General features: G+C 57.9%; 55 protein-coding genes, 6 tRNA genes and 3 rRNA genes (2 of these 64 cut by a window edge). 3 read left to right on the forward strand and 61 right to left on the reverse strand.

The features are described 5' to 3' along the window. From msrQ to ACSOSP_RS11325, 5 genes are all read right to left on the reverse strand, one after another. Positions 1-271, reverse strand: partial view of a protein-methionine-sulfoxide reductase heme-binding subunit MsrQ gene (gene msrQ, locus ACSOSP_RS11305; RefSeq protein WP_455306578.1) — the beginning only. The gene continues 395 nt to the left of window position 1, outside the view; the window shows 271 of its 666 coding nt (coding positions 1-271); its start codon is at positions 269-271; its stop codon lies off the left edge, out of view. Between the two features lie 16 nt (positions 272-287). Continuing rightward, entirely contained in the window at positions 288-1277 is a 990-nt protein-coding gene (gene msrP / locus ACSOSP_RS11310; protein ID WP_455306580.1) for a protein-methionine-sulfoxide reductase catalytic subunit MsrP, read from the reverse strand. 165 nt (positions 1278-1442) lie between these two features. Continuing rightward, positions 1443-2645 carry a c-type cytochrome biogenesis protein CcsB gene (gene ccsB, locus ACSOSP_RS11315; RefSeq protein ID WP_455306582.1) on the reverse strand — a complete coding sequence of 401 codons (1203 nt, stop codon included), beginning with the start codon at positions 2643-2645 and terminating at the stop codon, positions 1443-1445. Positions 2646-2649: 4 nt separating this feature from the next. Continuing rightward, on the reverse strand, positions 2650-4878 hold the full coding sequence (locus ACSOSP_RS11320) for a cytochrome c biogenesis protein ResB (protein ID WP_455306584.1): 2229 nt from the start codon (positions 4876-4878) through the stop codon (positions 2650-2652). A gap of 236 nt (positions 4879-5114) precedes the next feature. After that, on the reverse strand, positions 5115-5792 hold the full coding sequence (locus tag ACSOSP_RS11325; protein WP_455306586.1) for a c-type cytochrome: 678 nt from the start codon (positions 5790-5792) through the stop codon (positions 5115-5117). Positions 5793-6103: 311 nt separating this feature from the next. Here ACSOSP_RS11325 and yihA point away from each other — a divergent pair, with 311 nt between their 5' ends. Both yihA and hemB read left to right on the forward strand, forming a co-directional pair. Then, the gene (yihA, locus tag ACSOSP_RS11330) at positions 6104-6769 is read left to right on the forward strand and encodes a ribosome biogenesis GTP-binding protein YihA/YsxC (RefSeq protein ID WP_455306588.1); all 666 of its coding nucleotides are present in this window, start codon (positions 6104-6106) and stop codon (positions 6767-6769) included. A 316-nt stretch (positions 6770-7085) separates the two neighbouring features. After that, positions 7086-8087: a porphobilinogen synthase gene (gene hemB / locus ACSOSP_RS11335; protein WP_455306590.1), complete on the forward strand. Its 1002-nt coding sequence runs from the start codon at positions 7086-7088 to the stop codon at positions 8085-8087. A 426-nt stretch (positions 8088-8513) separates the two neighbouring features. On the opposite strand, the gene ACSOSP_RS11340 is transcribed toward hemB, so the two are convergent. From ACSOSP_RS11340 to ACSOSP_RS11610, 55 genes are all read right to left on the reverse strand, one after another. Continuing rightward, positions 8514-9368: an AraC family transcriptional regulator gene (locus ACSOSP_RS11340; RefSeq protein ID WP_455306592.1), complete on the reverse strand. Its 855-nt coding sequence runs from the start codon at positions 9366-9368 to the stop codon at positions 8514-8516. Positions 9369-9707: 339 nt separating this feature from the next. Further along, positions 9708-11561, reverse strand: a complete 1854-nt coding sequence (dsbD, locus tag ACSOSP_RS11345; protein ID WP_455306594.1) for a protein-disulfide reductase DsbD — start codon at positions 11559-11561, stop codon at positions 9708-9710. After that, positions 11554-11886 (reverse strand): divalent-cation tolerance protein CutA, encoded by a 333-nt coding sequence (gene cutA / locus ACSOSP_RS11350; RefSeq protein WP_455306596.1) that lies wholly within the window; start codon positions 11884-11886, stop codon positions 11554-11556. Before cutA ends, dsbD begins: the two co-directional genes overlap by 8 nt. A gap of 180 nt (positions 11887-12066) precedes the next feature. Then, on the reverse strand, positions 12067-12462 hold the full coding sequence (gene rplQ, locus ACSOSP_RS11355) for a 50S ribosomal protein L17 (protein ID WP_031361559.1): 396 nt from the start codon (positions 12460-12462) through the stop codon (positions 12067-12069). A gap of 142 nt (positions 12463-12604) precedes the next feature. Then, positions 12605-13582: a DNA-directed RNA polymerase subunit alpha gene (locus tag ACSOSP_RS11360; RefSeq protein WP_031361560.1), complete on the reverse strand. Its 978-nt coding sequence runs from the start codon at positions 13580-13582 to the stop codon at positions 12605-12607. A 125-nt stretch (positions 13583-13707) separates the two neighbouring features. After that, positions 13708-14331, reverse strand: coding sequence for a 30S ribosomal protein S4 (gene rpsD, locus ACSOSP_RS11365; RefSeq protein ID WP_031361561.1), 624 nt, complete (start codon positions 14329-14331; stop codon positions 13708-13710). A gap of 158 nt (positions 14332-14489) precedes the next feature. Next, positions 14490-14894, reverse strand: a complete 405-nt coding sequence (rpsK, locus tag ACSOSP_RS11370) for a 30S ribosomal protein S11 (protein WP_006052224.1) — start codon at positions 14892-14894, stop codon at positions 14490-14492. Between the two features lie 28 nt (positions 14895-14922). Continuing rightward, a complete protein-coding gene (gene rpsM, locus ACSOSP_RS11375; protein WP_031361562.1) occupies positions 14923-15288 on the reverse strand; it encodes a 30S ribosomal protein S13 in 366 nt (121 codons plus the stop codon). 41 nt (positions 15289-15329) lie between these two features. Further along, entirely contained in the window at positions 15330-15446 is a 117-nt protein-coding gene (gene rpmJ, locus ACSOSP_RS11380) for a 50S ribosomal protein L36 (RefSeq protein WP_004199844.1), read from the reverse strand. 132 nt (positions 15447-15578) lie between these two features. After that, the gene (secY, locus tag ACSOSP_RS11385) at positions 15579-16925 is read right to left on the reverse strand and encodes a preprotein translocase subunit SecY (protein ID WP_031361563.1); all 1347 of its coding nucleotides are present in this window, start codon (positions 16923-16925) and stop codon (positions 15579-15581) included. 44 nt (positions 16926-16969) lie between these two features. Next, positions 16970-17404, reverse strand: coding sequence for a 50S ribosomal protein L15 (gene rplO / locus ACSOSP_RS11390; protein WP_455306704.1), 435 nt, complete (start codon positions 17402-17404; stop codon positions 16970-16972). Between the two features lie 29 nt (positions 17405-17433). Then, the gene (gene rpmD / locus ACSOSP_RS11395) at positions 17434-17616 is read right to left on the reverse strand and encodes a 50S ribosomal protein L30 (protein WP_056355429.1); all 183 of its coding nucleotides are present in this window, start codon (positions 17614-17616) and stop codon (positions 17434-17436) included. A gap of 14 nt (positions 17617-17630) precedes the next feature. After that, positions 17631-18149 (reverse strand): 30S ribosomal protein S5, encoded by a 519-nt coding sequence (rpsE, locus tag ACSOSP_RS11400; protein WP_031361566.1) that lies wholly within the window; start codon positions 18147-18149, stop codon positions 17631-17633. A 14-nt stretch (positions 18150-18163) separates the two neighbouring features. Continuing rightward, positions 18164-18529: a 50S ribosomal protein L18 gene (rplR, locus tag ACSOSP_RS11405; protein ID WP_031361567.1), complete on the reverse strand. Its 366-nt coding sequence runs from the start codon at positions 18527-18529 to the stop codon at positions 18164-18166. Positions 18530-18541: 12 nt separating this feature from the next. Next, on the reverse strand, positions 18542-19075 hold the full coding sequence (gene rplF, locus ACSOSP_RS11410; RefSeq protein ID WP_056355422.1) for a 50S ribosomal protein L6: 534 nt from the start codon (positions 19073-19075) through the stop codon (positions 18542-18544). A gap of 19 nt (positions 19076-19094) precedes the next feature. After that, positions 19095-19490, reverse strand: coding sequence for a 30S ribosomal protein S8 (gene rpsH / locus ACSOSP_RS11415; RefSeq protein WP_031361569.1), 396 nt, complete (start codon positions 19488-19490; stop codon positions 19095-19097). 14 nt (positions 19491-19504) lie between these two features. Beyond that, positions 19505-19810 (reverse strand): 30S ribosomal protein S14, encoded by a 306-nt coding sequence (gene rpsN, locus ACSOSP_RS11420; RefSeq protein WP_031361570.1) that lies wholly within the window; start codon positions 19808-19810, stop codon positions 19505-19507. A gap of 7 nt (positions 19811-19817) precedes the next feature. Beyond that, positions 19818-20357: a 50S ribosomal protein L5 gene (gene rplE, locus ACSOSP_RS11425; RefSeq protein WP_031361571.1), complete on the reverse strand. Its 540-nt coding sequence runs from the start codon at positions 20355-20357 to the stop codon at positions 19818-19820. 13 nt (positions 20358-20370) lie between these two features. Next, a complete protein-coding gene (rplX, locus tag ACSOSP_RS11430) occupies positions 20371-20679 on the reverse strand; it encodes a 50S ribosomal protein L24 (RefSeq protein ID WP_455306708.1) in 309 nt (102 codons plus the stop codon). A 9-nt stretch (positions 20680-20688) separates the two neighbouring features. Further along, positions 20689-21057 carry a 50S ribosomal protein L14 gene (gene rplN, locus ACSOSP_RS11435; protein WP_006052212.1) on the reverse strand — a complete coding sequence of 123 codons (369 nt, stop codon included), beginning with the start codon at positions 21055-21057 and terminating at the stop codon, positions 20689-20691. Positions 21058-21356: 299 nt separating this feature from the next. Further along, positions 21357-21629 (reverse strand): 30S ribosomal protein S17, encoded by a 273-nt coding sequence (gene rpsQ, locus ACSOSP_RS11440; protein ID WP_213767105.1) that lies wholly within the window; start codon positions 21627-21629, stop codon positions 21357-21359. After that, positions 21626-21820 (reverse strand): 50S ribosomal protein L29, encoded by a 195-nt coding sequence (gene rpmC, locus ACSOSP_RS11445; RefSeq protein WP_031361575.1) that lies wholly within the window; start codon positions 21818-21820, stop codon positions 21626-21628. The genes rpsQ and rpmC overlap by 4 nt, the downstream gene beginning before the upstream one ends. 9 nt (positions 21821-21829) lie before the next feature. Beyond that, the gene (rplP, locus tag ACSOSP_RS11450; RefSeq protein WP_031361576.1) at positions 21830-22246 is read right to left on the reverse strand and encodes a 50S ribosomal protein L16; all 417 of its coding nucleotides are present in this window, start codon (positions 22244-22246) and stop codon (positions 21830-21832) included. A gap of 2 nt (positions 22247-22248) precedes the next feature. Next, a complete protein-coding gene (gene rpsC, locus ACSOSP_RS11455) occupies positions 22249-23067 on the reverse strand; it encodes a 30S ribosomal protein S3 (protein ID WP_031361577.1) in 819 nt (272 codons plus the stop codon). 11 nt (positions 23068-23078) lie between these two features. Next, positions 23079-23408 carry a 50S ribosomal protein L22 gene (rplV, locus tag ACSOSP_RS11460; RefSeq protein WP_031361578.1) on the reverse strand — a complete coding sequence of 110 codons (330 nt, stop codon included), beginning with the start codon at positions 23406-23408 and terminating at the stop codon, positions 23079-23081. Positions 23409-23420: 12 nt separating this feature from the next. Further along, the gene (gene rpsS / locus ACSOSP_RS11465; RefSeq protein WP_031361579.1) at positions 23421-23696 is read right to left on the reverse strand and encodes a 30S ribosomal protein S19; all 276 of its coding nucleotides are present in this window, start codon (positions 23694-23696) and stop codon (positions 23421-23423) included. 10 nt (positions 23697-23706) lie between these two features. Continuing rightward, positions 23707-24534, reverse strand: a complete 828-nt coding sequence (rplB, locus tag ACSOSP_RS11470) for a 50S ribosomal protein L2 (RefSeq protein ID WP_031361580.1) — start codon at positions 24532-24534, stop codon at positions 23707-23709. Positions 24535-24536: 2 nt separating this feature from the next. After that, positions 24537-24851: a 50S ribosomal protein L23 gene (gene rplW / locus ACSOSP_RS11475; RefSeq protein ID WP_031361581.1), complete on the reverse strand. Its 315-nt coding sequence runs from the start codon at positions 24849-24851 to the stop codon at positions 24537-24539. Then, positions 24848-25468: a 50S ribosomal protein L4 gene (gene rplD / locus ACSOSP_RS11480; protein ID WP_031361582.1), complete on the reverse strand. Its 621-nt coding sequence runs from the start codon at positions 25466-25468 to the stop codon at positions 24848-24850. Before rplD ends, rplW begins: the two co-directional genes overlap by 4 nt. Next, entirely contained in the window at positions 25468-26127 is a 660-nt protein-coding gene (rplC, locus tag ACSOSP_RS11485) for a 50S ribosomal protein L3 (protein WP_062091252.1), read from the reverse strand. Before rplC ends, rplD begins: the two co-directional genes overlap by 1 nt. 186 nt (positions 26128-26313) lie before the next feature. Beyond that, positions 26314-26625 (reverse strand): 30S ribosomal protein S10, encoded by a 312-nt coding sequence (gene rpsJ, locus ACSOSP_RS11490; RefSeq protein ID WP_031361584.1) that lies wholly within the window; start codon positions 26623-26625, stop codon positions 26314-26316. 139 nt (positions 26626-26764) lie between these two features. Continuing rightward, positions 26765-27955 carry an elongation factor Tu gene (gene tuf, locus ACSOSP_RS11495; protein ID WP_455306715.1) on the reverse strand — a complete coding sequence of 397 codons (1191 nt, stop codon included), beginning with the start codon at positions 27953-27955 and terminating at the stop codon, positions 26765-26767. 52 nt (positions 27956-28007) lie between these two features. Beyond that, complete coding sequence (gene fusA, locus ACSOSP_RS11500; protein WP_455306717.1) at positions 28008-30110, reverse strand: elongation factor G; 2103 nt, start codon at positions 30108-30110, stop codon at positions 28008-28010. 134 nt (positions 30111-30244) lie between these two features. Then, positions 30245-30715 (reverse strand): 30S ribosomal protein S7, encoded by a 471-nt coding sequence (rpsG, locus tag ACSOSP_RS11505; protein WP_031361587.1) that lies wholly within the window; start codon positions 30713-30715, stop codon positions 30245-30247. A gap of 239 nt (positions 30716-30954) precedes the next feature. Further along, on the reverse strand, positions 30955-31332 hold the full coding sequence (gene rpsL, locus ACSOSP_RS11510; protein ID WP_031361588.1) for a 30S ribosomal protein S12: 378 nt from the start codon (positions 31330-31332) through the stop codon (positions 30955-30957). A gap of 215 nt (positions 31333-31547) precedes the next feature. Beyond that, on the reverse strand, positions 31548-33395 hold the full coding sequence (recQ, locus tag ACSOSP_RS11515) for a DNA helicase RecQ (protein WP_455306720.1): 1848 nt from the start codon (positions 33393-33395) through the stop codon (positions 31548-31550). A 192-nt stretch (positions 33396-33587) separates the two neighbouring features. Continuing rightward, complete coding sequence (gene rpoC, locus ACSOSP_RS11520) at positions 33588-37835, reverse strand: DNA-directed RNA polymerase subunit beta' (protein ID WP_089166628.1); 4248 nt, start codon at positions 37833-37835, stop codon at positions 33588-33590. 21 nt (positions 37836-37856) lie between these two features. After that, positions 37857-41963, reverse strand: coding sequence for a DNA-directed RNA polymerase subunit beta (gene rpoB / locus ACSOSP_RS11525; protein ID WP_031361591.1), 4107 nt, complete (start codon positions 41961-41963; stop codon positions 37857-37859). A gap of 366 nt (positions 41964-42329) precedes the next feature. Then, complete coding sequence (gene rplL / locus ACSOSP_RS11530) at positions 42330-42698, reverse strand: 50S ribosomal protein L7/L12 (protein ID WP_062092985.1); 369 nt, start codon at positions 42696-42698, stop codon at positions 42330-42332. A gap of 75 nt (positions 42699-42773) precedes the next feature. Further along, positions 42774-43304, reverse strand: a complete 531-nt coding sequence (gene rplJ / locus ACSOSP_RS11535; protein WP_051888606.1) for a 50S ribosomal protein L10 — start codon at positions 43302-43304, stop codon at positions 42774-42776. A gap of 298 nt (positions 43305-43602) precedes the next feature. Then, on the reverse strand, positions 43603-44298 hold the full coding sequence (gene rplA, locus ACSOSP_RS11540; protein WP_062092984.1) for a 50S ribosomal protein L1: 696 nt from the start codon (positions 44296-44298) through the stop codon (positions 43603-43605). Beyond that, the gene (gene rplK / locus ACSOSP_RS11545) at positions 44299-44730 is read right to left on the reverse strand and encodes a 50S ribosomal protein L11 (protein ID WP_414952767.1); all 432 of its coding nucleotides are present in this window, start codon (positions 44728-44730) and stop codon (positions 44299-44301) included. Positions 44731-44886: 156 nt separating this feature from the next. Continuing rightward, positions 44887-45444, reverse strand: a complete 558-nt coding sequence (nusG, locus tag ACSOSP_RS11550; RefSeq protein ID WP_031361596.1) for a transcription termination/antitermination protein NusG — start codon at positions 45442-45444, stop codon at positions 44887-44889. 1 nt (position 45445) lies between these two features. Continuing rightward, positions 45446-45826: a preprotein translocase subunit SecE gene (secE, locus tag ACSOSP_RS11555; RefSeq protein WP_031361597.1), complete on the reverse strand. Its 381-nt coding sequence runs from the start codon at positions 45824-45826 to the stop codon at positions 45446-45448. Between the two features lie 34 nt (positions 45827-45860). Further along, positions 45861-45936, reverse strand: a tRNA-Trp gene (locus tag ACSOSP_RS11560). A 74-nt stretch (positions 45937-46010) separates the two neighbouring features. After that, the gene (gene tuf / locus ACSOSP_RS11565; protein ID WP_455306715.1) at positions 46011-47201 is read right to left on the reverse strand and encodes an elongation factor Tu; all 1191 of its coding nucleotides are present in this window, start codon (positions 47199-47201) and stop codon (positions 46011-46013) included. Positions 47202-47267: 66 nt separating this feature from the next. Continuing rightward, a tRNA-Thr gene (locus ACSOSP_RS11570) sits at positions 47268-47342 on the reverse strand. A 12-nt stretch (positions 47343-47354) separates the two neighbouring features. Beyond that, positions 47355-47428 (reverse strand) — tRNA-Gly (locus tag ACSOSP_RS11575). A gap of 36 nt (positions 47429-47464) precedes the next feature. Then, positions 47465-47550, reverse strand: a tRNA-Tyr gene (locus ACSOSP_RS11580). Positions 47551-47712: 162 nt separating this feature from the next. Further along, positions 47713-47825, reverse strand: a 5S ribosomal RNA gene (gene rrf / locus ACSOSP_RS11585). A gap of 232 nt (positions 47826-48057) precedes the next feature. Beyond that, positions 48058-50938, reverse strand: a 23S ribosomal RNA gene (locus tag ACSOSP_RS11590). Between the two features lie 323 nt (positions 50939-51261). Further along, positions 51262-51337, reverse strand: a tRNA-Ala gene (locus ACSOSP_RS11595). Between the two features lie 78 nt (positions 51338-51415). Then, positions 51416-51492, reverse strand: a tRNA-Ile gene (locus ACSOSP_RS11600). A gap of 70 nt (positions 51493-51562) precedes the next feature. Next, a 16S ribosomal RNA gene (locus tag ACSOSP_RS11605) occupies positions 51563-53095 on the reverse strand. The 16S, 23S and 5S rRNA genes sit together here with 5 tRNA genes alongside, the layout of an rRNA operon. A 486-nt stretch (positions 53096-53581) precedes the next feature. After that, positions 53582-54859 carry an SGNH/GDSL hydrolase family protein gene (locus ACSOSP_RS11610; RefSeq protein ID WP_455306725.1) on the reverse strand — a complete coding sequence of 426 codons (1278 nt, stop codon included), beginning with the start codon at positions 54857-54859 and terminating at the stop codon, positions 53582-53584. 564 nt (positions 54860-55423) lie between these two features. Here ACSOSP_RS11610 and ACSOSP_RS11615 point away from each other — a divergent pair. Continuing rightward, a complete protein-coding gene (locus tag ACSOSP_RS11615; RefSeq protein ID WP_455306727.1) occupies positions 55424-56617 on the forward strand; it encodes a methyltransferase in 1194 nt (397 codons plus the stop codon). A 36-nt stretch (positions 56618-56653) separates the two neighbouring features. Here ACSOSP_RS11615 and ACSOSP_RS11620 read toward each other — a convergent pair whose 3' ends face one another. Further along, positions 56654-57671 carry the 3' portion of a TIGR03862 family flavoprotein gene (locus ACSOSP_RS11620; RefSeq protein ID WP_455306729.1) on the reverse strand. It continues 254 nt past the right edge of the window, so only the last 1018 of its 1272 coding nucleotides appear in the window; its start codon lies off the right edge, out of view — the gene reads right to left on this strand; its stop codon occupies positions 56654-56656.

The raw sequence follows: 57671 nt of genomic DNA on the forward strand, positions 1-57671 counted from the left end.
AGCGCAGCAGCGCGTTAAGGCCGGTCAACCGGCGAACCGGCGTGACGGCAAGCGTGATGCACAGGAACACGAGCGTCCACAAGCCGGTCGAGCGCGTAATGAATTCGATCGGATTGGCACCCAGGCCGCCCGTGAAACCGAGCAGAACGATACGCGCAAGCGGGTACAAACCGCCCAGAAACACAGCCACTTTCGCCGGCACGATCCAGTTCGTGCCGCCAGCGGCAGCACGCGTTGCCGGCTTTGCTTTGACATTGGAAGCCACGGCCATCCTTGTCCCCTTGACCCTAAAAGTTCGCCTTCAAATCCATGCCCCGATACAGCGACGCAACCTGATCGCCGTAACCATTGAACATCAGCGTCTTGCGCTTCGGCGTGAAAAAACCGTCCTCGCCAATGCGACGTTCCGTTGCCTGGCTCCAGCGCGGATGATCGACGTCCGGATTCACGTTCGAGTAAAAACCGTACTCTTTCGGCGCATATTCGCTCCAGCTCGTTTTCGGCTGCTGCTCGACAAAACGGATCTTCACCAGCGATTTCGCGCTCTTGAAGCCGTATTTCCAGGGCACCACAATACGCACCGGCGCGCCGTTCTGATTCGGCAGCACTTCACCGTATAAACCGACGGTCAGCAGCGCCAGCGGATTCATCGCCTCGTCCATGCGCAGACCTTCGGAATACGGCCAGTCGAGAATGGGATCGGACAGCCCCGGCATTTGCGACGGATCGGCGAGCGTGATGAACTGCACGTACTTCGCGTTGCCCGTCGGCTGCGCGCGCTTGATGATTTCGGACAGCGGAATGCCAATCCACGGAATCACCATCGACCACCCTTCCACGCACCGCAGCCGATAAATACGCTCCTCGAGCGGCGCGAGTTTCACGATTTCATCGATGTCATACACCTTCGGATTCTTGATCTCGCCTTCCACCGATATCTTCCACGGCCGTGGCCGCAGCGTATGCGCGTTTTGCGCCGGCTCGCCCTTGTCGGTGCCGAACTCGTAGAAGTTGTTGTAGCTCGTGATGTCCTTGAACGGCGTCACTTTGTCCAGCGCGACGAACTTCGTGTTCGTGGCCGCGGCGAGCTTCTGGCCCTTCGCATCGGGCGATGTCATCGCGGCGAGCGCTTCGCCGTTCACGCCGACGAGCCCCGTCGCGGCCAGCGCGCCGGCGGCCCGCAACACGCGCCGGCGATTCTCGAAGAACTCTCGCGGCGTGATCTCGCTTCGGGCGATGTCATCGCCGAAAAGCTGGCGTGTGTGTTTCATAACCATTTCGATGCTCCTGAAATCCTTGTTGCGGCCCGCGTGAACGTCGCCGCCGCTCTACCCTATATTCGTGGCAAACACCGAATCGGTTTCAGCTATTCCGTTCAGACAATAAAAAAACCGCCAGCAAAGCTTGCATGGCGGTTCTTAAACAGCGCTTAGAGGTGAATCTTACAGCTTGCCGTAGCTGTGCAGACCCGACAGGAACATGTTCACGCCCAGGAATGCGAACGTGGTGACCAGCAAACCGGTCAACGCCCACCACGCGGCCACCGATCCACGCAGGCCCTTCATCAGGCGCATGTGCAGCCACGCGGCGTAATTCAGCCACACGATCAATGCCCACGTTTCCTTCGGGTCCCAACTCCAGTAACCGCCCCACGCTTCGGCGGCCCACAGCGCACCCAGAATGGTCGCGATGGTGAAAAACGCGAAACCGACCGCGATCGACTTGTACATGACGTCATCAAGCACTTCGAGCGACGGCAGGCGATCCGCCAGAATGCCGCGTTCCTTGACCAGATACGCCACCCCGACCATAGCCGCCAACGCGAAGCTGCCATACCCGATGAAATTCGCCGGCACGTGGATCTTCATCCACCAGCTTTGCAGCGCGGGCACGAGCGGCTGGATCTGCTGGGCATCGCGGGCGATGGAATACCACATCAGGAAGCCGACGGCGGCGCTGATCACCAGCAATACAAACGCACCCATGGCGCGCGTGCTGTAGTGCTGCTCGTAATACAAATAAAACAGCGACGTAATCAGGCAGAACAGCACGAAAACTTCATACAAGTTCGAAATGGGGATATGACCCACATCCGAGCCGATCAGGTATGACTCGTACCAGCGGACCATCAAGCCGGTGAAACCCATCAGCACGGCCGCCCAGGTCATCTTCGAGCCGATCGAGCCGCCCGTGGGCGAACGCGAAAGCAAGCCAATCCAGTAAAAGACCGTTGCCAGCACAAGCAGCGCGCTCATCCACAAGATCGCCGACTGACTGGACAGGAAGTATTTGAGGAAGAAGTTGGTATCGGCGCGAGCAAGATCCGAGTGATAAAGCTGCAACGACGACAGCGACAACACCGCAATGCACGCAATCAGCAGCCGCACGGGCTTCCAGCGCCATCCGAGCACCACGAACGTCGGCACGGCGCAGCAGAGCACCAGCTTGTCGTAGTAGTTCATGTACGGGTAATACCGGAACAGCGCAAACCCCGCGCCGGCAACCATTGCCAGCGCAAACAGCCAGTCTGTCGGGCCGAGACGCTTCAGGAACGGACGTTCGTCGAAGAGGTTCGGATCGACAGGCACTTTGCCCGCGCGCTGCTGCGCCGGGGTCGATTGCGAGGAGGCTTGTGTGAGGTCCATGTTCTTACCGAGTTGAATCTTGCGAGCCGGTGGACTGGGTGTCCGCGGGCGTTTCCGGTGATGACGTTACCGGATGCGACTTGACGCCCAGCATGGCGCCGATCGCGTCGCGCGTTTGCGCGAATTCCTTCTCGAAGTCGAGCGTGCGGCGCGCGGTGGACATTGCCATCAACACGCTGGTGCCGCCCGCCGATGTGTCTTTGAGCCAGAACCAGAGACGGCGTTCACGCACGTAAAACATCGAGAAAATGCCGAGCACGAGCAGGAGGCTGCCAAGATACACCACTTTTTTGCCCGGTGCGCGTGTCAACTGGAACACGGAAGCCTGGATCTGCTTGAACGAATCGAGTTGCAGAAATACCGGCGATCCGTACAGAAAGCTGTCTGAAAGTGCATTGATCGACGATTGCACGAACTGCGTGTTTTTCGCGTCCGGCTGCGCTTCCGGGTGGCCGTTCTGAGCGCGGGAGATCTGCCACAGATCCCAGGTCGCGCCTTCCAGCATACGCAGCAACAAACCCGCCGCCTTTTCCTGCTCTCCCTTGGGCACGGATTTATCGATAAAACCTGCGATTGCCTGGAAACCGCCCAACGTTGCGCCCGGTTGCCCGGGAACCGCCGCAACGCCGCTTTCGTCCGCGCCGGCGAACAGGTTCAGCACCCGCGACGCGCTTTCTTCCAGATGTTTCTGCAATTCCGCGTTCGCTTCAGGCACCGAGCGCTTCGCAAAACGACGCGCCGCTTCGTCACGCATCGCGGGCGTTTCCAGCGCGGCGCGCAGGTTCATCCACTGCTTGATCGAACTTTGCTCGTCGGCGGGAATGCGCAAATAGCGGAACGGATCGTTCGGGCTCAAGCGCATGCCGGCGAGGAACATCGGCTGGCCTTGGACATCGACGGGCAGCATGTAGTTGTTGAACTCGCGCGCCTGGCCGTCCGTGCCCCGCACCTTGTATTGCACCGATGGCCCGACGTTACGCAGATCCGTCGGCTTCGACGTCTTCGCGCCGGAACCGAGCCGTTCATCGAAGGCTTGCTTTAACGTCTGCGTCTGGCCGACGCCGCGGGCATCGATGGAGCCGTTGCCATCGGTGACATTTTCCACGTTGATCGCGCGGAAATCGGTGAACTCGACGGTTTCGCCGTTGCCGCCGATGATCTGCGGATTCATCGGCTGCGTGCCGCCGATGGCGCCATCGAACGGCGTGGTTTTCGCGCTGCCGCCGGTCATGGGCCAGGCGGTCATCGACATTTTCGAGCCGCCGTCCTGGAAGCTCGATTGATAGATCGAAATGCCATCGTAGGTGAACGGCTTGTTCACTTCCACGCGCGCCGGAATGCGCTTGCCAGTCGCATGATCGATCACGACGATATCGCTCGCGAACAGCTTGGGCATCCCCGTCGAGTAATAATCGACGATGAATTTATTGAGCTGGATCGAAAACGGCAGGTCCTGGATCAGTGAACCGTCCTGCTGATTCAGGATGGCCGTGGCAACGTGCTGCCCTTCCGGCACCCAGGCGTAACCGCGGAACGTGAGATTGGACGTCGGCAGCCGGTGATTCGGCGCAATGTCGTTAATCACTTCATTCGATGCAATCGGCGTCTTGTTGAAGAGCCACATCTGCAGCTTGATCGGCAGGTTGCTGTCCAGCAAACCGCCAATGCAGATGATCACGATCGCCAGATGCGCCGAGATATAACCGAGCTTCGTCAGCGCGCCGCGCTTGGCCGCGATCAGCGTGGCGCCGCTGTCCGTTTCGCGCGTGACGAACTTGTAGCCCATCTTGCCGGCGAGCCGCTGCAGATTGGCCGCGGTCTCGGCACGATTGCTCGACACCGCCGAAAACTCACCCTTGTGATGAAACGCGCGCAGGCTTCCTTCGCGCACCCGATCCTTCCAGCTCTTCATGTCCGCGATCATCTTCGGGCCGTTGCGGATCACGCACAGCGACACCGAAATCACTAGGAAGATCAGGATCAGCATGAACCACCACGCGCTATACACGTTGTAGAGGCTCAGGCCGCGGAAAATATCGGCCCAGAACGGACCGAACTGATTGACGTAATTCGGGTACGGGTCTTCCTGCGTCAGAACCGTACCAATGATGCTGGCTATCGCGAGAATGACGAGCAGCGAGATGGCGAAGCGCATCGAACTGATCGTTTCGATGGCATGACGCACACTGCTACGGCTCGACTTCGACTGCAATCCCGACGTGGTGACGCTCATTCAAACTCCGGCTGAACAGCAAAAAAGGGTGGAGACGCAAGCGGTCTTTGACCGGCGTCCCACCCTTTTTTCTTATTTTGCGCGCCGGCCTTGGTCGGACCGGCTTCATGACACGTTCGACTATGACCCGCGCATATGACGTCCGGGCGACGCTGCGCGCATCTTAAAGCAGACCCGCACTTGCTGCAGGCGGGTCGTGCGGACGATTACAGACCGTTAGCGACGCTCATCGAGTGTCAATGCAAGCCTGCAATGTAGTCTGAAACTGCCTTCACTTCCGCTTCATTCAGGCGCAACGCAATGGTGTGCATTGGCTCACTGTTGTTGCGCGTGCCCTGCGCAAACGCGGTGAGTTGCGCGGCCGTGTAATCGGACCATTGTCCCGACAAGCGCGGATACTGCACCGGAACGCCCATACCCGTTGCACCATGACACGCGGCGCACGCTGGGACGGCCCTGTCCGCAATGCCGCCGCGATAAATCTTCTGCCCGACCGGCACGGTGTTCTTATCGCGTGCGTAGCCCGGCTTGGCCTTCTGCGTCTCAAAATACGCAGCCACGTTGACCATGTCCTGATCGTTCAACGCGCCCGCAATGCCCGCCATGATGGCGTTCTTGCGCGCCGGTTCTTTTGCGCCCGGCTGCGTCTTGTAATCCTTCAACTGCTTGACGATGTACTCGGCGTGCTGGCCTGCGAGCTTCGGAAACGCGCCGCCGGCACTGTTGCCGTCTGCTCCGTGACACGCTGCGCAAACCTGGGTGGCAATGGCCTGGCCCCTTGTCACGTCGGGCTTGGCGGGGGCTCCGGGAGCACCCGCATCTGCCGCTTGCGCTGTGACTGTCCAGCCTACCAACCCCGCTCCTAATGCTGCTGCTACTTCCAGGACCATCAGAGTCTTGTACAGTCGGTTCATTCGCGTACCCTGTTTTTCGTCTTGTGAGAATGTGAGGTTCTGCAAAAAACGACGGTTACCGATGCACTGCAAGACACCCGACAGAGGACTCGATACGGGATAAAAAGTCACCCGGCGCGCGTCCTGAAATCTGTCTTCAAACCTGTCTCACTCCTTATCCCGCTTGGGTCTTGCGTGCCCTGGCTGGTCTTCGTACAACCGTCGTATTGTACAATAACTCGCTAAACGCAAAGACGCCAGTCGGGGCAAGCCCAGTATTCAGTGGCTCCTTACAGCTCGAGTTTCCACAGAATTTCACTTTCGGTCTTCCCATGTCGTCATTTCTGCTTCACCAAGCCCGTTTCTTTACGACGGTCAACCACCTGAAGGACCTGCCGCCGACACCCCAGCCGGAGATCGCTTTCGCGGGCCGGTCAAACGCGGGCAAGTCCACGGCCATCAACCTGCTGTGCAACCAGAAGCGGCTGGCGTTCGCCAGCAAGACGCCGGGGCGCACGCAGCACATCAACTACTTCGCAATCGGCCCGGCGGACCAGCCCAGGGCGCATGTGGTCGATTTGCCGGGGTACGGGTACGCGGAAGTTTCGGGTAACGCCAAGTTGCATTGGCAGCAATTGCTGTCCACGTATCTGCAGAGCCGCGCGCAGTTGGTCGGAATGATTCTGATGATGGATTCGCGCCGTCCGCTGACCGAGCTCGACAAGATCATGCTCGACTGGTTTGCGCCCACGGGAAAGCCGATCCACGCTTTATTGACCAAATGCGACAAATTGACGCGGCAGGAAAGCATCAACACGTTGCGCGCGACCAAGAAAGCATTCGATGAGTACACGGCAGCCGGATATCGCGGCGAATTGACGCTGCAACTCTTCTCGGCGCTCAAGCGTGTCGGGCTCGATGAAGCTCACGAGAAGATCGAAAGCTGGCTGATTCCGAAGTCAACCGAAGAAATCGCTCCGGAAGACGAAGCGCAGTGAAGTCACTCTGATGCCGGTTGAAGACGGGGCTTTTGGCGCAGAAGGTGCATTGACTTGGCATCGCCCGGCATAAAAAAACCCGCCGCATGACGGCGGGTCAAACAGCCTGATCGAATCCTTCGATCATCACAGGCACCCGCTCAGGGAGGAGAAGCGGGGAGCTCGGCGCCAAGCGCCTACCTCGATCGGTATGATATACCATTGTCTCGAAAAGGTTCTGGAGGCGGTCGTGCCCCATGTCTGCAGCGGTTGCGGCAGTTAAGCTGGCAGCCATTCCCCTTGTCGCGTTACCCATCATCCCCCCACAAGCAAAGTCATGAGCTTCTATCCGCATCATCGTCCGCGCCGTATGCGCCGTGACGACTTTTCGCGCCGCCTGATGCGCGAAAACCTGCTGACCACAAACGATCTGATCTATCCCGTTTTCATCGTCGAGGGATCGAATGTGCGTCAGGCCGTTCCGTCCATGCCTGGCGTCGAGCGCACATCAGTTGATTTGTTGATGAAAGTGGCCGAGCAGTGCGTCGAACTCGGCGTGCCGGTCATTTCGCTGTTCCCGGCTATTGAACCCTCGCTGAAAACACCGGATGGCCGTGAAGCGACGAACCCCGAAGGCCTGATTCCGCGTGCCGTGCGTGAGTTGAAAAAGCACTTCCCCGAACTGGGCGTGCTCACCGATGTCGCGCTCGACCCGTACACCAGTCACGGCCAGGATGGTGTGCTCGACGAACAGGGCTACGTCATCAACGACGAAACCAGCGAAATTCTCGTCGATCAGGCGCGTGCACAGGCGGAAGCGGGCGTGGATATCGTGGCGCCATCGGACATGATGGACGGGCGGATCGGCGCAATTCGCGAAATGCTCGAGAGCGATGGACATATCCACACGCGGATCATGGCGTACGCCGCAAAGTACGCATCGGCGTTCTACGGGCCGTTCCGCGATGCGGTCGGCTCCGCAGCGAACCTCGGCAAGAGCAACAAGATGACGTATCAGATGGACCCTTCGAATTCCGATGAAGCCCTGCGCGAAGTGCGGATGGATATAGAGGAAGGCGCGGACATGGTGATGGTCAAGCCGGGCATGCCGTATCTCGATATTGTGTATCGCGTGAAGGAGGAGTTTCGCTTTCCGACCTATGTGTATCAAGTCAGCGGCGAGTACGCGATGATCAAGGCCGCCACGCAAAACGGCTGGCTCGATCACGACAAGGCAGTGATGGAGTCGCTGCTGGCATTCAAGCGCGCGGGGGCCGATGGCGTGCTCACGTATTTCGCGCTGGATGCCGCGCGGCTTTTGCGGGCGGCGGCGAAGTAAGGGGATTGGTGCGGTTGAGGCGTTTTTAAGGCGGCGGTTTGTTGCTTAAAGCGCGGACGCCTAACCGCGGGGGTCGAGGTGTCGTTGGATCTGTGGCCGGAGGGCGGAAAACCCTTCGGGTAGCCGGCCGCACGACGGATGGCTCTCCAAGCTCCTCGACACCGCTCTGTCCGACCTCCGCTGCCGGACGCCCGGCCAGAGCGGCGATGTATCGACCCGCGGCGGCAGGAGTCCGGCCACGCCGGCGGGAGTCCGGCCACGCCGGCGGGAGTCCGGCCACGCCGGCGGGAGTCCGGCCACGCCGGCGGGAGTCCGGCCACGCCGACGGGAGTCCGGCCAACTAGGAGCGGACCTTCTCCAGCAGAGTGGTTGGTCGAGTAGCACGTCCGACTCGTTGCCAAATCGAGCGTCCACTTCCTCATACGCTCACAACAGCGGCAGACAGATCTCAGTCAGCAAGTCGGCAGGCGCCGTCTCCTTGGGGCTGTTCAGATATTCCTCGAATGCAGGCGCATCGGCGGCTTCACGGCCCGATTGCACGAGCCACGTGCCATATAGCCACTGATAGGCCGCGTGCATATCGCTATATGGCCCTTTATGACGGAGAACCGCATACTGCCCGCCACGCAACGGCGTCACGCCAACCGGCGCCGCCACGTCGATATCCACCGGCAACACCACCCCAGCTTTCGATCTCAACTCCGCTTCAGGCACAACGCCTGGATCGTCATAGAAGATGCCGATCATCCGAGCCTCGGCCGACAACAAATTCCTGCTGGCCAGCCAGCCGAACAGCGAATCGAACGCCTTGCCAATCTGCATATACGGCCCGCGATGGTCGAGAGACACAACGTTCATCGCCGGTACGTCACGAATCACCACTTCACGCATCACCATTTGATCGTCTCCTGAAAGCGCCGGCCGGAACCGGCTGTGAGTGCCCTGCTTGCGGTACTGCGCCGGCGGCATGCCGTACGCGGCCCTGAACGTGCGCGAAAACGACTGCAAGCTGCTATAACCCGAACGTTCGGCAATCTCCGTGATCGGCATCGATCCATTCGCCAGGTAACCGCCCGCGCGATGCAGACGCAACCTGCGCACGGTCGCAGCGATGGTCTCGCCGTACATCGCCTGATAGATCCGATGCCAGTGATACGGCGACAAACACGCAATCTCAGCCAACCTGTCGATATCCAGAGCCTCGTCGAGATGATCGTAGATATGGTCGAGCACGCGACTCAGTCGCGCTTCGTAACGGGCTTGATAGGTCAGATCGTTCATGAGCGTCTCGGTGAGAGCGAACGTTGAGTGCGGACAAAAGTATCACGACGCGATTTACCAAATCCTGCGGACTTGATCGCGCCCAGCAATTGGTGCTGCGGTGGGGGTTGGTAATTATGTTGGGGCGAGCGGCCGCTTGGGGAGGCGGAGCTCGGACATTGCAACGATGGTTTAAGGGCAGGATCCCGCGTACTCCGGTGACTCAGGAAAGACGACGCCTAATCGCATAATCCGCGCCCTTTAACTCCGCCTCTGAGGCGCCATGCCTTGGTCGCCGATCCCGCTGAAACGGGACGTGCGTCCAACTCTCAAACGCACGCCAAGTTCTTCACATCAAAATCACGTCGTCGGTGCGGAAAGTTTGTCGAGACTCTTCAAGAACGTATCCGCCGACTCATAACCAACGACCCGCACCACCTCGTTGCCTTGCGCATCGAAGAAGATGATGCCCGGCGGCCCGAACAGCTTGAAGCGTTTGAGCAAAGCCTGATCATCGGGATTATTCGCTGTGACGTCAGCGCGCAGCAGGTTGAGTTGGGCCAGGCGCGCACGGACCCGCGGATCACTGAACGTGAGATGTTCCATCTCCTTGCACGATACACACCAGTCCGCGTAGAAATCGAGCATGGCCGGACGGCCGGCGGCCTTGAGCGCCAGATCCAGTTCGTCCGACGATTTTACCGGTGCAAAGGTTTCCCCGGGCGCGGACTGCTGCTGCGCGCTAGCCTCTGTTCCGGAACCCATGCGCGCAGTAAATACGGCGAGTGGACGCAGTGGATCGGCGGAGCCCGCGGCAAGCCCAACGAGCAACGTAGCGCCCCAGATAGCGAGCGCGGCGCCGAATCCACGACCCAGCTTGCGCCATATCGACAGCGTCGAAGCAGTCGATGTAAAGAGCCCCAGCGTCGCAGCCGCTATAAGCAGCCACAACGCCGCCAAAGCCATTTGCGTGGCCGCGCTCAGCACCGGCCACACGATCCACAGTGCCGCCGCGAGCAACACGACGCCGAAGAACACCTTCACGCCGTCCATCCAGTTCCCTGCGCGCGGCAGCAGCGTCCCTGCGCCAAGCCCGATGATCAGCAGCGGCACGCCGAGCCCGACGCCCATGGAAAACAACGCGGCGCCGCCGAGCAGCGCGTTACCCGTGTGTGCGATGAATGCGAGCACGGCGAAGAGCGGTGCGGTCATGCACGCACCGACCACCAGCGCCGACAACGCCCCCATTACAACAACCGCAACGACCTTCCCGCCGGATCGCTTCTGCGACGCCGCGTTGACGCTGTTTTGCCAGCGCGCAGGCAATGCGATGTCGACGCCGGCAATCAGCGTGAGCGCGAACACTGCCAGCAACAAGCCGAACGCACCGAGTACCCAGGGGTTCTGGAGCCAGGCGCCGAGACTCTGCCCGATCATCGCGGCGAGCACGCCTAGCGCCGTATAAACAAGCGCCATGCCGAACACATAAGCCGCCGACAATCCAAATCCTCGCGACCGCGTCACGCGCGCGCCTTCACCAATGATGATCGCCGAAAGAATGGGAATCATCGGATAAGAGCAAGGCAGCAAGCTCAACACCATGCCCGCGACGAAGTACAAGCCGACGATCGCGAAAAAGCCCCCGCTTTCGAGCAAGGATTGCGCGTAATCGGCGTTGGTCGCGCGGTCGTACCAAGGCACGTCACTCGTGCTTGCCGATGGCGTTTGACCACTGGCACCAGCGGCTTGCAGCGCTGCGCCACTGACGTGGTAGACGCGCTCCATCGGCGGATAGCAGATGCCCTGATCGGCACAACCCTGCGACGTGACCGCGATATCGAAAGGACCAGAAGCCTCCTTCACTGGAATCCGAATCACGAGTTCACCGCGATACGTTTCCACGTCCTTGTTAAACGTCTGATCGAAGTGAACCTTACCCGCAGGCAGTTGCGGTTCGCCAATCGTCGCGTTGCCATTTTTCACGGCAAACGCAAAACGCTCGCGGTACATGTAATAGCCGTCTGCGACCTTATATCGCACGTCGATCTCGCCCGGCTTCTCCGTCGCGCTGAATTTGAACGCAACCGCGGGGTCGAGAAAATCGTCGGCCGCGTGACCTGGCGCGATCGAGCAGAGCAGCAGCACGACACACGACACCAGCATGAGAACTGCATCGAGCGGCCGGCGCACAGAGAAGGCAAAGGGTTTAAACATTAAGAGAACGTTGAGTTTCCGCGGTGATCCATTGCCCATAAGCCGCCGATGCATCGGCCTGCCACGAGACAATTTCAGGTGTTTCATAAGGATGATTCGCTTCGATAAAGCGCGCCAGCTCATCGCCGCGCGCGAGACTCGTCTTGAACAGGAGTTGAATCTCCTCGGCAGTCTCTACCTTACCCTTCCACCGATACCGCGACTTAACCGCGCCCAGTTCCGTCACACACGCGGCAAGCCGCGCGTCTATGGCTTGCTGCGCGATCTTTGACGCTGCTTCGCTATCCGGCAACGTTGTTAAAACCAACACAACGGGCGTATTCACGGAAAGCTCCGATACGGTGGATATGCATGCAATCCTAGCACTTGACGTCGATAACCCGCAGTCAGCCAAACGGCCTATGACTTGTGACCTGAGCCGTGGCAACCAGCAGCGGAAAACGCGCCGCGCAATGCAAAAAGGCCAAGCAAAGCTTGGCCTTTCTTCGATCAACAGCGTGCTAGCTTATTCAGCTTCTTGCACGTCGTCGCCGTCAGCGAGTTCCGGACGATCCATCAGCATGACCAGAGCCATCGGCGCATTGTCGCCTTGGCGGAAGCCGAACTTCAGGATGCTCAGATATCCACCCGGGCGCTTTTCAAAGCGCGGACCGAGCACTTCAAACAGCTTCGCGACGGAGTCACGATCGCGCAGGCGGTTGAACGCCAGACGGCGATTTGCCAGCGACGGCTTCTTGCCGAGCGTGATCAGCGGCTCAACGACTTTACGGAGTTCTTTGGCTTTCGGCAGCGTGGTCTTGATGACTTCGTGCGCGATCAGCGAGTTCGACATATTACGGAGCATAGCCAGGCGGTGGCTGCTCGTGCGGTTCAGTTTCCGCAAACCATGTTTATGGCGCATTTTGAATTTCCTAATTAACCAAGTTTAGATCCAGCTCTTCTATTGCGTCTCTTTTGAGCGCACGGGCCGGTCGTAGAAAAAGCAAGATGCGGATTTTAAAGGAAAATCCGCATCTTTGCCAGTCAAGCGTACTGCTTGAAACTTACTTGTCGAGACCAGCCGGCGGCCAGTTCTCGAGCTTCATGCCCAACGTCAGACCACGCGAAGCCAGGACTTCCTTGATCTCGTTCAGCGACTTGCGACCGAGGTTAGGCGTCTTGAGCAATTCGTTTTCCGTGCGCTGGATCAAATCACCGATGTAATAGATGTTCTCGGCCTTCAGGCAGTTCGCGGAACGAACCGTCAGTTCGAGATCGTCCACCGGACGCAACAGGATCGGATCGATCTGCGGCGCGCGCGACGGTGCTTCTGCCGCTGCTTCCGTGCCTTCCAGTGCGGCGAATACCGACAACTGGTCGACCAGGATACGAGCCGATTGACGAATTGCTTCCTCGGGCGAAATCACGCCGTTGGTTTCAATGTTCATCACGAGCTTGTCGAGGTCGGTACGCTGCTCAACGCGAGCGCTTTCAACGGCGTAGCTCACGCGCAGAACCGGCGAGAACGACGCGTCCAGCACGATACGGCCAATGATCTTCGCCGAATCTTCGCCATAACGACGCACGTTGCCCGGCACATAACCGCGGCCCTTTTCAATCTTGATCTGAACGTCGAGCTTGCCGCCCTTCGACAGATGCGCAATCACGTGATCCGGATTGATGACTTCGCAATCGTGAGCGAGTTCGATATCGCCGGCCGTAACAACGCCTTCGCCTTCCTTGCGCAGCGTGACCGTGACTTCGTCGCGGTTATGCAGCTTGAAAACGACGCCCTTCAAATTCAACAGCAGGTTGACCACATCTTCTTGCACGCCGTCGAGCGTAGAATATTCATGCACGACGCCGGCAATCGTCACTTCGGTCGGTGCGTAACCAATCATCGACGACAACAGCACACGCCGAAGCGCGTTACCCAAGGTGTGCCCATAACCGCGTTCGAACGGCTCCATGACCACTTTCGCGTGACTGTCGCCAAGCGATTCAACTGCAATAATCTTGGGCTTCAACAAACTGGTTTGCATAGGTTTTCCTTTTCAATACCCTCGGCTCGTTACGCCGATAAGGCTGACCGGTGACAACCCGAAAATAAACAGCCGAGGTAGCCCCTTGCCTTCGGCAATCAGGGCTCCCCGGCCGTTAATCCGACTTACCGCGAATACAATTCGACGATCAGGCTTTCGTTGATGTCGCCAGCGATATCGCTGCGTTCCGGCATCGACTTGAACGTGCCTTCGAACTTCTTGGCATCGACCGCAACCCAGCTCGGCATTCCGCCTTGTTCTGCCAGATTCAGCGCTTCCAGAATCCGCACTTGCTTCTTCGACTGTTCGCGAACAGCAACCACATCACCAGCCTTGACTTGCATCGACGGGATGTTGTTCACAACGCCGTTCACCGTGATCGACTTGTGACCGACTAGCTGACGCGCTTCAGCGCGCGTCGAGCCGAAGCCCATGCGATACACGACGTTGTCGAGACGCGACTCGAGCAATTGCAGCAGGTTTTCGCCCGTCGGGCCCTTGCGGCGATCAGCTTCAGCGAAGTAACGGCGGAACTGACGTTCGAGCACGCCGTAAATACGCTTCACTTTTTGCTTTTCGCGCAATTGCGTGCCGTAGTCCGACGTACGAGCGCCAGACGTGCGGCCATGCTGACCCGGCTTGCTATCGAGCTTGCACTTGTCAGCGAGGGAGCGACGTGCGCTCTTCAGGAAAAGATCAGTACCTTCACGGCGGGACAGCTTTGCTTTAGGACCGGTATAACGTGCCACTTTGCATCCTTAATAATTGATCACGCGAAAATCATTCGCGCTAGTTCGAACTCGATGGATCGAACGGTGGGCTTAGTCAGTATTCTTAACGCTGATTCCATAACGCAAGCAACCTGTCGACGCGCGAGCGTCAACAGGTCAAGGCGTTACGCGACGTCTTAGATACGACGACGCTTCGGCGGACGGCAACCGTTATGCGGAACCGGTGTCACGTCGGAGATTGCGGTGATCTTGATGCCAAGACCATGCAGCGCACGCACCGCCGATTCACGGCCAGGACCGGGGCCCTTGATCCGCACTTCGAGGTTCTTCACGCCGTATTCCATCGCCACGCGACCAGCCGATTCAGCTGCGACCTGAGCAGCAAAGGGAGTCGATTTACGCGAACCCTTGAAGCCCTGGCCACCCGATGTTGCCCAGGCGAGTGCATTGCCTTGGCGATCGGTGATCGTGATGATGGTGTTGTTGAACGACGCGTGAACGTGAACTACGCCCTCGGCGACGTTCTTCTTTACCTTCTTGCGAACGCGTTGCGCCGCGGAGTTGTTCGAAGCCTTAGCCATTACGTTTTCCTGTAACTATCAATTCCGCTTACTTCTTCAGCGATTGCGCTGCACGACGCGGACCCTTACGGGTACGGGCATTCGTACGTGTGCGCTGACCACGCATGGGCAAGCCCTTGCGATGGCGCACGCCACGGTAGCAGCCCAAGTCCATCAGGCGCTTGATGTTCATCGTCACTTCACGACGCAGGTCGCCTTCGACGATGAACTTACCCACTTCTTCTCGCAGCTTTTCGAGGTCTGCGTCAGTGAGGTCTTTGACCTTCTTCGAAAATTCCACACCAGACGCCACGCAAATGTCGCGAGCGCGCGTGCGACCTACACCGAAAATTGCCGTGAGGCCGATTTCAGTATGCTGGTGATTCGGGATGTTAACCCCTGCGATACGAGCCATTGTTTTTCCTCAAACAAAAAGCGCAAGCAAAAGCGCGGCGTTCAGCCTTGACGCTGTTTGTGGCGCGGATCAGAGCTGCAAATCACGCGCACAACGCCCTTGCGCTTGATGATCTTGCAATTGCGGCAAATGCGCTTAACCGATGCCATCACTTTCATGATATTACCCTTTTTTCAAATCACTTCGCCCGGAACACGACCCGTGCACGAGACAGACCGTAAGGCGTCATTCAACCGTTACCTTGTCGCCCGGAAGAATGCAGACAAAGATTCATCTGCGTTCTTCCCTGATTAGCGCATCGGGACGTTGCTGCCTTTGAAGTTCGCCTTCTTGAGCAGCGATTCATACTGTTGCGACATAACGTAGGACTGAACCTGCGCCATGAAATCCATCGTGACCACGACAATGATCAGCAGCGACGTACCACCGAAATAAAACGGTACGTTCCAACGCAGCACCAGAAATTCCGGCAGCAAGCAAACGAACACGATGTAGATCGCACCGGCCAGCGTCAAACGCGTGAGGATCCGATCAATGTACCGAGCCGTCTGGTCACCAGGACGAATCCCGGGAACGAAGGCACCGCTTTTCTTCAAGTTGTCGGCCGTCTCCCTGCTGTTGAACACCAACGCGGTGTAGAAGAAGCAGAAGAAAACGATCGCCATTGCGTACAACAACACATAGACCGGTTGACCAGGCTTCAGAGCCTCGGCAACACCGTGCAGCGTGTTTGCAAACCAGCCGGTCCGCGTACCCGAACTAAACCAGTTCAGGATAGTTGCCGGGAACAGGATGATCGACGACGCGAAGATCGGCGGAATCACACCCGACATATTCAACTTCAGCGGCAAATGCGAAGACTGACCGCCGTAAATCTTGTTTCCGACCTGACGCTTGGCGTAGTTCACCAGGATCTTGCGCTGACCGCGTTCGATGAACACCACCACGAACGTGACCGCCGCAATCAGCAAGACAACAATAATCGCCGAAATGATGCTCATGGAGCCGGTGCGAACCAGTTCGAAGAGACCACCGATTGCGTTCGGGAAACCCGCCGCAATACCGCCGAAAATGATGATCGAGATGCCGTTACCCAGCCCGCGCTCCGTGATCTGCTCACCCAGCCACATCAGGAACATCGTGCCGGTCACCAGCGTCACGACTGTCGTCAACCGGAACACCATGCCTGGGTCGATAACGAGCCCAGCCTGATTTTCCAGCGCTACCGCAATACCGAAAGCTTGAAACGTAGCCAGAACAACCGTGAAGTAACGCGTGTACTGCGTAATCTTCCGCTGCCCCGCCTGCCCTTCTTTCTTCAGCGCTTCCATTTGCGGCGAAACGATCGACAGCAACTGCATGATGATCGACGCCGAGATGTACGGCATGATCCCAAGCGCGAAGATCGTGAACCTTGACAGTGCGCCACCCGAGAACATGTTGAACATGCCAAGAATGCCGCCTGACTGGCTCTGGAAAAGCTTCGCCAGCTGATCCGGGTCGATACCCGGCACCGGAATATGCGCACCGATTCGGTAGACGATCAACGCCAGCAGCAAGAACATTGCACGCCGACGCAGATCGCCGAACTTCGCAGCGCTTCGACCGGATTTTGCGAGACTCGGGCTATTAGCCAAGAACCTTCTCCGATGCTTTCGCTAACAACGACAACACGCGCTCGTTACTCAGCGAACGAGCCGCCGGCGGCTTCAATCGCAGCACGGGCACCCTTCGTAGCGACGAGGCCCTTGACCGTGATCTTGCGCGTCAGTTCGCCCGTCTTGATGATCCGTGCGCTCGTGATGAGCACGCCGACCAGACCGGCTTGTTTCAAAGCCAACAAATCGATTTCGTCGACCGGCAGCTTCTCGAGATCCGACAAGCGCACTTCACCGATGAACTCATGCGTCAGCGAGCTAAAGCCACGCTTCGGCAGACGACGTTGCAAAGGCATCTGACCGCCTTCGAAGCCGACTTTATGGAAGCCGCCCGAACGCGATTTCTGACCCTTGTGACCGCGACCTGCAGTCTTGCCCAGGCCGGAACCGATACCGCGGCCAACGCGACGCTTTGCGTGCTTCGCGCCTTCTGCCGGCTTAAGGTTATTCAAATCCATATTCAACTCCTAGATCCTTGGTCAGCCGCTTAGCTGAGGACTTTGACAAGGTACGAGACCTTGTTGATCATCCCGCGCACTGCCGGCGTGTCCTGCAGTTCGCTAACCGAGTTGAGTCGGCGCAGGCCCAGACCACGCACCGTTGCACGATGCGTTTCACGGGTCCCAATCAGGCTCTTCACGAGCTGAACCTTGACAGTTTTTTCAGACATGGTGACCACCTGGCTTAGCCCAAAATATCTTCGACGGACTTGCCGCGCTTCGCCGCGATGTCACCCGGCGTGGACTGCTTGCGCAGACCGTCGAGCGTTGCACGAACGAGGTTGTACGGATTCGTCGAACCGTGGCTCTTCGCCACAACGTTTTGAACGCCCATCACGTCGAACACTGCGCGCATCGGGCCGCCGGCGATAACACCCGTACCGTCCTTGGCCGGAGCCAGGAGGACTGCGGATGCGCCGTGCTTACCATGCACTTCGTGTTGCAGCGTACCGTTCTTCAACGGCACCTTGAACATGTTGCGGCGTGCTTGTTCCATTGCCTTTTGAACAGCAACCGGAACTTCCTTCGCTTTGCCCTTGCCCATGCCGATGCGGCCGTCGCCATCGCCAACCACGGTCAGTGCGGCAAAACCGAGAATCCGGCCGCCCTTCACCACCTTGGTCACGCGATTGACCGCGATCATTTTTTCACGGAGGCCGTCGTCGCGTTCTTCAGCCTTCACATTCGCTTGCATCTTTGCCATGACGAATTCTTCCCTTAGAACTTGAGTCCGGCTTCGCGTGCCGCATCAGCCAGCGCTTTCACGCGGCCGTGGTAACGGAAACCTGAACGGTCGAAGGCGACGGATTCGACGCCGGCTGCCTTGGCTTTTTCAGCAATACGCTTACCGACAGCGATCGCAGCGTTGACGTTGCCGCCCTTGCCCGACTTGTCGGCCAGTTCGGCACGCACTTCAGCTTCGAGCGTCGACGCGCTTGCCAGCACCTTGGTGCCGCATGCCGAGAACACTTGTGCATAGATATGCGTGTTCGTGCGATGCACAGCCAGACGTGCGACCTGCAGCTCAGCGATCTTGACGCGCGTCTGTTTAGCGCGGCGCAGGCGAGATTGAGTCTTATCCATGATTGCGCACCCTTACTTCTTCTTCGTTTCTTTGAGGATGACGACTTCGCCGAAGTAGCGCACGCCCTTGCCCTTGTAGGGCTCCGGCGGACGGTAACCGCGAACTTCCGCAGCGACCTGGCCAACTTTCTGCTTGTCGATCCCCTTGATCACGATTTCGGTTTGCGTCGGGGTTTCAACTTTGACGCCTTCCGGCATCGCGTGCACCACGGGGTGCGAGAAACCCAGCGACAGATTCAGCTTGTCGCCCTGCGCCTGCGCGCGATAACCAACGCCAACCAGCGTCAGCTTGCGCTCGAAACCCTTCGTAACGCCATTCACCATGTTCGCCACGAGGGCGCGCATCGTGCCCGACATCGCATTCGCTTCACGGCTTTCATCAGCCGGGGCGAAGTTGAGCGTGCCGTTGTCGTTTGCTACCGTAACAAGCGGGTTGGCCGCTTGTGTAATCGTACCCAGCGGGCCCTTGACGGTGATTACTTCGCCGCTAAAGGCCACTTCCGCGCCTTGCGGCAGCGTAATCGGGCTTTTACCTACTCGAGACATGTTTCTTCTCCTTTTCGGCTTAAGCGACGTAGCAGAGGACTTCGCCGCCGACGCCGGTCTGGCGCGCCTTGCGGTCGGTCATCACACCCTGGGGCGTCGACACGATTGCAACGCCAAGACCGTTCATCACAACCGGAATGTCGTTACGACCGCGATACACACGCAGACCTGGCTTCGAAACGCGTTCAATGCGCTCAATAACCGGACGGCCAGCGTAGTACTTCAACGCGATATTCAATTCCGACTTCGCACCTTCAGACTTCACTGCGAAATCGTCGATATAACCTTCGTCCTTCAAAACCTGCGCAATCGCAACCTTGACTTTTGACGAGGGCATTGTCACCGACACTTTCTCAACCATCTGCGCATTGCGGATGCGAGTCAGCATATCGGCGATAGGATCACTCATACTCATTTAGATATCTCCTATTACCAGCTCGCCTTGGTCAGGCCAGGGATTTCGCCGCGGAAAGCGATTTCGCGAATCTTGCTGCGTGCCAATCCGAATTTGCGGAACGTGCCACGCGGACGACCCGTGATCGCGCAGCGGTTACGCTTGCGAGTGGGGTTCGAGTTGCGGGGCAGTTGTTGCAGTTCGAGACGAGCGGCGTAACGCTCTTCGTCCGACTTGCTCGCGTCATCAATGACCGCCTTCAGCGCCGTACGCTTGGGAGCGTACTTTGCAGCCAGGCGAGCACGCTTCTTTTCACGTTCGATCAGTGCCAGTTTAGCCACGGTAACCTCAGTTTCTGAACGGGAACTTGAAGCTGGCGAGCAGTGCCTTTGCTTCATCGTCAGTCTTCGCGGTCGTCGTGATGCTGATGTTCAGCCCACGAAGCGCGTCGATCTTGTCGTAATCGATCTCGGGGAAAATGATCTGCTCTTTCACACCGATGTTGTAGTTGCCGCGACCGTCGAACGCACGACCCGATACACCGCGGAAGTCACGAACCCGGGGGAGCGCAACCGTCACGAAACGATCGAGAAATTCGTACATGGCCTGGCCGCGCAGCGTAACCATCGCGCCGATCGGGTAGCCCTGACGAATCTTGAAGCCAGCGATAGCCTTGCGTGCCTTCGTGATAACCGGCTTTTGGCCGGCAATCTTCGTCAGGTCGCCAACGGCGTTTTCGATGATCTTCTTGTCGGCGACGGCTTCACCAAGACCCATGTTCAGGGTGATTTTGGTGATGCGCGGCACTTCCATTACGGACTTGTAGCCGAACTTCTCAACGAGGCCGGGTACAACTTTCTCTTTATAAAACTCATGCAGACGTGCCATTTATTACTCCGCGTCAGACGCTAAGCGTGGCACCGGTCGACTTCAAGAAGCGTACCTTCTTGTCGTTCTCGACCTTGATGCCCACACGCGACGCCTTGCCATTCGCGTCGACCAATGCGACGTTCGAAATATGCAAGGGCATCGTCTTGGCTTCTACGCCACCCGTCGTACCCTTCATCGGGTTCGGCTTGACGTGTTTCTTGACGAGGTTGATGCCCTCGACCGTCACACGATCTTCGCCAACGGACAGCACGATACCGCGCTTGCCTTTGTCTTTGCCAGTGATGACGAGAACCTCGTCACCTTTGCGAATCTTGTTCATCGCGACTCCTTACAGCACTTCCGGCGCGAGCGAAACGATCTTCATAAATCGTTCACTACGCAATTCACGCGTAACCGGTCCGAAAATACGCGTACCGATAGGCTCGAGCTTGGCATTCAAAAGTACGGCGGCATTACCGTCGAACTTGATCAGCGAGCCGTCCTGGCGGCGCACGCCCTTGGCCGTACGAACGACCACGGCGTTGTAGATTTCGCCCTTCTTCACGCGTCCGCGCGGCGTTGCTTCCTTGACGGTCACCTTAATGATGTCGCCAATGCTAGCGTAACGACGCTTCGAGCCGCCGAGCACCTTGATGCACATCACTTCACGTGCACCCGTGTTGTCGGCAACTTCAAGCCGAGTTTCGGTCTGAATCATGGTTTATCTTTCCCAACTTAATCCAGTTACGCCACCATGGCTTAACCGGTCAGTCTTGGTCCCGTCAGCCTGGTGGCTGCTTGGGTTAGAACAGGCAGCGAGGGCAGACGAAACCCGCCATCGCAATCCGGTGAATCTGTCAGCACAAGCTTGGCGCCTGCGCTGGCTTCCCCCACCAACTTCGCCCGCGATGGGGCTCCCACAAAGAGGGAAGACCGAAATTATAACGCATAATTTCGGTCTGGCAAGCGAAAGTTACTGCGATACTTCTTTTACCGCTTTTTGATGCTTTTTGACGCTTAGATTACGCGAGCCGTCTCAAGCAACTTCGACACAACCCAGGCTTTCGTCTTGGAAATCGGACGTGTTTCCTGGATCTCGACGAGATCGCCTTCGTTATACGTGTTCGCGTCGTCGTGAGCGTGGTACTTCTTCGACCGTACGACATACTTGCCGTAGATCGGGTGCTTTACGCGATGCTCGACCAGCACGGTGACCGTCTTTTCCATCTTGTTGCTGACGACCTTGCCGACCAGCGTCCGCTTGAGCGAGGTTTTTACGCTATCGTTCATTTCTGGTTCGCCTTCTCAGTCAGGACGGTCCGCACACGAGCGATGTCGCGACGAACCTTCTTCAATTGACTGTTGTTGGTCAATTGCTGGGTCGCGAGTTGCATGCGCAGGCCGAATTGCGCCTTCAGCAGGTCCGTCAGCTCTTGATTGAGCCCAGCCTGGTCTTTCTGGTGAAGTTCGGAAGCCTTCATCATTGCTCCTTAGGCGCCGAGCTGGCGTGAAACGAAGTACGTCTTCAGCGGCAGCTTAGCTGCAGCCAGACGGAACGCTTCACGTGCCAACTCTTCAGTAACACCGTCCATTTCATACAACATCTTGCCCGGTTGAATCTCTGCGACGTAGTACTCAGGGTTACCTTTACCGTTACCCATCCGTACTTCAGCCGGCTTTTGCGAGATCGGCTTGTCCGGGAAAATGCGGATCCAGATACGGCCGCCACGTTTAATGTGACGCGTCATTGCACGACGCGCCGCTTCGATTTGGCGCGCGGTCAAACGGCCGCGACCGATAGCTTTGAGACCATATTCACCGAACGACACTGCGTTGCCGCGCGTCGCCTTGCCGGTGTTACGACCCTTCTGCTCTTTGCGATACTTTCTGCGTTTCGGTTGCAGCATCGTTATTCTCCAGTCTTCCCGTCGCCGCCGGCACCGCCAGCACGACGGGGAGCGCCTGCGCCACGGCGCGCACCAGCGTTTGCCGGACCACCACCTTCACCATCACGACGCGGACGGCGATCGCCACCCGGACGTGCGTTGCGGCGAGGACGCTTGTCTTCGGCTACTTCTTCGACCACCGGTGCATCGTTGCGGCCCAGCGTGTCGCCCTTGTAGACCCACACTTTGACGCCGATGATGCCGTAGGTCGTCTTCGCTTCCGAGGTCGCGTAGTCGATATCAGCACGCAGCGTGTGAAGCGGAACGCGACCTTCGCGATACCACTCCGTACGAGCGATTTCAATACCGTTCAACCGGCCGGCGCTCATGATCTTGATGCCTTGGGCACCCAGACGCATGGCGTTTTGCATCGCACGCTTCATCGCGCGGCGGAACATGATCCGACGCTCGAGTTGTTGCGTGATCGAGTCGGCGATCAGTTGCGCATCGGTTTCCGGCTTGCGGATTTCTTCGATGTTGACGTGGACCGGAACGCCCATGCGGCGTTGCAGTTCCGTCTTCAACAGTTCGATATCCTCACCCTTCTTGCCGATCACTACACCCGGACGCGAGCTGTAAATCGTGATACGTGCATTCTTCGCCGGACGCTCGATGACAACCCGACCCACCGAAGCGTTTTTCAGCTTCTTCTTCAGGTATTCACGAACGCCGATGTCTTCCTGCAGCATCGATGCGAAATTGGTGTTGTTCGCGTACCAACGCGACGCCCAATTTCGGCTGACAGCCAGACGGAAGCCTGTCGGATGAATTTTTTGTCCCATCGTATGGCTCCTTAATTCCCGACTGTCACAGTGATGTGACAGGATTGCTTCTCAATGCGGTTACCACGGCCTTTTGCGCGCGCGGTGAATCGCTTCAGGGAAGCTGCCTTGTCGACCATGATGCTCGTTACTTTGAGCTCGTCGATGTCGGCGCCTTCGTTGTGTTCCGCATTCGCGATCGCTGACAGCACGACCTTCTTGACAATACCCGCCGCCTTCTTCGGCGAGAACGTAAGAACGTTCAGCGCCTTGTCGACCGGCAAACCACGGATCTGGTCAGCCACAAGGCGCGTTTTCTGCGCCGAGATGCGGGCACCGCGATGAATAGCTTTTACTTCCATCTTGATAGCCCCTTATTTCTTGGCCTTCTTGTCGGCTGCATGACCCTTGAACGTACGGGTCAATGCGAACTCGCCAAGTTTGTGGCCGACCATGTTTTCCGAAACATAAACCGGGACGTGTTGACGGCCGTTATGGACGGCGATCGTCAGACCGATGAAGTCCGGGAGGATCGTCGAACGACGCGACCAGGTCTTGATCGGCTTCTTGTCACGCGCAGCTGCGGCAGCCTCAACCTTCTTCAGCAAATGAGCGTCGCAGAACGGACCTTTTTTAACAGAACGTGCCATTGCTTACTCCTTAGCGCTTGTGACGGCGCTGAACGATCATCGTCGTCGTGCGCTTGTTGCTGCGGGTGCGATAACCCTTGGCCGGGGTTCCCCACGGGCTGACCGGATCGCGACCTGCTGCCGTCTTACCTTCACCACCACCGTGCGGGTGATCGACCGGGTTCATTGCAACGCCACGCACCGTCGGGCGGATACCGCGCCAGCGGTTAGCACCAGCCTTACCGATTTGACGGAGGCTATGCTCTTCGTTGCCAACTTCACCAATCGTCGCGCGGCACTCAACGTGCACACGGCGAATTTCACCCGAACGCAGGCGAACCTGAGCGTACGTGCCTTCACGAGCCAGCAGCATCGCGGACGTACCAGCCGAACGCGCCATTTGCGCGCCCTTGCCCGGCAACATCTCGACACAGTGAATCGTCGTACCGACCGGAATGTTGCGGATCGGCAAGGTGTTACCCGAGCGGATCGGCGCTTCCGAACCCGACATCAACGACTGACCCACCGTCGCGCCCTTCGGAGCGATGATGTACTTGCGCTCGCCGTCTGCGTACAGAACCAGCGCGATGTTCGCGCTACGGTTCGGATCGTACTCAAGACGTTCGATCTTTGCCGGAATGCCGTCCTTGTTGCGACGGAAATCGACCAGACGGTAGTGTTGCTTGTGACCGCCACCTTTGTGACGTGTCGTGATGCGACCGGAGTTGTTCCGGCCGGCGGTCACGGACTGTGCGTCGAGCAGCGCTGCGTGCGGCTTGCCCTTGTACAGATCCTTGTTGACCACCTTGACCATCGCGCGGCGACCCGGCGAAGTCGGCTTAACTTTTACGATTGCCATGATTACTTGGCCTCCGCTTCAAAGTTGATTTCCTGGCCGGGCTTCAGGCAGACATACGCCTTCTTCACGTCCTTGCGCTTGCCCATGAAGCGGCCAAAGCGCTTGGCTTTACCCTTCGTGACGAGCACGTTGACGGAATTGACTTCTACCTTGAACAGCAGCTCGACAGCAGCCTTGACTTCCTGCTTCGTGGCATCGGGCGCGACTTCGAACACAACTTGCTCGTTCTTGTCGGCCACCAGCGTCGCCTTTTCGGAGATCACCGGCGCGAGCAGGACCTGCATCAAACGATGATCGTTCTTGCGAATCTCGCTCATGACAGCAACTCCTCGATCTGGGCGACCGCAGCCTTCGTAATCACGATCTTCTTGAAGTAGATCAACGAGAGCGGGTCGGCGTAACGCGGCTCGACAACGGCCACGTGGGCCAGGTTGCGCGACGCGAGGTACAGGTTTTCGTCGACCGTGTCAGTAATGACCAGGACAGACTCCAGACCCATTGCCTTGAATTTTTCGGCCAACAGCTTGGTCTTCGGCGCTTCAAGGGTCATCTCGTCGACGACCACGATGCGACCTTCACGAGCCAGCTGCGAATAGATCGAGCAGAGACCTGCGCGATGCATCTTCTTGTTGACCTTGTGCGAAAAGTTTTCTTCCGGCGAATTCGGGAAGATACGGCCACCGCCGCGCCACAACGGGCTCGACGACATACCGGCACGAGCGCGGCCCGTACCCTTTTGACGCCACGGCTTCTTGGTCGTGTGCTTGACTTGCTCACGATCCTTCTGCGCGCGGTTACCGCTACGTGCGTTGGCTTGATAGGCCGTGACGACCTGATGGATCAGGGCTTCGTTGTAATCGCGACCGAACACGACGTCCGATGCGTTAACACCCGTGCCTTCCTGACCATTGGCGCTCAGGAGCTTAAGTTCCATTATTTCGCTCCTTTCACAGCGCGAGCCTTGACAGCCGGCGTCACGAAGACCTTACCGCCCTTGGCGCCAGGAACAGCACCGCGGACCAGCAACAGATGACGGTCGGTGTCGATACGAGCGATCACGAGGTTTTGCACCGTAACCGTTTCGTCGCCCATGTGACCCGTCATGCGCTTACCCGGGAAAACACGACCCGGATCCTGCGCCATACCGATCGAACCAGGGACGTTGTGCGAACGCGAGTTACCGTGCGATGCGCGACCCGATGCAAAGTTGTGGCGCTTGATGGTACCGGCGTAGCCCTTACCGATCGACACGCCTTGCACGTCGACTTTCTGGCCCACTTCGAAGATGTCCGTACCGATCACAGTACCGTTCGACAGCTCGGCAGCCTTAGCGGAATCGATTTGGAATTCTTTGAGAACTTCACCAGCTTGTACGCCGGCTTTGGCAAGGTGACCTGCCAGCGGCTTCGTCACGCGCGATGCGCGGCGAGTGCCGAATGCAACTTGAACGGCGATGTATCCATCCGTTTCTACAGACTTGATCTGCGTCACTCGGTTGTCCGACACGTCCAATACGGTGACGGGAATCGAATCCCCTTCAGGCGTAAAGATACGGGTCATGCCAACCTTGCGACCTACGAGTCCAAGGCTCATCGTTTTCTCCATTCCCAACTGCGATTGGTCGGGGCTGATTTACAAAATGCCGGTTGATCCATAAGAATCACACCGACTTTTTTGCGCAAATGCGCGAAAAGCCTTGGAGTATAACAAGGCTTTTCGTTTTCCGCAAGCAATCAAAGACTTAGCACCGCTCCTCGCGAGAGCAACGCCGGGTGAAACTTATTGCAACTTGATTTCCACGTCGACGCCAGCCGGCAGGTCGAGCTTCATCAACGCGTCGACGGTCTTGTCCGTCGGATCGACGATGTCCATCAGGCGTTGGTGGGTGCGGATTTCGAGCTGATCGCGCGACGTCTTGTTGACGTGCGGCGAACGCAGGATGTCAAAACGTTGGATACGGGTCGGCAACGGCACCGGACCACGTACGATTGCGCCAGTCCGCTTCGCCGTATCGACGATTTCAGCAGCCGATTGATCGATCAGACGATAGTCGAAAGCCTTCAGGCGAATGCGGATTTTCTGGTTTGCCATGACAATTCCTTGAAAAGAACGAGACGGTGTTGCACCGTCGATTTGGTAAAAGAGCATGGAGCCGGGCACGCGTAAGGTACGTGCGCCCGGCGCCGGGCACGACTACGAACTACAGCTTTCTTGAAGCAAGCTCAGGATTTTACGCCAGAACCTTGGCCACGACACCAGCGCCGACGGTACGACCGCCTTCACGGATAGCGAAGCGCAGACCTTCTTCCATCGCGATCGGAGCGATCAGCTTCACCGTGATCGACACGTTGTCGCCCGGCATGACCATTTCCTTGTCCTTCGGCAACTCGATCGAACCCGTTACGTCCGTCGTACGGAAGTAGAACTGCGGGCGATAGTTGTTGAAGAACGGTGTGTGACGGCCGCCTTCGTCCTTGCTCAACACATACACTTCAGCCGTGAAGTGCGTGTGCGGCGTGATCGAACCCGGCTTGGCCAACACTTGACCACGCTCCACGTCTTCACGCTTCGTGCCGCGCAGCAAAATACCCACGTTGTCGCCCGCTTGACCTTGGTCCAGCAGCTTGCGGAACATTTCCACGCCCGTGCACGTCGTCTTCACCGTCGGCTTGATGCCGATGATTTCGATTTCTTCGCCAACCTTCACCACACCGCGCTCGATACGACCCGTCACCACCGTGCCGCGACCCGAGATCGAGAACACGTCTTCCACCGGCATCAGGAACGAACCGTCGATTGCGCGCTCCGGCGTCGGGATGTACGTGTCCAGTGCGTCGGCCAGGCTCATGATCGCCACTTCGCCCAGCTCGCCCGTGTCGCCTTCCAGCGCCAGCTTGGCCGAACCCTTGATGATCGGCGTTTCGTCGCCCGGGAAGTCATACTTCACCAGAAGCTCACGCACTTCCATTTCAACCAGTTCCAGCAACTCGGCGTCGTCCACCATGTCGCACTTGTTCAGGAACACGATGATGTACGGCACGCCAACCTGGCGAGCCAACAGGATGTGCTCACGCGTTTGCGGCATCGGGCCGTCAGCGGCCGAACACACCAGGATCGCGCCGTCCATCTGCGCTGCACCCGTAATCATGTTCTTCACATAGTCGGCGTGTCCCGGGCAGTCAACGTGCGCGTAGTGACGCGCTGCCGTTTCGTACTCGACGTGGGCCGTGTTGATCGTAATGCCACGCGCCTTTTCTTCCGGCGCCGCATCGATCTGGTCATACGCCTTCGCTTCGCCGCCGAACTTCTTCGACAACACCGTCGCGATGGCTGCCGTCAGCGTGGTCTTGCCATGGTCGACGTGACCAATCGTGCCTACGTTGACGTGCGGCTTGGTCCGTTCGAATTTACCTTTTGCCATGATTACCTTCTTTCAAATATGTTGATCGGTTAAAGACTTTTGGCTTACCGAATTACTTGGATTTTGCGTTGATGATCGCTTCGGAGACGTTACGCGGAGCTTCAGAATAGTGCTTGAATTCCATCGTGTACGTAGCGCGACCTTGCGTCGCCGAACGCAGCGACGTCGAGTAGCCGAACATTTCCGACAGCGGGACTTCAGCGCGCACGATCTTGCCCCCGCCAATCATGTCTTCCATACCCTGCACGATACCGCGACGGCTCGACAAGTCGCCCATCACGTTGCCCATGTAGTCTTCCGGCGTTTCGACTTCCACAGCCATCATCGGTTCAAGGATGACCGGGTTCGCACGGCGCATTGCTTCCTTGAACGCCATCGAACCTGCCATGCGGAACGCATTTTCGTTCGAGTCAACGTCGTGGTACGAACCGAAGGTCAGGTGAACCTTCACGTCGACCACCGGGAAGCCAGCCAGCACGCCTGCCTTCAGCGTTTCCTGAATGCCCTTGTCCACAGCCGGGATGTACTCGCGCGGAATCACACCGCCCTTGATCTCGTCCAGGAACTCGTAGCCCTTGCCCTGCTCATTCGGCTCAAGCGTAATGACAGCGTGGCCGTACTGACCGCGACCGCCCGACTGCTTGACGAACTTGCCATCGACGTCTTCTGCCTTGCCGCGGATCGTTTCGCGATACGCAACTTGCGGCTTGCCGACGGTTGCTTCAACGCCGAATTCGCGGCGCATACGGTCAACCAGAATTTCCAGGTGCAGCTCGCCCATACCCGAAATGATGGTCTGGCCCGACTCTTCGTCGGTCTGAACGCGGAACGACGGATCTTCCTGCGCCAGACGGTTGAGCGCGAGGCCCATCTTTTCCTGGTCAGGCTTGGTCTTCGGTTCCACGGCCTGCGAAATCACCGGTTCCGGGAAAACCATGCGTTCCAGAACGATCGGATGTGCCGGATCGCACAGCGTGTCGCCAGTGGTTGCGTCTTTCAAGCCAACCGCAGCGGCGATGTCGCCCGCGTGCACTTCCTTGATTTCTTCGCGCTGGTTTGCGTGCATCAGCAGAATACGGCCGAGACGTTCCTTCTTGTCCTTGGTCGCATTCAGCAGCGTGTCGCCCGACTTCGTCATACCCGAATACACGCGGAAGAAGATCAACTGGCCGACGAACGGGTCGGTCATGATCTTGAACGCGAGTGCCGAGAACTTCTCGTCGTCAGCGGCGCGACGTTCAGCGCGCTCGCCGTCTTCGAGTTCGCCCAGAACCGGCGGAATATCGACCGGCGACGGCAGGAAGTCGAGCACAGCGTCCAACATGCGCTGCACGCCCTTGTTCTTGAACGCGGTGCCGCACAACATTGGCTGGATTTCGCAAGCAATCGTACGATCGCGAAGACCCTTCAAGATTTCCTCTTCGGACAATTCGCCCGTTTCGAGGTACTTGTTCATCATTTCTTCGTTGGCTTCAGCCGCGGCTTCAACCATCTTTTCACGCCATTCGTCGCACGTATCCTTCAACGCAGCCGGGATTTCTTCGTACGAGAACTTGGTGCCTTGGGACGCTTCGTCCCAAATGATCGCCTTCATCTTGATCAGGTCGACCACGCCCGTGAACGTGTCTTCTGCGCCAATTGGCACCACGATCGGAACGGGGTTCGCCTTCAGACGCAGCTTGAGCTGGTCATAGACCTTGAAGAAGTTCGCGCCGGTACGGTCCATCTTGTTGATGAACGCGAGACGGGGAACCTTGTACTTGTTGGCCTGGCGCCATACGGTTTCCGACTGGGGCTGAACGCCGCCCACAGCGCAATAAACCATGCACGCACCGTCGAGCACACGCATGGAACGTTCAACTTCAATAGTGAAGTCGACGTGTCCCGGGGTGTCGATGATGTTGATGCGGTGCTCGGGGCGGTCGCCAGCCATGCCTTTCCAGAAGGCCGTCGTTGCTGCCGACGTGATGGTGATGCCGCGCTCCTGCTCCTGCTCCATCCAGTCCATCGTTGCTGCGCCATCGTGAACTTCACCGATTTTGTGGTTCACGCCCGTGTAAAACAGGATGCGCTCGGTCGTCGTCGTTTTGCCGGCGTCGATGTGAGCGCTAATACCGATATTACGGTAGCGCTCGATAGGTGTCTTGCGAGCCACTTTGAATCCTTAATTGGGTCGACGCGACCGACACATGCCGGTTGCGCCCTAACACAAACGGGCGAGGCGCTTTGTAAGCGCACCCGCCCGGAGGTTTTTCCGTTCGTCCCAGGTCGGGAGGCCTAAAAACAGCCTTAGAAGCGGAAGTGCGAGAACGCCTTATTGGCTTCTGCCATCCGGTGAACTTCGTCGCGCTTCTTCATCGCGCCGCCGCGGCCTTCCGCGGCTTCCGAAAGCTCACCTGCGAGACGCAGGGCCATCGACTTCTCGCTGCGCTTCTTCGCAGCTTCGCGCAACCAACGCATCGCCAATGCCATACGACGCGACGGACGCACTTCGACTGGAACTTGATAGTTCGCACCACCAACGCGACGGCTCTTCACTTCGACCACCGGCTTCACGTTGTTGAGCGCACCCGTGAACACTTCCAGCGGGTCCTTGCCACCCTTGGTCTGGATCTGTTCAAAAGCACCATAAACGATACGCTCGGCAACCGACTTCTTGCCCGACAGCATGATCACGTTCATGAACTTGGCTACATCTACGTTGCCGAATTTCGGATCCGGCAAAATGTCCCGTTTGGGGACTTCGCGACGACGCGGCATGTTTCTTCCTTTGATTTTTCAGTTGGAGCCGTGCTTTTCTCGCACAAGCCCCGCGGTCACCAACAAACCCGATCCATCTAAACGCGCATTTGCGTACGCACTGTCCTGCGCATTGCTCTGACTAACCAGCTTGGCCGGGTGACCACTTACTCGACAGCGCCGGCACTTCCGGCACCACCGCTTGAACGCCCCGTTAAGGGCAACCTGTATGAATCACGTACAACTCGACCAGCAAGAATTTACTTGGCCTTAGCGCGCTTCGCACCGTACTTCGAGCGAGCTTGCTTACGATCCTTGACGCCCTGGGTATCCAGCGAGCCGCGAACCATGTGGTAACGCACACCCGGCAAGTCTTTCACACGACCGCCGCGAATCAGCACGACCGAGTGTTCCTGCAGGTTGTGGCCTTCACCACCGATGTACGAAATAACTTCGAAACCGTTCGTCAAACGAACTTTTGCAACTTTACGAAGTGCCGAGTTCGGCTTCTTCGGCGTCGTCGTGTACACGCGAGTGCACACGCCGCGACGCTGCGGGCAGTCCTGCAAAGCCGGCGACTTGCTCTTCACTGTTTCTGAAGCGCGGCCTTTGCGAACCAATTGATTGATGGTTGGCATTGTCTATTCCTAAATTGATCAAAATCGACGCTCCCGTTTCGGGCAAAGCAAAACGGACTGCGCGCCGAGCACTCCGGCTCTTGGTCGTGCATGCGAGGAAAACCCGAGGGCATACCTCTTAGCAGATCCAAGAACGAGAACCTAGCATCATAATCTGAAATTCCCAATGCGGTCAACAGCTTGGGTGCCCTTCGGCGTAATCGGACCGTTAAAAGTTAGTTCGCGCCGACGACTTCGAGCAATTCGTCGCCGAAACGCTCGAGTTTTCGCGCGCCGATCCCCGGAATCTGGCTGAGATCTTCGATGGAATCGGGCTCGTTGCGCGCGATCTCGGCGAGCGTTGCGTCGTGGAAAATCACGTACGCCGGCACGCCGTCGCTTTTCGCCATGCTTGCGCGCCACGCACGCAAGCGTTCCCAGCGTGCCTTGATTCGCGGCGACATGCCTGCCGTTGGATCCGCACGTTCGCCGGTTCGGCTAGACGACTGCCTCGTACGCGTGGGCTTCACATACTTGCGCAACGTCACGTTCTGCTCGCCCTTGAGCACAGCCTTGCTTGCCTCGGTGAGGATTAGCGCGCCGAACCCGTCATGGTCGACGGCCAGATAGCCGAACGCCACCAATTGCCGAAACACCGCGCGCCATTCCTGCTCTGATAGCGCCGCGCCAAGTCCAAACGTGGACAATTTTTCATGACCACGCTGAAGCAGTTTCTCAGACCGGCTGCCACGCAGGATGTCGATCAGGTGACCCGCGCCGAAGTGGTAGCCACTGGCCTTATGCGCCCGGTACACGCACGAAAGCGCCATCTGTGCCTCGCGAGTGGCATCCCACGATTCAGGCGGCTCAAGGCAGGTATCGCAATTGCCGCACGGCTGGCTGGCCTCGCCAAAATAACCGAGTAAACGCACCCGCCGGCACGACGCCGCTTCGCACAGCCCAAGCAGCGCGTCGAGCTTGCCTCCCTGCACGCGCTTGTGGGTATCGTCCGCGTCCGATTCGTCGATCATCTTGCGCTGCTGCACCACGTCGCCAAGGCCGTACGCCATCCACGCGTTTGCGGGCATTCCGTCACGGCCAGCGCGCCCGGTTTCCTGGTAGTAGCCTTCCACGCTCTTCGGCAAATCCAGGTGCGCCACGAATCGCACGTCAGGTTTGTCGATACCCATGCCGAAAGCAATCGTCGCGCACATCACTATGCCCTCTTCCCGCTTGAACATTTCCTGATGCCGCTGACGGATCTCGTACTCCATGCCCGCGTGATACGGCAACGCGCGCACGCCTTGGCTTTTCAGCCAGTCCGCGGTTTCCTCCACCTTGCGTCGCGACAGGCAATAGATCACGCCGGCGTCGGTGGTTTTGTCCGGGTTCGTATGCTCGGCGCGGATGAAATCGAGCAATTGCGCGCGCGCATTGTCCTTCTCCACGATCCGATACCGGATGTTCGGCCGGTCAAAGCTGGAAACGAAAATACGGGCATCATCGAGCGCCAGGCGATGCACGATTTCATCGCGCGTAATGGCGTCGGCGGTGGCCGTCAGCGCGATCCGCGGCACCGATGGAAACCGCTCATGCAGCACCGACAGTTGAATATATTCCGGCCGGAAATCGTGCCCCCATTGCGAGACGCAATGGGCTTCGTCGATCGCAAACAAGCCGATGCGCACGCTGTCGATCAGATCCAGAAACCGTGGCGTCATTAGCCGTTCGGGCGCCACATACAACAGGTCGATTTCCCCGTTACGCAACGCGCGCTCGGTTGCAGCGGCTTCGGCGCCGGTGAGCGTCGAGTTCAGGCACGCGGCACGCACGCCAACTTCTCTCAACGCTGCCACCTGATCCTGCATCAACGCGATCAACGGGGACACAACGATCCCAGCGCCGAAACCGGCTTCACGCCTTAATAAAGCGGGAATCTGATAACACAGCGACTTGCCGCCGCCGGTCGGCATCAGCACGAGCGAGTCCCCGCCGGCGGCCACATGATCGACGATATCGCCCTGCTGCCCCCGGAAAACGGGGTAGCCAAATACTTCCTTGAGAATTTCGAGCGAACGTGACATGGGAAAGACGGAGTGCGCCAGAGCGTGAGTGCCCCGATTTTACCAACGACCGCGCCGCAAGACCGCCGTATGACTCAACGTTAGCCAATCGATAGAGCAAAAAAAAGCCGCCCGATTTTACCTGGGCGGCTTCTCGTACTAGCAGATCGGTTGTGAAAGCCCGAACCTGTAAAAAGGCCCGGACTCCAGAACTTACTCCGCCGGATGCTGCTGTTCTGCAGGTGCGACAGGTGCGGCTTCAGGCGTACCGAAATCGAACGATTCTTCCGCTGCAATCTGGTCGAAGCGTTGACGATCCGACAACTCGCGGCTCTTGCGTGCCTTGTGGAACGCGAGACCCGTACCGGCCGGAATCAGACGGCCGACGATCACGTTTTCCTTCAGACCGCGCAAATCGTCGCGCTTGCCCATGATGGCCGCTTCGGTCAACACGCGCGTCGTTTCCTGGAACGAAGCTGCCGAGATGAACGAATCGGTCGAGAGCGATGCCTTCGTAATACCCAGCAGCACGTTCTCGTAAGTTGCGGGGATCTTGTCTTCCGCAGCCATCCGGTCGTTCTCGTCCAGCATGTCCGAACGCTCAACCTGTTCGCCCATGATGAAACGCGTATCTCCGTTGTCGACGATCTGCACGCGGCGCAACATCTGACGCACGATCACTTCGATGTGCTTGTCGTTGATCTTCACGCCTTGCAGACGGTACACGTCCTGCACTTCGTCCACGATGTAACGAGCCAACGCTTCGATACCCTGCAAACGCAGGATGTCGTGCGGGTCCGCCGGGCCATCAACGATCATTTCGCCCTTGTTGACGACCTGACCATCATGCACCAGCACCTGCTTTTCCTTCGTGATCAGGAACTCATGCTGTTCCCCTTCCACGTCGGTAATAACGAGACGCTGCTTGCCCTTCGTGTCCTTACCAAACGACGTCGTACCCGTGACTTCCGCCAGGATGCCGGCGTCCTTCGGCGAGCGCGCTTCGAACAGTTCGGCCACACGCGGCAGACCACCAGTAATGTCACGCGTTTTCTGCGCTTCAACCGGGATACGTGCCAGCACTTCACCGACCTGCACTTGCTGACCGTCCTTCACGGTGATCAGTGCGCCGACCTGGAAGCCGATCTGCACCGAATGCTCGGTGTTCGGGATCTTGACTTCTTCGCCTTGCGCATCGAGCAGCTTCACTTGCGGACGAACACTCTTCGCCGCTTGCGAACCGCGACGCTTCACGTCGATCACGACGAGCGTTGACAGCCCCGTCACATCGTCGATCTGCTTCGCAACCGTCACGCCTTCTTCGACGTTTTCGAACTTCACCGTACCGCCCCACTCGGTGATGATCGGACGCGTCAACGGATCCCATTGAGCCAGTTGTGCACCAGCCTTGATCTGCGCGCCGTCCAGTTGCAGCAACGTTGCGCCGTACGGGATTTTGTGACGTTCGCGCTCACGACCGAGGTCGTCGGCAATGATCGCCTCGCCCGAACGCGAGATGACGATCTGTTCGCCCTTCGCATTCGTGACGTAACGCATCGTTGCCGTGAAACGCACCGTACCGTTGCTCTTCGCTTCCACCGACGAAGCGATAGCCGCACGCGACGCCGCGCCACCGATGTGGAACGTACGCATGGTCAGCTGCGTGCCCGGTTCGCCGATCGACTGAGCAGCGATAACCCCCACCGCTTCGCCGACGTTCACGCGCGAACCACGACCCAGGTCGCGGCCATAGCACGAAGCGCACAGGCCGTAACGCGTTTCGCAGGTCAACGGCGTGCGCACGCGCACTTCGTCGATACCCAGGCGTTCGATTTCATCGACCATGTCTTCGTCGAGCAACGTACCCGATTCATACAGCGTTTCCTGCGATTCCGGATTGACGACGTCCGCCACCGTCACGCGGCCGAGAATCCGGTCACGCAAGGCTTCGACAACTTCACCGCCTTCAACCAACGCCTTCATTGCAACGCCGTTCGTCGTGCCGCAATCGTCTTCGACCACGACCAAGTCCTGCGTCACGTCAACGAGACGACGCGTCAGGTAACCCGAGTTCGCCGTCTTCAACGCCGTATCGGCCAGGCCTTTACGTGCGCCGTGCGTCGAGATGAAGTACTGCAACACGTTCAAGCCTTCACGGAAGTTCGCCGTGATAGGCGTCTCGATAATCGAGCCGTCCGGCTTCGCCATCAGGCCACGCATACCGGCCAGCTGACGAATCTGAACAGCGGATCCACGAGCACCCGAATCGGCCATCATGTAGATCGAGTTGAACGATTCCTGCTTCGTCTGATTACCGTCGCGGTCGACCACGGGTTCCGTAGCCAACTGCTCCATCATCGCCTTGCCGACCGCTTCCGACGTTGCCGACCAGATGTCGACCACGTTGTTGTAGCGCTCTTGCGACGTGACGAGACCCGACATGTACTGACGGTCGTATTCCTTCACCTTCTTGGCAGCATCGCCGACGATCTGTTCTTTCTGCGGCGGCACGAGCATGTCGTCGACGCAAATCGAAATACCGGCGCGCGTAGCCAGACGGAAACCCATCTGCATCAGCTGGTCGGCGAAGATCACCGTTTCGCGCAGACCGCACTTGCGGAATGCCGTGTTGATCAGGCGCGAAATTTCCTTCTTCTTAAGCGGTCGGTTCAGCACCGAGAACGGCAGTCCTGGCGGCAGAATTTCCGAAAGAATGGAACGGCCAACGGTGGTTGCGTACAGCGTGATCTTCGGCACGAACTTCGGTGCGCCTTCGCTTTGATCCGGGTTGTGAATGTTTTCCGTAATCCGGACATTCACGCGGGACGCCAGCTCGACTTCCTTGTTTTCGTACGCGCGGATCGCTTCCGACACGCCCGTGAACGTCATGCCTTCGCCCTTGCCATTCACCGCTTCACGCGATGCATAGTAAAGACCCAGCACGATATCCTGCGACGGCACGATCGACGGATCGCCGTTGGCCGGGAACAGGACGTTGTTCGACGCCAGCATCAGCGTGCGCGCTTCCATCTGCGCTTCGAGCGACAGCGGCACGTGAACGGCCATCTGGTCACCGTCGAAGTCGGCGTTAAACGCCGCGCAAACGAGCGGATGCAGTTGAATAGCCTTACCTTCGATCAGCACCGGCTCGAAAGCCTGAATGCCAAGACGGTGAAGCGTAGGCGCGCGGTTCAGCATCACCGGATGTTCGCGGATCACTTCTTCCAGAATGTCCCACACAACAGCTGTCTGATTCTCGACTTCCTTCTTCGCGGCCTTGATGGTGGTAGCAACACCCATCACTTCCAGCTTGTTGAAGATGAAAGGCTTGAACAGTTCCAGCGCCATCAGCTTCGGCAGACCGCACTGATGCAGCTTAAGCGTCGGGCCCACCACGATCACCGAACGACCCGAATAGTCAACGCGCTTACCGAGCAAGTTCTGACGGAAACGGCCGCCCTTACCCTTGATCATGTCAGCGAGCGACTTCAGCGGACGCTTGTTCGCGCCGGTCATTGCCTTACCGCGACGACCGTTATCAAGCAGCGAATCGACAGCTTCCTGCAGCATCCGCTTTTCGTTGCGGACGATGATTTCAGGCGCCTTCAACTCGAGCAGACGCTTCAACCGGTTATTACGGTTGATCACGCGACGATACAAGTCGTTCAGGTCGGACGTAGCGAAACGGCCGCCGTCCAGCGGCACGAGCGGACGCAGTTCCGGCGGCAGCACCGGCAGCACTTCCAGCACCATCCAGTCCGGCTTGATGCCCGAACGCTGGAATGCCTCGAGCACTTTCAGGCGCTTCGCGTACTTCTTGATCTTCGCTTCCGAACCCGTGTTCTTGAGTTCGGTGCGCAGCACTTCGACCTGTTCGTCGATGTTGATCGCGCGCAGCAGTTCACGCACGCCTTCCGCGCCCATCTCGGCACGGAATTCGTCGCCGTATTCTTCGACCTTATTGTAGTAATCCTCTTCCGTCATGATCTGCCGCGCTTTCAGCGGCGTCATACCCGGTTCGATCACCACGTACGCTTCGAAATACAGCACGCGTTCGATGTCGCGCAGCGTCATGTCGAGCACCATGCCCAGACGCGACGGCAGCGACTTCAAGAACCAGATGTGCGCAACCGGCGAGGCCAGTTCAATGTGGCCCATCCGTTCGCGACGCACCTTGGCGAGCGTCACTTCAACGCCGCACTTTTCGCAGATCACACCGCGGTGCTTCAGGCGCTTGTACTTGCCGCACAGGCACTCGTAGTCCTTGATCGGGCCAAAGATCTTGGCGCAGAACAGGCCATCGCGTTCCGGCTTGAATGTCCGGTAGTTGATGGTTTCAGGCTTCTTCACTTCGCCGAAGGACCACGAACGGATCTTGTCCGGCGAGGCCAGACCGATCTTGATCGCGTCAAAAACTTCAGGTTGTTGGACTTGCTTGAATAGATCGAGCAGAGCTTTCATTGCGTCTCTCCAGTAGTCCGATTAGTTCCGGTCCAGGTCGATGTCGATACCGAGCGACCGGATTTCCTTCACCAACACATTGAACGACTCAGGCATGCCGGCGTCGATCACGTGGTCACCCTTGACCAGGTTTTCATACACCTTGGTACGACCCGCCACGTCATCCGACTTAACAGTCAGCATTTCTTGCAGCACGTACGAAGCGCCATATGCTTCGAGCGCCCACACTTCCATCTCACCGAAACGCTGGCCACCGAACTGCGCCTTACCACCCAGCGGCTGCTGCGTGACGAGCGAGTACGGGCCGGTCGAACGGGCGTGCATCTTGTCGTCGACCAAGTGATGCAGCTTCAGATAATGCATGTAGCCCACTGTGACCGTCCGTTCGAACGGTTCACCCGTGCGGCCGTCGCTCAACTGCACCTGATTCTTCGACTTCGTCATGCCCAACTGCTTCGCGATGTCGTCAGGGAACGCCAGATCCAGCGCACGTTCCATTTCGCCTTCCGTCGCGCCGTCGAACACCGGCGTTGCGAACGGAACACCTTCGCGCAGGTTCTTCGCCAGTTCGACGATTTCGTCGTCGGTGAAGTTGTCCAGCTCTTCCTTACGGCCCGACTCGTTGTAGATCTTGGTCAGGAACGCACGCAGCTCTTCAATCTTGGTCTGACGCTGCAGCATTTCGCCGATACGCCATCCCAGACCCTTCGCGGCCCAGCCCAGATGCACTTCGAGAATCTGACCCACGTTCATCCGGGACGGCACGCCGAGCGGATTCAGCACGACGTCGGCAGGGCGGCCATCGGCCATGTACGGCATGTCTTCGATCGGCACGATCTTCGACACAACACCCTTGTTACCGTGACGGCCGGCCATCTTGTCGCCCGGTTGCAGACGACGCTTAACAGCCAGGTACACCTTGACCATCTTCAGCACGCCCGGCGGCAGTTCGTCGCCTTGCGTCAGCTTCTTGCGCTTTTCTTCGAACGCCAGATCGAACTGGTGACGCTTTTGTTCGATCGAGTCCTTGATGGCTTCGAGCTGCGCCGCTGCTTCTTCGTCCGCGAGGCGGATGTCGAACCAGTGGTAGTGATCCAGATCTTCCAGGTACGGCAGGTCGATCTTCGTGCCCTTCGCCAACTTCTTCGGACCGCCGTTCGCGACCTTGCCGTTGAGCATACGGGCGAGACGCGAGAACGCGTCACCTTCCACAATGCGCAGCTGGTCGTTCAAGTCCAGGCGATAACGCTTCAGTTCGTCATCAATAATCTGCTGTGCACGCTTGTCACGCGTAATGCCTTCGCGCGTGAACACTTGCACGTCGATCACCGTGCCGCTCATGCCCGAGGGCACGCGCAGCGACGTATCCTTCACATCCGACGCCTTCTCACCGAAAATGGCGCGCAGCAGCTTTTCTTCCGGCGTCAGCTGGGTTTCGCCCTTCGGCGTGACCTTGCCGACCAGCACGTCGCCCGCTTCAACTTCAGCGCCGATGTACACAATGCCCGACTCATCGAGACGGCCGAGTTGCACTTCAGCCAGGTTCGAGATGTCGCGCGTGATTTCTTCCGGTCCGAGCTTCGTGTCACGTGCGACCACATTCAGTTCTTCGATGTGGATCGACGTGTAACGGTCTTCAGCAACCACCTTCTCCGAGATCAGGATCGAATCTTCGAAGTTGTAGCCGTTCCACGGCATGAACGCGACGAGCATGTTCTGGCCGAGCGCGAGCTCGCCCAGATCGGTCGATGCGCCGTCGGCCACGACGTCGCCACGACCAACCTTATCGCCGACCTTCACGATCGGGCGCTGGTTAATGTTCGTGTTCTGGTTCGAACGCGTGTACTTGATCAGGTTGTAGATGTCGACACCGACTTCGCCGGCAACCGCTTCATCGTCGTTCACGCGAATCACGATACGGCCAGCATCGACGTAATCGACGATACCGCCGCGTTCCGCCTGAACCGTCGTACCCGAGTCAACTGCCACCGTACGTTCAATACCCGTGCCGACCACGGCCTTTTCAGGACGCAGGCAAGGCACAGCCTGACGCTGCATGTTCGAGCCCATCAATGCGCGGTTCGCGTCATCGTGTTCAAGGAACGGAATCAGCGAAGCAGCCACGGACACGATCTGCGACGGCGCCACGTCCATGTACTGGATGCGGTCCGGCGTGACCATCAGCGTTTCGCCCGCTTCACGCGACGAAACCAGCTCGTCGGTCAGCGTGCCGCCTTCGCCCAGCGACGCGTTCGCCTGAGCGATCACATAGCGGCCTTCTTCAATCGCCGACAGATAGTCGATCTGATCCGTCACCTTGCTGTCGACCACTTTCCGATACGGCGTCTCGAGGAAACCGTATTCGTTCAAGTGCGCGTACAGCGCCAGCGAGTTGATCAGCCCGATGTTCGGACCTTCCGGCGTTTCAATCGGGCACACACGGCCGTAGTGGGTCGGGTGCACGTCGCGAACTTCAAAGCCTGCGCGTTCACGGGTCAAACCGCCCGGTCCAAGAGCCGATACACGGCGCTTGTGGGTAATTTCCGACAACGGATTCGTCTGGTCCATAAACTGCGACAACTGCGACGAACCGAAGAACTCGCGAATCGCCGACGAAATCGGCTTCGAGTTGATCAGGTCGTGCGGCATCAGGTTTTCGCTTTCAGCCTGACCCAGACGTTCCTTCACAGCCCGTTCCACGCGCACGAGGCCTGCGCGGAACTGGTTCTCGGCCAACTCACCTACGCAACGCACACGACGATTGCCCAAGTGATCGATGTCATCGACTTCGCCCTTGCCGTTACGCAGCTCGACCAAAATCTTGATGGTCGCGAGGATGTCGTCGTCTTCCAGCGTCATCTTGCCGACGATCTCGTCGCGGCCCACCCGACGATTGAACTTCATACGACCCACCTTCGACAGGTCGTATGCGTCTTCGCTGTAGAACAGACGGTTGAACAGCGCTTCAACGGCTTCTTCCGTCGGCGGTTCGCCCGGACGCATCATGCGATAGATCGCGATACGTGCAGCCATGCGGTCAGCGGTTTCATCGATACGCAGCGTCGACGAAATGTACGGACCTTGATCCAGGTCGTTCGTGTAGAGCGTCTGGATGTCCTTGACCTTCGACTCGCGCAGCTTCTCGAGCACCATTTCGGTGATCTCGTCGTTGGCGTTCGCGATCACTTCACCCGTTTCGCCGTCGACCACATTCTTTGCCAGCACGCGGCCGAGCAAATAGTCTTCCGGTACCGAGATGAACTTCGTCTTTGCCGCTTCGAGGTCGCGAATGTGCTTCGCGTTGATCCGCTTGTCCTTCTGGACGATGACGGCGCCTTCGCGATCCTGGATGTCGAAGCGCGCGACTTCACCGCGCAGGCGCTCCGGCACGAATTCCATTTGCGCGCCTTCGCCCATCAAGGCGAAGTTATCGAATACGAAGAAGTTCGCGAGGATCTGTTCCGGCGTCAGGCCGATGGCCTTCAGCAGGATTGTCACAGGCATTTTCCGGCGACGGTCGACGCGGAAATACAGCACGTCCTTCGGATCGAATTCGAAGTCGAGCCACGAACCACGGTAAGGGATGATACGAGCCGAGAAAAGCAGCTTGCCCGAGCTGTGCGTCTTGCCCTTGTCGTGCTCGAAGAACACGCCAGGCGAACGGTGCAGCTGGGACACGATCACGCGTTCCGTACCGTTGATGACGAACGAACCGGTCGGCGTCATGAGCGGCATTTCGCCCATGTAGACTTCCTGTTCCTTCACTTCCTTGACGACCGGCTTGCTCGGCGATTCCTTGTCGAGCAGCACGAGGCGCACCTTGGCACGCAAGGCGGAGCAGTACGTCAGGCCACGCTGCTGGCATTCCTTGATGTTGAACGCCGGCGGCGAGAGCATGTAGCTGACGAATTCGAGACGCGCAAAACCATTGTGCGAAACGATCGGGAACACCGATGAAAATGCTGCTTGCAGTCCTTCTGCCTTGCGCTGAGTCCCGATGGTCTCGGCTTGCAGAAATGTGCTGAATGATTCAAGCTGGGTTGCCAGCAAGAAGGGAACCTGGTGAACGATGGGGCGTTTCGCGAAACTCTTGCGAATACGCTTCTTCTCGGTGAAGGAATATTGCATACGATCTCCGAATCACGGCGGGCGTTGCCGAGGCGGGATACCTCGATGACACGACCCGGTGTTCACCGACTGAGACTCGTCATACGTCCAGGGAGGGACGACGAGCCTAGAAGCTTGGTGGTTGGCCGCTACCAACCGCTGGCTGACGGCAGCGGATGCCTATGTTTCCCGCTACCCGACCAAACTTGCCTTCTGCAGTCGCTTCAGAAGACAAAGAAAAGAATCGGCAAGATTGCCTGACCGATGTTTTTCTTTGGCTTCTATGAGGTTCTTGTTGCCGAAACCGGCGACTTAAAACATTGTCCCCACAAAGCAGAAAAAGGCCGGCGGTCATAGACCGCCAGCCTTAGCAGAGCGCCGCGAAACTTACTTGATTTCAGCCTTCGCGCCTGCTTCTTCCAGCTTCTTCTTCGCTTCTTCAGCAGCAGCCTTCGGTACCGATTCCTTCACAGGCTTCGGTGCACCGTCAACCAGGTCCTTCGCTTCCTTCAGGCCGAGACCCGTCAGTTCACGAACAGCCTTAATCACCGACACCTTGTTTGCGCCGATTTCGACCAGGTTCACCGTGAACTCGGTCTGCTCTTCAACAACAGCAGCAGCACCAGCGGGGCCGGCAACTGCAACTGCTGCAGCCGACACGCCAAACTTCTCTTCGAACGCCTTGACCAACTCGTTCAATTCCAGAACCGACATCGAGCTTACTGCTTCGAGGATGTCATCTTTTGCGATTGCCATTTGAAATACTCCTAAATTGAATTCGGATACAGCCAGCGATCTTGTAAGCCTAACCAGGCAACCAAGCGCAGTACGTTAAGCAGCAACTTCCGGCTCAGCTTCAGCCGGAGCTTCAGCGCCGCCACCCTTTTGCGCAGCGAGCGCGGCCAGAGCGCGCGCGAAGCCGGCAACAGGAGCTTGCATGACGTACAACAGCTTGGAGAGCAGTTCTTCGCGGCTCGGGATGTTGGCGAGTGCTTGCACAGCCGCCTTGTCCATCACGTTGCCTTCGTAGGAACCGGCCTTGATGATCAACTTGTCATTGGTTTTGCCGAAGTCGTTAACGACCTTGGCAGCAGCAATGGCATCTTCCGAGATGCCGTAGATCAAAGGACCAGTCATCTGCTCGGCCAGCGCAGCGAACGGCGTACCTTCCACGGCGCGACGCGCCAACGTGTTTTTCAACACGCGGAGATACACTTGTTGCTCGCGAGCCCTTGCGCGCAGCTTGGTCAGATCGCCAACCGCAATTCCACGATACTCAGCGAGCACCATCGTCTGAGCCTTCGCGACTTGCGCGGCGACTTCAGCGACAACTGCCTGCTTGTCTTCTTTGTTCAGTGGCACGGTTAAACCTCCAGATTCGATGCGCCAACTTAGCGCACCGCGTTCAACAACGGCGTCCGACCTGTCAGGAGTATTTCGACCGGCTAGTGCGCATCTCACGACACGCGACAACCGACTTCAACCACACCAAAACTGTTACGGGTTCGCCATCTGCGTTGGCTTACATTAAGGTCACGCCCAACTACTGCGCTTCCGCCAACGGTCTTTGACAACCGGTTGCTCGCCAACTTCAGCTCACAACCGCCCAAAGCCCTTAACACTGGCTAACACGAGATCGCGTCAGCCAATGCATGATTCTTTACTGCGAGAGCGTGGAGTGATCCACACGCACGCCGACACCCATGGTGCTCGACAATGCGATCTTGCGCAGATACACGCCCTTGCTGGTCGCCGGCTTAGCCTTTTGAAGCGCTTCCACCAGTGCCGACAGATTCTGACGCAACGACGCCGGCTCAAACGAAGCACGGCCGATGGTTGCGTGGATGATCCCGCCCTTGTCGACGCGGAACTGCACCTGACCAGCCTTTGCGTTGCGAACAGCTTGAGCAACGTCAGCGGTAACCGTACCGACCTTCGGGTTCGGCATCAGGCCGCGCGGACCGAGAATCTGACCGAGCGTACCGACAACGCGCATTGTGTCCGGCGAAGCGATCACAACGTCGAAGTTCAGGTTACCGGCCTTGACTTGTTCAGCCAGGTCTTCCATACCGACGATTTCTGCGCCGGCTGCACGAGCCTGCTCAGCCTTTTCGCCTTGCGCAAACACAGCAACGCGAACCGACTTGCCGGTGCCTGCGGGCAACACCACCGAACCGCGAACCACTTGGTCCGACTTCTTCGCGTCGATGCCGAGTTGCACAGCTACGTCGATGGATTCGTCGAACTTCGCGCTTGCGCACTCTTTGACGAGCGAAAGAGCGTCGTCGACGGGATACAGCTTCATACGATCGACCTTGGAGGCGAACGCTTGAAGACGCTTAGAAAGCTTAGCCATTTACACGCCCTCCACGGTGATGCCCATCGAACGGGCGCTGCCGGCGATCGTACGGACCGCTGCGTCCAGATTCGCTGCCGTCAGGTCAGGCATCTTGGTCTTTGCGATTTCTTCAGCTTGAGCGCGCGTGATGTTACCGACCTTGTCAGCATTCGGCTTCGGCGAACCCTTCTGGATACCTGCTGCCTTCTTGATTAGAACGGTAGCCGGCGGCGTCTTCATGATGAACGTGAAGCTCTTGTCCGCGAATGCCGTAATAACCACTGGCACCGGCAGACCCGGCTCCATCGCTTGAGTCTGCGCGTTAAACGCCTTGCAGAACTCCATGATGTTCAGGCCGCGCTGGCCCAGTGCCGGACCAACCGGCGGTGACGGATTGGCTTTACCTGCAGGAATCTGCAGTTTGATAAAGCCGATGATTTTCTTTGCCATGTTGAAAACCTCTGCAGAACGCGTTAGCGTTCGGTGAGTGATAACGCGCGCTCGCCAAAAACGGCTACTGACGCTCCTCAACAGCCATAACGCGGACTGTAAGCGCGAACCGCGCTACGAAGTTGACACTTCGAGCGCGGCGAAAAACGAATGCTTTTAAACCTTCTCGACCTGACCGAATTCCAATTCAACCGGGGTCGAGCGCCCAAAAATGGTGACGGATACACGAACGCGCGATTTCTCGTAGTTCACTTCCTCAACGTTGCCGTTGAAGTCCGTGAATGGGCCGTCCTTGACCCGAACCATCTCGCCCACTTCGAAGAGCGTTTTCGGACGCGGTTTTTCCACGCCTTCTTGCATCTGCGACATGATCTTTTCCACTTCACGCGGAGAGATCGGGCTCGGACGATTACGCGCCCCGCCAACAAAACCCGTCACCTTGGCGGTATTTTTTACCAAGTGCCATGTTTCGTCCGTCATTTCCATTTCAACGAGCACATAGCCCGGAAAGAAACGACGCTCTGTTACAGACTTGTGGCCGCCCTTCACTTCCACGACTTCTTCGGTCGGGACGAGGATTTGACCAAACTGATCCTGCATGCCGGCGCGGTCGATGCGCTCCTGAAGCGCACGTTGCACGCTCTTCTCCATGCCGGAGTAGGCGTGCACGACGTACCAACGTTTTCCGCTCGGTGATGCCGGTGCTTCGCTCATATCATCTCCAACCCAGAATTACCGAGAATATCACCCACTCAATCGACTTATCGCTAAGCCACAAGAAGATTGCCATGATCAGCACAAATGCGAAGACCACCAGCGTGGTTTGCGTGGCTTCCTTACGCGTCGGCCACACCACTTTGCGGACTTCTTTGTACGAATCTTTGGCGAAGGCGATAAAACCCTTTCCCGGTGCGGAGAGAAGACCGACCGCAACACCCGCGATCAAGCCGACAGCCAGCGCGGCGCCGCGAACGTACCACTCCTGGCCACCCAGCCAGAAGAAACCTACGAACCCGGCCAAGACCAACAATACGCCCGCGGTCAACATCAACTTGTCGCCGGAAGTATTTACAGTTTCGACGGAAGGATTCGCCATAACACCTTAAGCAGCGCCCGGAGACGCAAGATTGTGGCAGGGGCAGAGGGAATCGAACCCCCAACCTTCGGTTTTGGAGACCGACGCTCTGCCAGTTGAGCTATACCCCTAAACCATTTGGGGTCAGCAATTTCGCTAACCCCGAAAACTACAGACCGCCGAGCAATTTCTGGCGTTGCTCGACTTACGCGAGAACCTTGGCCACGACACCAGCGCCGACGGTACGACCGCCTTCACGGATAGCGAAGCGCAGACCTTCTTCCATCGCGATCGGAGCGATCAGCTTCACCGTGATCGACACGTTGTCGCCCGGCATGACCATTTCCTTGTCCTTCGGCAACTCGATCGAACCCGTTACGTCCGTCGTACGGAAGTAGAACTGCGGGCGATAGTTGTTGAAGAACGGTGTGTGACGGCCGCCTTCGTCCTTGCTCAACACATACACTTCAGCCGTGAAGTGCGTGTGCGGCGTGATCGAACCCGGCTTGGCCAACACTTGACCACGCTCCACGTCTTCACGCTTCGTGCCGCGCAGCAAAATACCCACGTTGTCGCCCGCTTGACCTTGGTCCAGCAGCTTGCGGAACATTTCCACGCCCGTGCACGTCGTCTTCACCGTCGGCTTGATGCCGATGATTTCGATTTCTTCGCCAACCTTCACCACACCGCGCTCGATACGACCCGTCACCACCGTGCCGCGACCCGAGATCGAGAACACGTCTTCCACCGGCATCAGGAACGAACCGTCGATTGCGCGCTCCGGCGTCGGGATGTACGTGTCCAGTGCGTCGGCCAGGCTCATGATCGCCACTTCGCCCAGCTCGCCCGTGTCGCCTTCCAGCGCCAGCTTGGCCGAACCCTTGATGATCGGCGTTTCGTCGCCCGGGAAGTCATACTTCACCAGAAGCTCACGCACTTCCATTTCAACCAGTTCCAGCAACTCGGCGTCGTCCACCATGTCGCACTTGTTCAGGAACACGATGATGTACGGCACGCCAACCTGGCGAGCCAACAGGATGTGCTCACGCGTTTGCGGCATCGGGCCGTCAGCGGCCGAACACACCAGGATCGCGCCGTCCATCTGCGCTGCACCCGTAATCATGTTCTTCACATAGTCGGCGTGTCCCGGGCAGTCAACGTGCGCGTAGTGACGCGCTGCCGTTTCGTACTCGACGTGGGCCGTGTTGATCGTAATGCCACGCGCCTTTTCTTCCGGCGCCGCATCGATCTGGTCATACGCCTTCGCTTCGCCGCCGAACTTCTTCGACAACACCGTCGCGATGGCTGCCGTCAGCGTGGTCTTGCCATGGTCGACGTGACCAATCGTGCCTACGTTGACGTGCGGCTTGGTCCGTTCGAATTTACCTTTTGCCATTTTCGACTCCTAACAGGAATTTTTCCGTACCTTGCGCCGCGCGCAAACAGTGTGGACTAGTGTTGCTGGTGCCCATGAGCAGGATCGAACTGCTGACCTCTCCCTTACCAAGGGAGTGCTCTACCACTGAGCCACATGGGCGGACCTTGATGCTGGAGCGGGTGAAGGGAATCGAACCCTCGTCATAAGCTTGGAAGGCTTCTGCTCTACCATTGAGCTACACCCGCTTGGGTCTAACGATTCCCGACGCTTGCTACATGTTCTGGTGGAGGAGGCTGGATTCGAACCAGCGTAGGCGTAAGCCAACAGATTTACAGTCTGCCCCCTTTAGCCACTCGGGCACCCCTCCGCAGAGAACTGACGATTATGGGGGAACAACACTGCTGTGTCAAGCTTTCAGCGCGCTCACCATAATCGATGTCTCTCACTTATAGGTGTTACGAAACGCAAAAACCCCACCTTTGCGGGGTGGGGTTTTTGTTTAGCTGCGGTGGCTTGCAGCGCATAAGGAGCCTGACGATTACCTACTTTCACACGGGTATCCGCACTATCATTGGCGTGGAGTCGTTTCACGGTCCTGTTCGGGATGGGAAGGGGTGGTACCAACTCGCTATGGTCATCAGGCATGAGGGGGTGTTGTAGCGCTTGAGGGCGCTACAACCAATCTGGGGAAGAAGTAGTCGAGAGTGTCTCTCGTTATTACTGGTGTTGCTTTGGGTTGTGTTTGTTACTAGGCACAACATGATCTCAACCTTGGCGTGTGTGAGCCTTTCGCTCATCAAGACCCCGCGCTTCGCGCGGGATGGGGCATCCATAAGTGCTAAAGCACTAACGGCTGCCGACACACACTGGTTATAGGATCAAGCCTTACGGGCAATTAGTATCAGTTAGCTTAATGCATTACTGCACTTCCACACCTGACCTATCAACGTCCTGGTCTAGAACGACCCTTCAAGGAGCTCGAAGCTCCAGGGATATCTCATCTCAAGGCGAGTTTCCCGCTTAGATGCTTTCAGCGGTTATCTCTTCCGAACATAGCTACCCGGCGATGCCACTGGCGTGACAACCGGTACACCAGAGGTTCGTCCACTCCGGTCCTCTCGTACTAGGAGCAGCCCCCTTCAAATATCCAACGCCCACGGCAGATAGGGACCAAACTGTCTCACGACGTTTTAAACCCAGCTCACGTACCTCTTTAAATGGCGAACAGCCATACCCTTGGGACCGGCTACAGCCCCAGGATGAGATGAGCCGACATCGAGGTGCCAAACACCGCCGTCGATATGAACTCTTGGGCGGTATCAGCCTGTTATCCCCAGAGTACCTTTTATCCGTTGAGCGATGGCCCTTCCATACAGAACCACCGGATCACTATGACCTGCTTTCGCACCTGCTCGACTTGTCGGTCTCGCAGTTAAGCACGCTTATGCCATTGCACTATCAGCACGATTTCCGACCGTACCTAGCGTACCTTCGTACTCCTCCGTTACACTTTGGGAGGAGACCGCCCCAGTCAAACTGCCTACCATGCACTGTCCCCGATCCGGATCACGGACCAAGGTTAGAACCTCAAACAAACCAGGGTGGTATTTCAAGGACGGCTCCACCGAAACTAGCGTTCCGGTTTCATAGCCTCCCACCTATCCTACACAGATCGGTTCAAAGTCCAATGCAAAGCTACAGTAAAGGTTCATGGGGTCTTTCCGTCTAGCCGCGGGGAGATTGCATCATCACAAACACTTCAACTTCGCTGAGTCTCGGGAGGAGACAGTGTGGCCATCGTTACGCCATTCGTGCAGGTCGGAACTTACCCGACAAGGAATTTCGCTACCTTAGGACCGTTATAGTTACGGCCGCCGTTTACCGGGACTTCAATCAAGAGCTTGCACCCCATCATTTAATCTTCCGGCACCGGGCAGGCGTCACACCCTATACGTCCACTTTCGTGTTTGCAGAGTGCTGTGTTTTTATTAAACAGTCGCAGCCACCAGTTTATTGCAACCCCTTCACCCTTTGCGCGCAGGCGCATCAAGCTACAGGGGCGTACCTTATCCCGAAGTTACGGTACCAATTTGCCGAGTTCCTTCTCCCGAGTTCTCTCAAGCGCCTTAGAATACTCATCTCGCCCACCTGTGTCGGTTTGCGGTACGGTCTTGTTAAACTGAAGCTTAGAGGCTTTTCTTGGAACCACTTCCGATTGCTTCTTCGCCTAAGCGAATGGCCTCACACCCTTGAATTCCGCGCCCGGATTTGCCTAAGCGCCTTCTCCAATGCAAGGACCGGGACTTCCAACACCCGGACAACCTTCCGCGATCCGTCCCCCCATCGCATTTAACAATGGTGCAGGAATATTAACCTGCTTCCCATCAGCTACGCATTTCTGCCTCGCCTTAGGGGCCGACTCACCCTACGCCGATGAACGTTGCGTAGGAAACCTTGGGCTTACGGCGAGGGGGCTTTTCACCCCCTTTATCGCTACTCATGTCAGCATTCGCACTTCCGATACCTCCAGCACACTTTTCAATGCACCTTCACAGGCTTACGGAACGCTCTCCTACCATGCGAGATAAATCTCGCATCCGCAGCTTCGGTATATTGCTTAGCCCCGTTACATCTTCCGCGCAGGACGACTCGATCAGTGAGCTATTACGCTTTCTTTAAAGGGTGGCTGCTTCTAAGCCAACCTCCTGACTGTTTTAGCCTTCCCACTTCGTTTCCCACTTAGCAATATTTGGGGACCTTAGCTGGCGGTCTGGGTTGTTTCCCTCTTGACACCGGACGTTAGCACCCGATGTCTGTCTCCCGTGATTGCACTCTTCGGTATTCGGAGTTTGCTATGGCGTAGTAATCCGCAATGGACCCCACAACCATGACAGTGCTCTACCCCCGAAGGTGATACACGAGGCACTACCTAAATAGTTTTCGGAGAGAACCAGCTATTTCCAAGTTTGTTTAGCCTTTCACCCCTATCCACAGCTCATCCCCTAATTTTTCAACATTAGTGGGTTCGGTCCTCCAGTACGTGTTACCGCACCTTCAACCTGGCCATGGATAGATCACTTGGTTTCGGGTCTACGCCCAGCAACTGAACGCCCTATTCGGACTCGCTTTCGCTACGCCTGCCTTAATCAGTTAAGCTTGCTACTGAACGTAAGTCGCTGACCCATTATACAAAAGGTACGCCGTCACCCCTTGCGAGGCTCCGACTGTTTGTATGCATGCGGTTTCAGGATCTATTTCACTCCCCTCCCGGGGTTCTTTTCGCCTTTCCCTCACGGTACTGGTTCACTATCGGTCGATCACGAGTATTTAGCCTTGGAGGATGGTCCCCCCATCTTCAGACAGGATTTCACGTGTCCCGCCCTACTTGTCGTACACCTAGTTCCACACATCCGCTTTCGCCTACAGGGCTATCACCTGCTATGGCCACACTTTCCAGAGTGTTCGGCTAACGGTCGTGCTAAAGAGTACAGGCTGATCCCATTTCGCTCGCCACTACTTTGGGAATCTCGGTTGATTTCTTTTCCTGCGGTTACTTAGATGTTTCAGTTCACCGCGTTCGCTTCACGTAACCTATGTATTCAGTTACGGATGACCCAGAAGGGCCGGGTTTCCCCATTCGGACATCGACGGATCAAAGCTCGTTTGCCAGCTCCCCGTCGCTTTTCGCAGGCTACCGCGTCCTTCATCGCCTGTGATCGCCAAGGCATCCACCACATGCACTTGTTCGCTTGACCCTATAACGAGTGTGTCTCTCCAAACACCACCCAGGTTGCCCCGGACCGTGTTTTTCTTCACCCCGCTATAGGTTGAGTATTCGTGTTGCGCCGTATTCCAAAGCGATCTTTCGATCACCTTTTCATACATTGATACAATCACAACCCTGATCAATCTACTCACACCCATCTCTAAGTGCTTTCACATTGACCTTTACTACTTCTTCCAGATTGTTAAAGAACGACAGCATCATTTAAAGCGCCATGCCTTAAATGATTTACTGACTGGCTCAATCGCCAATGCGTAATCACTCTCTTTACAAAGAATGCTATGCATTGATGATTGGTGGAGGATGACGGGATCGAACCGACGACCCCCTGCTTGCAAAGCAGGTGCTCTCCCAGCTGAGCTAATCCCCCAGTACCTTGATGCTGAAGGGTCCGTAATTCCTCTTTTATGACGCTTAACGCATTCGTTAATCATCACTCAAGGAATCATGGTGGGTCTGGTTGGATTCGAACCAACGACCCCCGCCTTATCAAGACGGTGCTCTAACCAACTGAGCTACAGACCCTTAGCCTGTCTTCTTACAGCCGATAAGCGTGAGCGCTTTAGCACTTCACTTTAATACGTTTGAGCTCGAGAAAGGAGGTGATCCAGCCGCACCTTCCGATACGGCTACCTTGTTACGACTTCACCCCAGTCATGAATCCTACCGTGGTGACCGTCCTCCTTGCGGTTAGACTAGCCACTTCTGGTAAAACCCACTCCCATGGTGTGACGGGCGGTGTGTACAAGACCCGGGAACGTATTCACCGCGGCATGCTGATCCGCGATTACTAGCGATTCCAGCTTCACGTAGTCGAGTTGCAGACTACGATCCGGACTACGATCGGTTTTCTGGGATTAGCTCCCCCTCACGGGTTGGCAGCCCTCTGTTCCGACCATTGTATGACGTGTGAAGCCCTACCCATAAGGGCCATGAGGACTTGACGTCATCCCCACCTTCCTCCGGTTTGTCACCGGCAGTCTCCTTAGAGTGCTCTTGCGTAGCAACTAAGGACAAGGGTTGCGCTCGTTGCGGGACTTAACCCAACATCTCACGACACGAGCTGACGACAGCCATGCAGCACCTGTGTATCGGTTCTCTTTCGAGCACCCCCACCTTTCAGCAGGGTTCCGACCATGTCAAGGGTAGGTAAGGTTTTTCGCGTTGCATCGAATTAATCCACATCATCCACCGCTTGTGCGGGTCCCCGTCAATTCCTTTGAGTTTTAATCTTGCGACCGTACTCCCCAGGCGGTCAACTTCACGCGTTAGCTACGTTACTAAGTCAATGAAGACCCAACAACTAGTTGACATCGTTTAGGGCGTGGACTACCAGGGTATCTAATCCTGTTTGCTCCCCACGCTTTCGTGCATGAGCGTCAGTATTGGCCCAGGGGGCTGCCTTCGCCATCGGTATTCCTCCACATCTCTACGCATTTCACTGCTACACGTGGAATTCTACCCCCCTCTGCCATACTCTAGCTCGCCAGTCACAAATGCAGTTCCCAGGTTAAGCCCGGGGATTTCACATCTGTCTTAACGAACCGCCTGCGCACGCTTTACGCCCAGTAATTCCGATTAACGCTCGCACCCTACGTATTACCGCGGCTGCTGGCACGTAGTTAGCCGGTGCTTATTCTTCCGGTACCGTCATCCCCCCACTGTATTAGAGCGAAGGTTTTCTTTCCGGACAAAAGTGCTTTACAACCCGAAGGCCTTCTTCACACACGCGGCATTGCTGGATCAGGGTTTCCCCCATTGTCCAAAATTCCCCACTGCTGCCTCCCGTAGGAGTCTGGGCCGTGTCTCAGTCCCAGTGTGGCTGGTCGTCCTCTCAGACCAGCTACAGATCGTCGCCTTGGTAGGCCTTTACCCCACCAACTAGCTAATCTGCCATCGGCCGCCCCTATAGCGCGAGGTCCCGAAGGATCCCCCGCTTTCTTCCGTAGATCGTATGCGGTATTAATCCGGCTTTCGCCGGGCTATCCCCCACTACAGGACACGTTCCGATGTATTACTCACCCGTTCGCCACTCGCCACCAGGGTTGCCCCCGTGCTGCCGTTCGACTTGCATGTGTAAGGCATGCCGCCAGCGTTCAATCTGAGCCAGGATCAAACTCTTCAGTTCAATGCCTGTTACTGTTTTCTATTCTTGCGAATAGGTCGCTCACTCAACGTACTGACAAGTTCCTCCCATCTTTCCTTTGACAGAAAGACGCTCAAAACCTACCTTAATACTAGTGTGAGACTTGATACTTTCGCTTCACGGCAGCACTTCCCGAGTTACCCCGGAAAACACCACCACGCTTTAAAGCAAAACACCAAGCGCCCACACTTATCGGCTGTTAGTTTTTAAAGAACATTCGCTACCCACCGCACGATCCCTACCCTCAGAACCCTACCGCTTTCGCGTCGCTGCATCTGCAGCACAGAAACGAAATTATGAAGAATCTTTTTCTCCTTGTCAACAAGTTTGTGAGCGTTTGCTTTCAAACTTACCGACTTTGGAGGCCGCTTGTTTCTTTAGCGGCCCTCGTTGCGAAACGAGGAGACGAATAATAGGCGATGGAACGAACTAAGGCAAGGACATCCGCAAACTATTTTCGGGAATACCCTACCGCCCCTTCCCCAGCCCCATTTCGTCGATGGGAACCGCGTCGGACATGGCCGCATAACCCGCGTCGCTGGGATGGATATGGTCGCCACTGTCGTAACGCCGCTGGAGACGGTCGGGATGGGCCGGATCCCGGAGCGCCTGGTCGAAGTCGATCACACCATCGAATGCACGACTTGAACGGATCGAGTCATTTACCGCCGTCCTGATTGCTTCACGTTCCGGCGGCAGCGACGCCGGCGTCAAGGTCGCGCCGTAGATGCGGACGCCGCGCTGGTGGGCCTGCGCAATCAGCCGCTGATAGCCGCGCAACAGCGAATCCGCGGTGACCGGCGTATGGGGATCGTCGCAATCGAGGCCGGCGTGCGGGGGCATCGCGGGGAAATTGATGTCGTTGATGCCGATCATCAGGATCACAGCGCGCACGCCGGGTTGGCGTAATGCGTCGCGGTCGAATCGGGTCAAAAGCGCCTCGCCGTAGCACGGCGACCCGCTCAGCAAGCGATTGCCGCTGATTCCCGCGTTCACGACGGCTGTCCCGTCGATGCCCTTTTGCGTCAGCCGGCGCGACAAAGCATCAGGCCAGCGCCGGTTCGCATTCGGCGTGGAGCGCATGCCATCGGTGATCGAGTCCCCGATGGCGACCAGCGCGCGCGCCGGCGTGGTATCGACGGAAACGCTCGTCAGCCATACGAATTGCGTAAAGCGGGTGCGAAACGCAGCGGCGTCGATATCCGAAGAATGGTTGCCTGGCGTCGATACGTAGTTCGTCTGATTCGCCACCCTATGCCACGCGGCCATTTTTTGGCCCGCAGCCATATAGGTGCTGACGGCGAGGGGCTGGTGCGCGGCGACGTCAAAGGCAATCGGGTCACTATCCAACTGGCCGCCCGGCGCGATGGTCACACCCGGCTTGCCGCCAAACGTCACGGCGCGGCTCGTTCCAGCGCGGATCGCCGCCGCGTTGCCCGATGCAGCGCGCGCCACTTGTGCGCCCTCGATCACCAGCGGCGCAGCGCCGTACACATTGCTGAAGCGCAACCGTACATGCCGGCCGTCGATGGCTGGATACACGATCTGCCGCACCGTCCGGTCGCCAATCTCAGGGGCGCGATACAGCGCCGGCAAATCCGCACGCTGCGGGATTGCCTGTAACGCCGTGCCCCAGGCGCTGACCCAGCGTTCGGCCGGCGCGTCGTCGGCGAGAGCGTTCACGGATGAAAGCAGGGAAGCAAGCAGCGTCGCGGCGGCAACGGCGGAAAGGACGCGAAGGTTCATCGGAGGACGGGGGGTCTTGAGAAAAAGCGATTGTGCCTGAACAGGCAAACCAGGCGCTTACAGTCCGGCGGATGGTTCGCGGCAACTTGTGGGCCACTCGACCTGAACTCGTTGCATGGCTGCCGGGCGCGGCGCCAAGACCTTGTCCGTGGACACGGAGACGAGCGATCAACCGTAATGCCACCAACCATGCCCATGTTCACACGCAACTGGCTGGATTTTCGGCACGACATAGAGCGTTGTCAGCCCACCGGCAGCCGCCGTGCGATGCAGCGAGATGTCTCAAATAGCGCCTGCGTCCGCGCAGAGACTGGCCGGCTTTCGGGCACGGCGTAGAGCGGGGCCGCCAACCGGCACATGTGCGATGCACCGTGACGCTACCGAACACGCCCGCGTTGAGCAGCCGACTGGCCTGCCTTTGAACCAATCGATATTCCCCCGCCCGACGCTGAAGCGCACTCACCGCACGCCTTTTGTCGTCGAAAATCGGACCATTTTGTGAAAAGCCCTCAGAATGTCGGCATTCCGCCTCGCGGTTCTCACTTTGTCCGGTACTTATTCAGCATGCATTCCAAAACTTCTCCCAGCACCAGCGCCGCACCTTCCCACATCGAATGGGAGGAAAAAGGCGAGAGTCATTCGGCGCTCTGGCACTCGGAAAGCGGAATCGCGCCGCCCAAGCGCGTGGTGATCGGCGATGACCAGATGACCGCCGACTCCGCCTATCGGCTGGCTTGCGAGGGCACGGCAATTCTCTGGCGCGGCGATTTCCAGAACGCTCGCCAGTTGCTGCAGGCGGTAGCACGACGCATCGAAACGCGGCCGAAAAAGTCCGCCAAAGCCAAAGCGAAGGAACGCAGCGCCGCCCCCGATGCACCGCCGGCCGCTCCGGCCGAGGCGTTCAATCTGCATCGGCTCGCCCAGTCGCAGCGGGCGCGCACGCTCGGCATGCTGCTCTTGCCGCTGGACGCCGAATACGCCATTCCACTGCGTCGGGCGCCGGTCGTGAAGGAGGCATGTGAGGAGGCTTATGGCGCGGCGGCCGGAGAGTCGGTCGTGTCGCTGCGTGAGGTGCTCGGGCTCGTCGGCGCGCACGAGTGGCGCAAAAAGGGTGTGGATGTGGAGGCGCTCGGCGCTCGGATTCATCCCTACTACGGCGTGTTTTCGCCCGTGCGCGGCGAGTACATCAAGCTGGTGGCGGATCAGCCGTTGCCATCGAGGGAACTGGCTTTCGATATTGGCACCGGAACGGGCGTGCTTGCCGCCTTGCTGGCCCAGCGCGGCGTGAAGCGCGTGATCGCGACGGAAATCGATGCCCGGGCATTGGCCTGCGCGCGTGAAAACATCGAATTGCTGGGGTATGACCAGCAAGTGAAGGTGCTCGAGGCAGATTTGTTCCCGGAAGGCCGGGCTCCGTTGATCGTCTGCAATCCGCCGTGGCTGCCGGCTCGGCCGAGTTCGGCTATTGAACACGCTATCTATGATCCGGAAAGCCGCATGCTGCGCGGATTTCTCGATGGCCTCGCCGCGCATCTGACACCGGGCGGCGAAGGCTGGCTGATTCTTTCCGATATAGCGGAACATCTCGGCCTGCGAACGCGAGCGCAATTCCAGGAGTGGGTCGACCGCGCCGGGTTGAAGACGGACGGCCGGATGGACATTCGCCCGCACCACCCCCGTGCCGCCGATAAAACCGATCCGCTGTATCACGCGCGTTCGGCTGAAACCACCTCGTTGTGGCGTCTTGTGCCGGCTTGAGTTTCGTTTCGGCGTTGGCGGGCGTCCGGGCGGGCTCTATTCCCGCTGTAGATAAGCCAGCGCCGCCTCACCCGCGACCAAACCGCTCGCGAAACATGCCGTGAGCAGATAACCGCCCGTCGGCGCTTCCCAATCCAGCATTTCTCCTGCGCAGAAAACGCCGGGCAGCGCGTCGAGCATCAAGTGCGAATCGAGCGATTCGAACGTCACGCCGCCCGCACTGCTGATTGCTTCGGCAATCGGCCTCGAGCGCGACACTGTCAGCGGCAATGCCTTGATACGTTGAGCGAGGCGCGTGGTATCGGTGAAATCTTCGCGGCTCGATAACTCTCGCAACAGGCCCGCCTTCGCGCCCGTCAGATGCAGACGACTCTGCAAATGGCTCGACATGGAACGGGCGCCGCGTGGATGCGTCACTTCGTCATGAACACGCTGCGGCGTCAATGCCGGCAAGAGATCGAGGAAAAACGTACCGTCACCAGCGGCTAGCCGATCGCGGATGCGCGCCGACATCGCGTAGATCAGACTGCCTTCAATACCCGTTGACGTCAGCAGACATTCACCCGTGCGCCAATCGATGTCACCATCCTCCCGCGGCAAACCGATCGCGACCGCTTTCAGCGGCTCGCCCGCGAAACGGCGGCTGAAATGCTCGCTCCAGTTGATATCGAAGCCACAATTGGACGGCTTGAACGGCGACACGCCCACATTGCGTGCTTCCAGATGAGGAATCCACGCGGCGTCCGAGCCGAGTCGAGGCCAGCTCGCGCCGCCCAGCGCGAGGACAACTGCGCCGGCTTCGACCGAACGCTCGCCTTCCGGCGTGGCGAACCGCAAAACCTGCAGAACCTGCTGAACACCTTCGCCCCAGCCAATCCATTTGTGCCGCATATGGAACCGCACACCCGATCCGCGTAGCTGATGTAACCAGGCACGCAGCATCGGTGCAGCTTTCATGTCGGTAGGAAACACGCGGCCCGAGCTGCCGACAAAGGTTTCGACGCCCAATCCGTGAACCCATGCGCGTAACGCGGCGGCATCGAAACGGCGCAGC

The sequence above is a fragment of the Caballeronia sp. KNU42 genome (assembly GCF_053760385.1).

Bases quoted from the DNA above. Each gene is read 5' to 3' on its own strand.
- msrP (WP_455306580.1), bottom strand. From the start codon at position 1,277: ATGGTTATGAAACACACACGCCAGCTTTTCGGCGATGACATCGCCCGA.
- ccsB (WP_455306582.1), bottom strand. From the start codon at position 2,645: ATGGACCTCACACAAGCCTCCTCGCAATCGACCCCGGCGCAGCAGCGC.
- ACSOSP_RS11320 (WP_455306584.1), bottom strand. From the start codon at position 4,878: ATGAGCGTCACCACGTCGGGATTGCAGTCGAAGTCGAGCCGTAGCAGT.
- ACSOSP_RS11325 (WP_455306586.1), bottom strand. From the start codon at position 5,792: ATGAACCGACTGTACAAGACTCTGATGGTCCTGGAAGTAGCAGCAGCA.
- yihA (WP_455306588.1), top strand. From the start codon at position 6,104: ATGTCGTCATTTCTGCTTCACCAAGCCCGTTTCTTTACGACGGTCAAC.
- hemB (WP_455306590.1), top strand. From the start codon at position 7,086: ATGAGCTTCTATCCGCATCATCGTCCGCGCCGTATGCGCCGTGACGAC.
- ACSOSP_RS11340 (WP_455306592.1), bottom strand. From the start codon at position 9,368: ATGAACGATCTGACCTATCAAGCCCGTTACGAAGCGCGACTGAGTCGC.
- dsbD (WP_455306594.1), bottom strand. From the start codon at position 11,561: ATGTTTAAACCCTTTGCCTTCTCTGTGCGCCGGCCGCTCGATGCAGTT.
- rplQ (WP_031361559.1), bottom strand. From the start codon at position 12,462: ATGCGCCATAAACATGGTTTGCGGAAACTGAACCGCACGAGCAGCCAC.
- ACSOSP_RS11360 (WP_031361560.1), bottom strand. From the start codon at position 13,582: ATGCAAACCAGTTTGTTGAAGCCCAAGATTATTGCAGTTGAATCGCTT.
- rpsK (WP_006052224.1), bottom strand. From the start codon at position 14,894: ATGGCTAAGGCTTCGAACAACTCCGCGGCGCAACGCGTTCGCAAGAAG.
- rpsM (WP_031361562.1), bottom strand. From the start codon at position 15,288: ATGGCTCGTATCGCAGGGGTTAACATCCCGAATCACCAGCATACTGAA.
- rpmJ (WP_004199844.1), bottom strand. From the start codon at position 15,446: ATGAAAGTGATGGCATCGGTTAAGCGCATTTGCCGCAATTGCAAGATC.
- rplO (WP_455306704.1), bottom strand. From the start codon at position 17,404: ATGGATTTGAATAACCTTAAGCCGGCAGAAGGCGCGAAGCACGCAAAG.
- rpmD (WP_056355429.1), bottom strand. From the start codon at position 17,616: ATGTCTGAAAAAACTGTCAAGGTTCAGCTCGTGAAGAGCCTGATTGGG.
- rpsE (WP_031361566.1), bottom strand. From the start codon at position 18,149: ATGGCAAAGATGCAAGCGAATGTGAAGGCTGAAGAACGCGACGACGGC.
- rplR (WP_031361567.1), bottom strand. From the start codon at position 18,529: ATGGATAAGACTCAATCTCGCCTGCGCCGCGCTAAACAGACGCGCGTC.
- rplF (WP_056355422.1), bottom strand. From the start codon at position 19,075: ATGTCTCGAGTAGGTAAAAGCCCGATTACGCTGCCGCAAGGCGCGGAA.
- rpsH (WP_031361569.1), bottom strand. From the start codon at position 19,490: ATGAGTATGAGTGATCCTATCGCCGATATGCTGACTCGCATCCGCAAT.
- rplE (WP_031361571.1), bottom strand. From the start codon at position 20,357: ATGGCACGTCTGCATGAGTTTTATAAAGAGAAAGTTGTACCCGGCCTC.
- rplX (WP_455306708.1), bottom strand. From the start codon at position 20,679: ATGAACAAGATTCGCAAAGGTGACGAGGTTCTCGTCATCACTGGCAAA.
- rplN (WP_006052212.1), bottom strand. From the start codon at position 21,057: ATGATTCAGACCGAAACTCGGCTTGAAGTTGCCGACAACACGGGTGCA.
- rpsQ (WP_213767105.1), bottom strand. From the start codon at position 21,629: ATGAACGATAGCGTAAAAACCTCGCTCAAGCGGACGCTGGTCGGCAAG.
- rpmC (WP_031361575.1), bottom strand. From the start codon at position 21,820: ATGAAGGCTTCCGAACTTCACCAGAAAGACCAGGCTGGGCTCAATCAA.
- rplP (WP_031361576.1), bottom strand. From the start codon at position 22,246: ATGCTGCAACCGAAACGCAGAAAGTATCGCAAAGAGCAGAAGGGTCGT.
- rpsC (WP_031361577.1), bottom strand. From the start codon at position 23,067: ATGGGACAAAAAATTCATCCGACAGGCTTCCGTCTGGCTGTCAGCCGA.
- rplV (WP_031361578.1), bottom strand. From the start codon at position 23,408: ATGGAAGTAAAAGCTATTCATCGCGGTGCCCGCATCTCGGCGCAGAAA.
- rpsS (WP_031361579.1), bottom strand. From the start codon at position 23,696: ATGGCACGTTCTGTTAAAAAAGGTCCGTTCTGCGACGCTCATTTGCTG.
- rplB (WP_031361580.1), bottom strand. From the start codon at position 24,534: ATGGCAATCGTAAAAGTTAAGCCGACTTCGCCGGGTCGCCGCGCGATG.
- rplW (WP_031361581.1), bottom strand. From the start codon at position 24,851: ATGAGCGAGATTCGCAAGAACGATCATCGTTTGATGCAGGTCCTGCTC.
- rplD (WP_031361582.1), bottom strand. From the start codon at position 25,468: ATGGAACTTAAGCTCCTGAGCGCCAATGGTCAGGAAGGCACGGGTGTT.
- rplC (WP_062091252.1), bottom strand. From the start codon at position 26,127: ATGAGCCTTGGACTCGTAGGTCGCAAGGTTGGCATGACCCGTATCTTT.
- rpsJ (WP_031361584.1), bottom strand. From the start codon at position 26,625: ATGGCAAACCAGAAAATCCGCATTCGCCTGAAGGCTTTCGACTATCGT.
- tuf (WP_455306715.1), bottom strand. From the start codon at position 27,955: ATGGCAAAAGGTAAATTCGAACGGACCAAGCCGCACGTCAACGTAGGC.
- rpsG (WP_031361587.1), bottom strand. From the start codon at position 30,715: ATGCCGCGTCGTCGCGAAGTCCCCAAACGGGACATTTTGCCGGATCCG.
- rpsL (WP_031361588.1), bottom strand. From the start codon at position 31,332: ATGCCAACCATCAATCAATTGGTTCGCAAAGGCCGCGCTTCAGAAACA.
- recQ (WP_455306720.1), bottom strand. From the start codon at position 33,395: ATGTCACGTTCGCTCGAAATTCTCAAGGAAGTATTTGGCTACCCCGTT.
- rpoC (WP_089166628.1), bottom strand. From the start codon at position 37,835: ATGAAAGCTCTGCTCGATCTATTCAAGCAAGTCCAACAACCTGAAGTT.
- rpoB (WP_031361591.1), bottom strand. From the start codon at position 41,963: ATGCAATATTCCTTCACCGAGAAGAAGCGTATTCGCAAGAGTTTCGCG.
- rplL (WP_062092985.1), bottom strand. From the start codon at position 42,698: ATGGCAATCGCAAAAGATGACATCCTCGAAGCAGTAAGCTCGATGTCG.
- rplA (WP_062092984.1), bottom strand. From the start codon at position 44,298: ATGGCTAAGCTTTCTAAGCGTCTTCAAGCGTTCGCCTCCAAGGTCGAT.
- rplK (WP_414952767.1), bottom strand. From the start codon at position 44,730: ATGGCAAAGAAAATCATCGGCTTTATCAAACTGCAGATTCCTGCAGGT.
- nusG (WP_031361596.1), bottom strand. From the start codon at position 45,444: ATGAGCGAAGCACCGGCATCACCGAGCGGAAAACGTTGGTACGTCGTG.
- secE (WP_031361597.1), bottom strand. From the start codon at position 45,826: ATGGCGAATCCTTCCGTCGAAACTGTAAATACTTCCGGCGACAAGTTG.
- tuf (WP_455306715.1), bottom strand. From the start codon at position 47,201: ATGGCAAAAGGTAAATTCGAACGGACCAAGCCGCACGTCAACGTAGGC.
- ACSOSP_RS11610 (WP_455306725.1), bottom strand. From the start codon at position 54,859: ATGAACCTTCGCGTCCTTTCCGCCGTTGCCGCCGCGACGCTGCTTGCT.
- ACSOSP_RS11615 (WP_455306727.1), top strand. From the start codon at position 55,424: ATGCATTCCAAAACTTCTCCCAGCACCAGCGCCGCACCTTCCCACATC.